This is a genomic window from Pseudomonas capeferrum (assembly GCF_000731675.1).
GTDB lineage: Bacteria > Pseudomonadota > Gammaproteobacteria > Pseudomonadales > Pseudomonadaceae > Aquipseudomonas > Aquipseudomonas capeferrum.
In genome coordinates this window covers 738,569-795,379 of the sequence record NZ_JMIT01000001.1, presented here as the reverse complement: position 1 = coordinate 795,379, position 56,811 = coordinate 738,569, and the positions used below count along the sequence as shown (strand labels likewise).

The following is a 56,811-nucleotide window of genomic DNA, read 5'->3' as shown; positions in this document are numbered from 1 at the left end:
CGGCTGTACGTGCACCGCAAGCACTTCGACAACGTGGTGGCCGACATCGCCGGCATTGCCAACGGCATGAAGCTCGGCAGCGGGTTGGACCCAGCGGTGCAAATGGGCCCGCTGATCTCGGCCAAGCAGCAGGACCGCGTCACCGGCTACATCGAGCTCGGCCGCGAGCTGGGCGCAACCATTGCCTGCGGTGGCGAAAGCTTCGGGCCGGGGTACTTCGTCAAGCCGACCGTCATCGTCGATGTCGATCAGCGCCACCGCCTGGTGCAGGAAGAAATCTTCGGGCCGGTGCTGGTGGCGATGCCGTTCGATGACATCGACGAGGTGATCGGCATGGCCAACGACAACCCCTATGGGCTGGGGGCGAGCATCTGGTCGAACGACCTGGGGGCGGTGCATCGGATGATTCCGCGGATCAAGTCCGGGTCGGTGTGGGTCAACTGCCACAGCGCGCTCGACCCTGCCCTGCCGTTCGGTGGCTACAAGATGTCCGGCGTCGGCCGCGAAATGGGTGCGGCGGCCATCGAGCACTACACCGAACTCAAGTCGGTGTTGATCAAGCTCTGACCTTCAGCCGCTACCGGCCCTTGCACAGGTACACCACTGAACGCGAAAGCTGTGGGGTACCTGTGGCAGCGGGTTCACCCGCGAAGCGGCCGGCACAGGCCGCGCAAAAACAACAATTGTGGGGGCGTGAAACGCCCCCGGGTTCTCAACCATAGCCCTGTTCAACGAGCCAACGCCGCACCCACATCTGCTGCTCCTGCGGCTGCCCCGCAAGCACAGCATTTAGCGCCTGGCCAGCCTGCAACCTGCGTACCAGCGGCGCCAGTTCCACGCCCTGCAAATGCCAGACCCCAAGCGGCTGGTCCGCCGTCACCACCACCTCGGCTTCGTCCACCAGCCCGTCACGCAGTACCGGTCGCCGCGCCACCCGTACCGCCTGCCAGTCCGCGGCCGTGTGCAGCGGTTGTGCATCCGGCCACCCCTGGCGACCGTCCCAGAACGGTTGCCCGGCCCGGCCTTGCTCCTGGGCATAGAAATCCCGACCGATGCGGGCAAAGCGCAGGAACAGTTGCTCGACCCGCTGCCGATGAAACTGCAGCGCCAACGCCGCCCGCTCGGGCCGGCGCAACAGGGTGTTGATGACCACAGGCGCCTGCAGCGCCGAGGACAGCGACTGGAAAATGCCGTTGCCCGACAAGGGGTCTACCGCCATCGCCGCATCACCCACCCGCAGCCAGCTCTCTGCGGCACAGTCGCCCGCCAGGATCGCCGTGCTGCTGCGCGCATGTACCTGCGCCGGTGCCAGCGCCTGCTCATCGAACAGCTCGGCCACCAGCGCGCTGTGCCGTCGGCGGTTGGCGCAAGAGTCAGCCAAAGCCGCCTTGCCCGGCAGCCCTGCGGCGTCCAGGGTGACCTGCCAGTAGCAGCGGCCATCTTCCAGGCGGGCCATCCACGCCCAGCCGTCCTCCAGGCTTTCCACCGCCGATGCCGGCACGCCTGGGCGACCTTGCCAGGTGTTGAGGAGGCTGACCGTCTCCGGCCCTCGCAGGCGGTCGGCGGCTAGCGGTGCCTGGCGGCCGCGGGCTTCGACCAGAAACTGCGCCGCCAGTACCTGGCCATCGTCAAGGCGCACACGGTGCCCGTCTTGTTGCGACACCTCACGCACCCGGCCCTCGACCACGGTCACGCCGGCACTGAGCAAATCGTCACGCAGTGCCCGGTCAAAGCGTTGCCTGTCGAGCAGAAACTCCTGGTTCATCTGCAGGTGCTGGCCGTTCCAGCGCACCTGCCGGCTTGCCGGCATCGCTGCCTGCCTCAGCGCGCCGCCAAGGCCTGCGTGGCGCAAACCTTCCAGTACCCGTTGTGAAACGCCTTCGACCGCAGCAAAGCGGCGCCATTCAGAGACCACCGTGACCGGGTAGCCCAGGCGCCGCAAACCGATGGCCGTGGCCGCCCCTGCAGGGCCGGCGCCCAGCACCAGGATGCGTGGCTCAGACATCTTCGGCAACTCGCCGCTCAGGGCCATTGAACGCGGCATGGGCGCGCAACCAGTCGAACACCTGCTGGCGTTGCAGGCCCGGCCGTTCCCGCAGCAACGCCGCCACCCGACCGGTCAAGGCCGCACAGCCCAGGCTTGCACCGGCCAGGCCGCCTGCGCCCACAGCGCCACCGAAGTCGGCCTGGGTGCTGCCGAGCCACGACCACTGCCCCGCTGCACAGCGGGCATCGCCGGTCATGCGGATCACGCCTGGGTAGCTCGCCGGGTAGACCGCGCCGCCCTGTGCCGGGCTGGAGGCGCACAGCAGCACGCCGGCGGCCTGGGCCTCGGCACAGGCCTGATGCAGCACCGGCCGGTCCTGATGCAGGCCAAGGCTGAGGTTGATCAGTGTCGCGCCCTCTTCCACCAGCCATAACACCGCAGCCGCCACCTGCAACGCACTGGTGCTCGCCTGCGCGTTGAACACCTGAGCCACCAGCAGCGGAACGGGGCCTGATTCACGCAGCAAGCCCGCGACGACAGCGCTGCCGTGCCCCAGCTGGTCAGGCAGCGTTTCACCTTCGCGCAGTTGGCCTTGCTCCAGCCAGAACCGCCGCGCGCCCACCACTTGCACGGCCTGGGCCGACGAGCAGCCACTGTCGATAACCCCGACCCGCAGCTCAGTGCCCATGCCTGATGGCCTCCTGGGGCAAGACCTGCAACTGCCCGTCACGCAACTGCAAGTGCAGGTCGGCATCGGCCAGGGTCGAGGCACGGTGGCTGATCAGGATGCGGGTGCTCCCAGCGAACAACTGGTCGATGGCCGCGATCACTTCCCGCTCAGTCGCTTCGTCCACCGCCGAGGTGGCCTCGTCCAGCACCAGTATCGCCGGGGCCTGCAACACCGCGCGGGCAATGGCGATACGTTGTTTCTGGCCGCCGGACAACTGCTGGCCGCGCTCGCCCAGCAAGCCGTCCAGCCCCAACGGCAGGCTTTCGACAAGGCTGTCCAGGCGTGCCAGGCGCACTACCCGTTCAAGCTCCGCGCGGCTGGCCTGGGGCACCCCGTAGGCGAGGTTCTGCGCCAAGGTGCCACGGAACAGCACGATGTCCTGGCTGACCACGGCGATGCGCCGACGCAGCGCCGCCAAGTCCAGCTCGCGCAGGTCGGTACCGTCCAGCAGGATGCGCCCGGCATCGGGGTCGTAGAAGCGTTGCAGCAGGTCGATCAGGGTCGACTTGCCAACCCCCGAAGCGCCGCTGATGGCAACCTTCAGGCCACCCGGCACGCACACATTCAGGTTGTTCAGCACCGCGCCCTGGCGCCCGTCATGGGCAAAGTGCAAGGCTTCCAGGCGCAACTCGCCTGGCCCGTCGGGTATCGGCCGTGGCGTATCCGCCTGGCGCACGGCCAAGGCTTCCTGCTTGAGTTCCATCACCCGCCCCAGACTAACGGCCATGCGCTGCACCGCCACATACAAGCCCAACAGGCTTTGCACCGGCCCCACCGCCATGCCCATGTAGGTGGAAAACGCGATCAGCGCGCCCAGCTGCCAGGTGCCCTGGATCACCCACCAGCCGCCCACCAGAAAGGCGCAGGCGCGGCACCACGAGGTCAGCGTGCCGGGTATCGCCTGGGTAAAGAACTCGGTCACCTGGACCTTGAGCAACTGGCTCATGTAGCCCTGGCCCAACTGGTCGAGGCGCCCGGCTTCCCGCCCCTGCTGGCCGGCCGCCTGGATGAACTTCATGGCGGGCAGCGTCTCGACCAGGAACGACGACACGTCCGCCGAGCGCTCGCGCAGGCTGCGTACCTCGCGCTCGACCTTGCGCCGCATCCAGCGCAGCCACAGCACTTCGATCGGGATCAGCAGTGCCAGCAGCAGCGACAACTGCCAGGACAGCATCAGCATCAGGGCCACTGCGCCGACCAGGCCGATCACGGCCGACACCGCCGAAAACAGCGAGTCGACGGCAAAGCGCTGGATTTCGGCAACGTCGCCGTCCAGCCGCGAGAGGATGTCGCCGAGGCGCCGCCGCCCATAGAAGGTCGGCGACAACTGCTGCAGGTGGCGGTACAGGTCGTCGCGCAGGGCAAACAGAATGCGCCCGGACAAGCGTGTATGCAGGTAGCGGTTGACCCCGGCCAGCACGGTGCCGAGCAGGCCCGCCCCGATCATGATCGCCGCCATGTGCCAGAGCGTCTGGTAGTCCTTGGCCAGCAGGCCTTCGTCGATCAGGGTCTTGACCAGCCAGGGTTGCGCCAGGGCCAGCAGCGAGGCGCCCAGGGACAGGCCCAACAACACGCCGATGGCGCGCCGATGGGGGCGCACGAAACCATACAGCCAGGCCAGAGCCTGGCGCATGAGTACAGGGTCGCTGGTCTCTACCAGCCTTGCGAACAGGCCGCCCATGTCAGCTACGCAGCTGCTTGAGCTTGCGGTACAGCGTCGCGCGGCTGATACCCAGGGCCTCGGCGGCGGCCGAGACATTGCCCTGGTGGCGGCCCAGGGCAGTGCGGATCAGGTCCAGTTCGTTGTCCTTGAGGCTGCCGGACGGCGTTGTGCCCGTGGCCAGTTCATCCAGCAGGCAATCGGTGAGGTGATCGAGGGTCAGCACCTGCTCGCCGTCCTCTCGCATGGCCAGCGCGGTGCGCAAGACCATCTCCAATTGGCGGATGTTGCCCGGCCAGTCGAAACCTTCGAGCAAGGCGGCAAGTGCCGGGTCGAGGGTCACCCCTTTGGCGCCGAACTTGTCCAGCAGGCCCTGGATGATCCCGCCTAGGTCATCACGCTCGCGCAGGGCCGGCAAGCGCATCGATACGCCGTTGACCCGGTAGTAGAGGTCTTCGCGAAAATGCTGTTCGAGCACCAGACGCTTGAGGTCGCGGTGGGTGGCGCAGATCAGTGCCACATCGATGTCCTGCTCGTCGCCTGCGCCCAGCGGCGCCACCCGGCGCTCCTGCAAGACCCGCAACAACCTGGCCTGCAGGGCCAGCGGCATGTCGCCGATCTCGTCGAGGAACAGCGTGCCGCCATGGGCTTGCATCAGCCGTCCGACCATCCCGCCACGGCGCGAACCTGTGAATGCCCCTTCGCGGTAACCGAACAGTTCAGACTCGATCAGCCCTTCGGGAATGGCCGCGCAGTTGACCGCTACAAATGGCTTTTCAGCCCGTGGGCTGGCCTGATGCAGCGCGCGGGCGACGACTTCCTTGCCGGTGCCGGTCTCGCCCAGCAGCAGCACCGGCAGGCCATTGCCCAGCCCTTGCCGGGCCATGCGCAGGTTGCGCGCCAGACGCGGGTCGCCGCCGGCCAGAGCCTCCAGCGCAGGCGACTGGGTGGCCGGCACCGGTTTGCTCACCGCCACACTGCCGCTCAGTTGGCCATGGCGCGGCAGTTGCAAAGCACGGAAGAAGAATTCGCCCTTGGCCGTCTGCACACTGCTTACAGCGCCCTGCCACAGCCGGGCGATGAAGGCGGGTGAACGTTCACCCAGCAGCTCGCTGCTACGCCGGCCGAGCAGTTGCTGGCGCGGCACCTGCAGCAGTTGGCAGGCACTGTCGTTGGCTGCCAATACTTCGCCGTCCATGCTCAGCGCCAAGAGGCCGTGCCAGGCACTGTTGAGGTACTGCGCACGGCTGTGGAAGGCCAGTACCAGTTGCTCTGGGTGGCACAGGCCGAACAGCCGGCTTTCGATATTGCCTGCAGCCAGCATCAGCGTAGACAGGCTGTCCTGGGGTTGCGCCATCACCCCTTCGCGGGTGATGTCGAGCACACCGATCACCTCGCCACGCGGGTCGCGCAGCGGTACCGAAGTACAGGAAAACGGGCTGAGGCGATCGAGGTAGTGTTCGCCACAGTTGATCAGGGTCGGCCGCCCTTCCACCACGGCCGTGCCGATGGCGTTGGTGCCGCGCAAGGACTCGCTCCAGCAACTGCCGGGGTGCAGGTCGCGCAGGCCTTCGCGGGTGAGCACGTGGGTCTGGCCTTCGATGGCCAGCACATTGGCCTGGGCATCGCCGAGGATGATGATGCCCGCTTTGCCCTGGCGCGAGACCAGGTAGTCCAGTTCGGGGGTGACGGCATCGACCAGCAGGCGGTTGCGCTCCAGCAGCATGCGCAGGTCGTGGCCTTGTTCAAGGCCCAGGCCAACCTGTTCGCCTTGCAGGCAGTCCAGGCCATGGCCGAGGCTGCGGCGCCAGGACGCGTCGATTTCGTCGCGCAGCACGCCCAGCGGCAGCTCGCCTTCGCTGGCCAGCTTGAGCCGGGCCTGGCGGGATTCGTGTAGTGGGTCTTGGGCGTTTGTTATTTGTTGTCGCGCCATTTTCTACTCCGGCTGCGCCCCGCACGGTAGAGGGGAACGGGCTTGGGAATTTTTCCGCAGTGTGCGGGAGAAATGGGCTGGCGTCATCAGGCTGCTGTCGGGAGGTTGGGGTTGGGGCCTTCAGGGGTATTGCGGGAGATCTTCAGCGCTCTCGAGATCGAGCGCCGCCCGCGCGGCGCTTCGCGGGGCAAGCCCGCTCCCACATCTGTTTCGGGCCAATGAGGTCTGTGGCATTTGCGCGCGACTGCCTTGTTTGTACGACGCGATATTGAGGCGGGCGCCAGGTGGGCGCGCGCCGATACCTCAGGAATAACTGGCCCGAAACTGACGCTGCTTCAGCCCCTACCGCGCGTGGCGAACAAGAGCACTCATGAACACCCAATATTATTGAATGATGCTTATCAAGATAGCCCATCAAAATAATGCAAAACTGCATTAAAAATGGCGCCTCGAACTTTTATTCGAGCACTTCACAGCCCCGACGACATTAACGTCACCCCTACGGACATCCCTGTAAAAGACAAGAAAAGCAGCAGTCATGCGGGTTCGAACAGGCTTAAAGGCATGGGCGATATCAAGTCCCGGGCTCAGTTCGGCATCAGCGGCAGCTATGACGTAGGCCCCGTTGTCCTCGGCGCGACGCTGGAACACGCATTGGAGGAAGACGATCACAACGACGCTGGCAAGGCGTTCACCTCCCTGGAACTGAGCGTAGGTACCAACGTGTATGAAGGCCCATATGGTTCGCTCGACCTTGGCCTGACCAGTCTGTTTGGCGACAAGAACTATATGCAGATCTGGTATGGCGTCACCGCCGGCCAAGCATTGCAGAGCCGCTTCCAGGCCTATGACGCCAAGGGCGGATTGGTCAGTACCGGGCTGTACCTGGCGTGGACCATGCCAATCAGCGAGCACACCACATTCTCGACGCTGCTGGACGTGCAGTATTTGTCCAAGGAGGCGGCTGACAGCCCGATTGTCGAGCGACGCCTGCAGAGTGCGATCCTTGGCTCGCTGGAATACACCTTCTGAGCGAGCACCTGCTTGCTGTTTTTCCTGATGAGGCCCGCCTTGCGTTTGGGCCTTCAGGGGCATTGCAGGGGAGCTTCAGCGTTCGATATCCAAAGCGCTGAAAATCCACCGACGAAGCAAAAATCAGAATCACGGCCCCGATCACTGCAACTGAGACTGAGACTGACTCAGGTACTTCTCCACCGCCCCCTTGTCGGCATCCCCCTGCACCTGCCACAACCGCCGCTCGATCCCCTGCGCCAGCAAATGCCCCACCGCCGCCTCGATCGCCGACAACACACAAAGCTGCGCAGGTTCATTGGTGGTGTACCCCACCTCCGCCTCCAGCAACTTCTTGAACTCGATGAACTTGAACACCCCCGCACTGCGCCCCACCGAATAGATGGTCTTGCTGGTCATCACGTTGGCCAGCACCTGCCCGGTGCGTACGTCCACCGCGCGCAGGTTCACGGTCACCTGGTCGACCCGATATTCGCGGGAGATGTCGATGCCCAGGTAACGCGCCCCTTCCCCGCCACTGCGCACGTTGGTGTCGTAGGCGATGATGCCGCCTTCAAGCATCAGGTTGGCCGCCTGCAGCGGTGGCAGCTCACCCATGATGTTCTCCGCCACATCCGGCTTCTTCTGCGAGGCGCGGATGATCTTGCGCTCGGTCAGCAGGTTCTGCAGGCCTTCACGCTCCAGCACCACGAACCAGCCACTGGCACTCAGGGCATCCATCAACATGCTGGCCGCGCCCTGGGTGACGCTGGTCGAGAACGAACTGGCCGGGGTCGGCTTGTACTGCCCAGTCTGGTCACGGAAGCCATACACCACCGCCATCAGCCGGCCTTTGGGGCGTGGCATGTTGATCAGGTCGTAGTAGGTCGAGGCCCGAGGGGTCAGGGTCGGGGTTTCCGAGTCCTGTTCGGCCGACATAGGGTCGCGCAGGCTGCAGCCTTGCAGGCCGTGCAGGGCGGCGAGGATCAGCAATGTGCTCAACAGACGTTTCATGGTGTTCTCTCCCCAACTCAAAGCCCTTCCCTCTCAGGGGTTCAGGCCGCTGACCTCAATGATCGAGATTTCTCCGGTGACGCGGTCGGTGACTTTGATGCTCAAGGCACCCGAGTCGTCGATCACATCGATCAGGAAGGCATCGGTAGCCATGCTGCCCGTGCTGCCATTACTGATGTTGTCCAGCAACTGCGAGAGCATTCGCGACTCCAACTGGTTGCTGAAGCGCTCCAGGGCCGTGGTGCCCGAAAAGGCGGAAGCACGGTCCTTGAGGTCGGGGTCGTCGTAGTCGTTCTGTGCCTGGGCGTTGTTCAGCAGCCAGGTGCCGTTGAGCGGGTTGCCACCGAAGGCCGGGTTGACCGGGGTGTACACCAGCTCCGTGGCCTGGGCGGCACAGGCGCTGGCCAACAGGCAGGCGGCGATGCAATGGGGAATGCGGGTTTTCATAGCTCGTCCCTCTCCAGATCGGTGGTGTCCTGCAGCAAGCGTTGCAGCTTGCGTTGAATGATCTGCTGCTTGACCAGGTCGGCGGCCGCGACAGCCTCGTCTTTGAGTTCCGTGGTGTTGGGTGGCAGGAAGCGCCGGTACAGCACTTCGCGCTCGAACTCCACGGTAACCAGGCTGCCCCAGCGGGCATCCGGGCGTTCGCGCACCACCAGGTTGAAATCCAGGCGGCTGGTGGCACGCAGGCGGTCGGCGAAGTAGTAGTAAAAGTCGTGGCCGATGTGCGAGATGGTGTTGTCGACGATGAAGCCCATCATCTCGTCCTCCTCCGCCGCCTTCAGCAGGCTGCAGGGCGATGCCGCCAGCAGCAGGCTCAGGCACAGCGCAGCCAGGCGTTTCATGGCGTGTCTCCCGCGCCGGCCTGGGGCTGGGCACCGTTGGGGCTGTCGGCGAACGCCTGCTCGGCGACAAACTGCCAGTCGCTGTAGTGTTCCAGCCCTTCGAAGCCCGACCACTCGGCGGCAAAACCACTGTGCTTGAACGGCGTGGCATCCGAGCGGCTGTGCACGCCGGTGATGCGGCCATCGATCGAGCGCAGCAGGCCCCAGTCGTCGCTGTTGGTGATCGGGTCCGGGTAGAGCCTGCGGATATGCCGCTTGGCCTCGGGAAAACGGTTGTCCTGCAGCAGGTCGGCCAGCTCCTGCGGGTACTGGGCCAAACCCGGCGAGGCGCGGTAGTAGCTGCGCAGGGCCTGGGCATACTGGCTGCCCACCCACAGCAACTGGCGCTCGTGATCGCGCCGGGCAACGCTCGACCAGACTGTCCCGGTGGCGGCCAAGGCCACGCTGCTGACCGCAATCAACAGCAGCACACCCAGGTAGGTGAAGCCGGCACAGGCCTTACCATTCGGCATAGAGGCTGCCATCACGCGCCCTCCCTGTAGCACCGCTCTTGATATCGGCCACACCGCCGGCCACGCCTTCTGGCGGCGGCAGCAGTTGCCAGGCATCGCTGCGTTCGGTGATCGGGTCGACCGGGGTGTTGCGCAGGTAGCGCAGCTCCACCAGTTGCTCCAGCGAATCGGGGTAGTGCCCGGTGTCGCCGTAGAAGTGGTCCAGCGACTCGCGCAGCACCGCCAGGCTCTGGCGCAGCGTGGCCTCGCGGGAGCTCTCCAGGCTGTTGAAGTAACGCGGCATGGCGATGGTCATCAGCGTGGCGATGATCGCCATCACCACCAGCAGTTCGATCAGGGTGAAGCCTTGGCTGCGTTTCATGGCCGTCACCATTGCCCGTAGGGGATGTTGTTGAGGCCTTTGCCACGGGCCTTGGAGTACACGTCGAAGACGTCTTCGCCTTCACGCGGGCTGTCGGGGCTGCTGTCGTAGGCACGCAGGCCCCAGGCCCCCTCGTCGTCATCCTTGGCCGCCAGCAGCGGGTCGTGGGGGATGCGCCGCAGGAAGTAGAACTTGGCCCCTTTGGCACTGCGCACATCGCGCACGCCTTCGACCAGCACCTGCAGGTTTGGCGGGTAACCGCTGGCATCCAGGCGCTTTTCGATGTAACCGGCGTCGAAGGCACGCTTGTAGGCGTCGATGGCATCGCGGATCTGGTACAGCGCCTCGCGCAGCTGTTGCTCCTTGCCACGGCGCACCACGGTTTCGGTCAGCGGCGCGGCCATGCTGGCAAGCAGCCCGAGCAGTGCCAGGGTCAGCACCACCTCGATCAGGCTGAAGCCTTGCACGCGGCGTTTCATGGCCGTGGGCTCCCGTTGGCGGGCACTACGGCCATCTGGCTTTCGACCACCGGCTTGTCACTGGACGGCGCAGTGCCCGGCACCTCCATCGGTGGCAGTGGCGCCATTTGCCGCACTTGCAGGCTCGACTCGGTGCCGGTGGCGAACTCCATGTCAGACGGGCTCTGGTACGGCAGGTTGCGGACGATGCGCGGGGTGATCGCCAGCACCAGTTCAGACTTGCTCATGTCGTCCTTGTTGCTGCCGAACAACCGGCCCAGGCCGGGAATGTCGCCAAGGCCCGGGATCTTGTTGCCGCTGGCGTTGTGGTCGTTGCGCACCAGCCCGGCCAGCACCTGGGTTTCGCCGTCGTGCAGGCGCAGGCTGGTCTGGGCGTTGCGGGTATCGACCTGGACCGGGATGGTGCCCTGGCGCGTGGCTTCCAGCGGGGTGGCGTTGCTCACTTCGAGTGCGATCTTGATCGCCACTTCGTTGTTCAAGTGCACGGTCGGCTGCACTTCGAGCTTCAAGCCCACATCCAGGTAGGTGACACTCTCGGTAATCACCGGGCCCTGGGTCGAAGGCACCGAGGTGGCGCTGATGATCGGCACCCGCTGGCCAATGTGGATACGCGCCTGCTCGCGGTTGCTGACGCGAATCACCGGGCTTGCCAGGGTGTTGATGTCTTTGTCCTGGGCATTGATCTTGGCCTGCGGCGCCGGCGAGATGCTGATGCGGCTGGAGTCGATGCCGCGCAGTTGGTCGAGCACGCTGACCGACTTGCCGTCGGAGGTCAGCACGCCGAAGGTGTTGGGCCATTGCAGGCCGAGGTCGAGGATGCGCGAAGTGGCCACCTCCATCACCTCCACTTCCAGCACCACCTCGGGGTTGGACTGGTCCTGGGACTGCAGCAGCTTTTCGGCCATGCGCACGGCATCGGGGCTGTCGCGCATGGTCAGGGTGTTGAGGCGCTCGTCGACGAACACGTCACGGGTCTTGAGCATGGTCTTGACCATGTTCAGCGCCGTGTTGGCGTCGATGCTGGTCAGGTAGAACGTGCGCATGACCAGTTCCTGATAGTCCTTGGTCTTTTGCGGCGAGTCGGGGTAGATCATCAGGGTGTTGTCGTTGACGATCTTCTGGCGTAGCTGGTTCTGCTCCAGCAGCAGAGCCACGGCGTCCTCGATGCGCACGTCGCGAACGAAGATGGTGGCCTTCATGTCCGGGCGCAGGTCCTTGTCGAAGATGAAGTTGATGCCGGCGACCTGGGACAGCACTTCGAAGATGGTCTTCAGGTTGGCGTCGCGAAACTCCAGGGTCACCGGGCGTTCCAGCTTGCTGCGCAGCTGCGGGAACGGCTGCGCGGTGCGCGCCTGGACGTTCTCGATGTCACTGCGCAGGGTCATGCCCTTCTGGTTCTGCGGGTCCAGGCGCAGCACTTCGCGCATGTAGCGCTCGGCGCCGAACAGGTCGCCCTGGCGCAGGGCCGCCTGGCCAAGGGCGACACGTTCGTCGAGGGTGCGGATCAGCTCCAGCTGGCGGATGCCTTCCTGGGCGCGGCGGTTGTTCGGTTCGATGCTCAGCACCCGGCCATAGCCCATGCGCGCACCGGCGAAATCGTGGCGGATGCGGTCGCTGTCGGCCTGGCTCAGCAGCGCCTCGACCGCCGCCTGGCGGCCATGGGCCAGGGCGATGTTCAGCTCGGTGTCGCGCGGGTCTTCACGCAGGGCCTCTTCCAGACGCGCGATCCCGGCTTCGTACTGCCCCTCCTTCATCAGTTCTGCGCTGTCTTCACGTACCGCACTGGAGCCACAGCCTGCGATGGCCACGCACAGCGCCAGAAGCAGGAACGGAGCAGGCTTGCACAGCTTTGACGACTTCATGGTGCGCTCCCGACAGACAAGGTCTGCGACTGGTGCAAAGGCAGGTAGACCAGGTCCAGCTCGTTGGCCGAGACCCGATCGAGGCGGTAGGTGTCTTCGATGACGTCGCCCTGGCGCACGACGTACAGTTTTTCGCCGCTCTGCAGAAACACCTGCAGGTCGTCGCGATCGCCCAGGCGGCCGACGAACTGGAAAGGCAGCGCCGGGGCGGTGGGTGCGGCAACCACCACAGGGGTGGCAATGACCGGTTGTTCGGTGACGGTGGCCAGGGTCTGCGGTTTGCTCCAGCGCTGGCTCGGGAACAGATCGGTAGAAACCCGTTCCGGCCCCTTCGCGGCAGCTCCGCGCCCCGATGTGTCCGCTTCCACACGGTCAGGGGTACTCACAGAACCTGTAGCAGCGGGCTTGCCCGCGAACAGCCCCACACTGTCCTCTTGGCCGAACCAATGCTCCGGCGCCCACGCCAACGCGGCAGAAAGCCCTAGAAACCCGGCCCAGATCACCGCACGTTGAGTCTTCATCACGACCTCGACAAGTAGAGGGTCATGCGCAGGCGGGCGTTGAGCTCGCTGTCGCCGATGCGTTTGCGTTGCAGCTCGAGGTCTTCCAGCACCAAGGTTGGCAGCTGGCCCAGCAGGCCCTTGAGGAAGCCGCGGATCTGCGGATAGCTGCCGCGCACCGGCAGCACGATCTGGTAGCGCGCCAACTGGGTTTTCGGGTCGATGCCCAAGGCATATTCGCCGCGTGCCAGGCTGATGTGCTCGGCACTGGCCAGGTGATACAGGCGCTCGATCAGCTCGCTGGCCTGCGGCTGCCCAGGCAGTTGCTGGCGCAGCGTGTCGAGGGCCTGCTGCTCGGGTTTGACCGCGATCTTCAGCTCGCCCCGCTGCACCCGCCCCACTTGCACGCTGGCGTCCGCCTCGCTGGCGCGCAGTTCGCGCACGGTTTGCCAGTGCGGCAACACAGCGGCCAATGCCACGCCGACGGCCAGCAGGCCAACGGCGACAGCGGCAAGGCCCACCGGGCCGATGCGGCGCAGGCGTTCCTGCATGATCAGGCTGCTCAGCGGGTCAGGGACGCGCATGGCCGGTCTCCCAGGTAGCGGTAAGGGTGAAACGCACCGGGTGCTCCGGCTGGCCCACCATCACCTCGTGGTTGAGCAAGGAAACATCGCTGAGCTCGGCGCTGGCCTCCAGGCGCTGGTGGTACTGCAGCATCGCCTCCAGGTTGCGCGCCTCGGCGGCGATGCGTACCTGGCCCTTGCGTGCATCCGGGGTCAGGCCAAGCAGCGCGACGTCGTCCTGCGGCTGCGCTTCGAGCATGGCGAACAGCTGCTGCCAAGGCCGTTGCAGCTGCTGCGAGACACTGCGCATCTGCGCCAGGCGCTCGGCCTGTTCGCGGCTGGCAGCACTGCTTTGCGGGGCCGCAGTGGCCGGGCGCCGGCCCAGTTGCAGTTCCAGGCTGTGCAGGCGGCTTTCCAGGTCGACCTGCTCGACCTGCAAGCGTTGTTGCAGCACCACCAGGGCGGCCACCACGGCGCAACCCAGGGCCAGTAGCGACCAGGCCAAGGCGCCGCTGCGCCGGGGCTGGAATTCCAGGTCGAGGCGGCGCATGTCAGGCCACCGCCCGCCACATGGCGCACAACGGGTCGGCTTCGCTGGCCGGTTGGCACAGCTGCACCGCCGCCAATTGCGGCACGTCGCCCCGGCCGGGCGCATGCAGGTACACCCGTGGCAGATGCTCCCCGTACAACTCGCAGGTGCGTTCGATCAGCGCCTGCAGGGCCTGGTCGTTGTCGGCACAGCCTTGCGCCAGCACCTGCTGCCAGGCCCCCCCGGCGGCCAGCAGCAGCACGCTGCGGCGTGGCTCGGCGAGGACGAACAGGAAGTCGCCCTGCCCCAGCTGCGCCGAGCAACGGTTGTAGGCGGCCATCAGGTACGGCTGCACCGAACGCAGCTGCAGCCGGCTTTCCCGCCCCAGTGCCTGCAGCCGTTGCAGCAAGGCCTCCGGCAGCGCCGTGGCAATGCGTGCGGCGCCTGCTGGCTCTGGCGAGAGGACGATGCGCCAGTCGCCCAGCGACTGCCCGTAGAGGTTTTCAAAGCAGGCCCGCGCATAGGCATCGAGTTCGCGCGGGTGGCCGATGGCATCGCTCCAGGGCACCAGGCAGAAGCGGCTGTAACGGGCCGACAGCAATACCCGCAACTGGGCACCGCGCACGGCGTGCTCGGCAAGCAGCGCGGCCAGCGCCTCGACGGCGGCCTCCCAGGCCGGTTGGGCCGCCTCGCAGCTGAACTCGCGGCTGCCTAGCCACTGCTGTTGGTTGGCGTGCCAGCGGCCCAGGCCTACACCCTCGGCGCCGAGCACGGCACAGTATCTATGAGCACCACGATCACGCGATAAATGTGACACGGTTGATCTCCTCAAGGGTGGTGCGGCCTTCACGGACCAGGTCCAGGGCCGAGGCGCGCAGCAAGCGCAGGCCGCGCTGGCAGGCGAGTGTCTTGATCTGCGACAGGGGGCGGCGTTCGACGATCATCTGCCGCAGGTCGTCGTCCAGGTGCAGCAGCTCGGCAATGGCACTGCGGCCGCGAAAGCCACTGCCGCGGCACTGCCCGCAACCCTGGACGCGGACAAACGTCCAGCCGGCCACGGCGGCGCGGGTCAGGCCTGAGGCCTGCAGGGTTTCATCATCCGCCTCGCAGGCTGTGGCGCAGTGCGGGCAGGCCAGGCGAATCAGGCGCTGGGCCAGGATGGCGTTGAGCGCCGAGACGAAGCTGTAGGGGTCGACCTGCATCTGGCTGAAGCGGCCGATCACATCGAAGACGTTGTTGGCGTGAATGGTGGTGAACACCAGGTGCCCGGTCAGGGCCGACTGCACGGCGATCTGTGCGGTGTCGGGGTCGCGGATCTCGCCAACCAGGATCTTGTCCGGGTCGTGGCGCAGGATCGAACGCAGGCCGCGGGCAAAGGTCAGGCCCTTCTTCTCGTTGACCGGTATCTGCAACACACCGGGCAGTTGATATTCGACCGGGTCTTCGATGGTGATGATCTTGTCCACGCCATGGTTGATCTCGCTGATCATGGCGTACAGGGTGGTGGTCTTGCCGCTACCGGTGGGGCCGGTGACCAGGATCATGCCGTAGGGCTCGGCGGCCAGCCGGCGCAGGGCGCGCAGGGTGTCGTCGGCAAACCCCAGGGCCTGCAGCTGCACACCGCTGACCTTGTCGGACAGGTCCTGTTTGTCGAGCACCCGCAGCACGGCGTCTTCACCAAAAATGCTGGGCATGATCGAGACGCGGAAGTCGATCTGCCGTTCGCCCACGGCAACCTTGAACCGGCCGTCCTGGGGCACGCGCTTCTCACCGATGTCGAGCTCGGCCATGACCTTGATGCGCGAGATCACCTGGTCGGCGAAAGCGCTGCCGCTGGCCTTGCCGGCACCGTTGAGCACACCGTCGATGCGATACTTGATGGTCAGGCCCTGGCCGGTCATGCCCAGGTGGATGTCGCTGGCGTGCAGCTTGAGGGCGTCGTAGAGGGTCGAGTTGACCAGTTTCACCACCCGGCTCTGGTCTTCGCTGATGCTGGTCAGCGACAGGCGTTGCAGCGGGTCGCTTTCGCTGCTGGCTTCGCTGTCGTGGTCAAGGGCATCGACGGCATGGAAGCTTTCTTCGTGGCGGGCCAGAAACGTCGCCAGCTCGGCGGCGTGGGCCAGGTACAGTGGCGCGCCTTGCAGCACATCGTCGATCCAGGCCAGGCGCGAAGAGTCGAAGGGGTCGGCGAACACGCCCAGCAGTTCGCCTTCGCGCTCGATCAGCACGAATTCGCGTTTCAGGCACTGGGCCAGGCTGACCTTGTCGAAGCGTGGGCTGCTGGCCAGCAGGGCTTGGCTGTGCAGCACCGGGTAATGCAGGGTGATGCCCAGGCGGTGGGTGAAGGTGCCTGGGGTGTCGTTGACCAGGCGTTCCAGGCAGTTGAGCAGGCGTTCGTCACCGGCTTGCAGACGGGCCTGGGCCAGCAGTTCACGCGGGTAGGCACACAGTGGCTGTGCTGGCTGCAGGGGTGTGGCGGCTGTATCGACTGCTTCGGACATGGCCTGCGACTCCGCTCAGGGGGCGCGTCGCAGGCTGGCTCAGCCAGGGTAGCGGGCGCCGCTATTCCCCTGTGAGCAGTTGTTCGTCGTCAGCACCTGGGGGCTTTGCGCCATTGCGGCGGCGGTCGGCCAGTACCCAGCTACCATCGTACAACTGCAGGGGGAACGATTCGTTCCTGGTCTGGCGTCGTTCGACGAACCCTTCTGCCGGGTTGTCCGTGGCCCTGCGCCGGCGCTCGATGCCCATCAGGTCGAAGATCGCGCGGGCCAGTTCCGCCAACGGGAACGGCTTGAACAGGACATGGGTCACACCAAGTTCGGCGGCGCGCTCACGGACCTCGGCGGTCGGGTGGGCGGTGATCAGCACGAAATGGCACTGCCTGTTCTTGCGCACGGTCTCCAGAACCTGAAACCCCTCCATGTCGGGCAAGCGGTAATCCAGCACGATCACTTGCGGTGCCAGGCTTTCAGCCTGCTCGATACCACTGGCACCGTCGTGGGCAACATGAACATCCAGGCCTTGCGCCTGCAAATACGCTTGCAGGTTCTGCGCGAGGGTCTGTTCGTCATCGACTACCAATACTCTGTTCACCAAGGTCGACTCCCCAATACTGCCCGGTTACCCGGTCTGCGAAGTGCGGCCTCGATAAGGCTTGAGCAGGCTTCGTGCCAGGCGTGAATAGTCATGCTGCACCACTGTAAGTCGTTGATCTGGCAAGGCTGCCCGAGGGCGCCCAGCCTGCTGCGCGCAGCCAGGCTCGCCCAGTTCCCCACATCCGGGGGACCTGATAGCACTTTGCCAAGTCGTTATCCCCCAGCTTTGGGGGAACACCATTGCGGGCCTCAGTCGGCGATTTCCACTTTAGCGGATTCGCGCAAACGTTGGCGCACGGTTTGCCGAGCCTGCGCCTGCAATTGCCCGATGAGCGTGGCCCTGGCCAAGCGCAGGCCCTGTTCTCGTATGACAGAAGGATTATCACTTTGGTTCTGCGCTCCTTGCAGGGTTTGCCGATTGGCCTCGTAGAAGGCCTCTACTTGTGCCTCGCTGGGCGCGTCGACCGCACTCAGTTGGGCATACAGCTGCTGGGCTGCCATCTCGTGACGGGTGTACTGAGCGTACTCTGCCCTATTGAAACCCGCCTCCGCCAGCCGCCGCTCGAACACTGTCGGGCTGCCGAATGCAGCCTCCACTTCGCCGACATGGGCAGCTACCTGTGCGTCACTGATGGCGATGCCCTGGCGCTGGGCTTCCTGCCACAACAGCTCCTTGTCGATCAGCTCATCCAAGGCCTGGTCACGCAGGCGTTTGTACAGCGTCGGGTTGCGGATGCTGGCTACCGCCCGCCCCTGGGCTTCGAGGTATTCCGTGAAGTAACGCTCCAGGCGCATGGCATCGATCTGCACACCGTTCACCCGCGCTGCCGGCACATCGGCCCAGCTCGCCGTGGTGGTCAGCAACAACAGGCACAACAACAGGGTACGCATGGCAACCTCCGCTCAAAGGGCGTCCGGCACAGGCCGGTATGGGGTAACCGAGGTGAATCGCGGCCCGGGCAAGGCCACTGCCACCACATGGGCACCGGCCATGCCCTGCCGACGGCCGGGGCCAAAGCCCAGGGCCGGGGTCAGGCCGGTCGTGACATCGTGCAGGCCTTCCAGGGCCGTGATCAACTGCTCGCGGCTGGCATCCCGGCCAATCTGCTTGAGGGCTTCGGTAAGCAGGCGCAGGGCGCACAGGGTATTGACCTGCAAGGACGCCTGGCGTGGGTCGAGGCCCTGGCGTTGCTGCAGGCCGGCCAGGGTTGCCAGGCCCTGTTCGGTCCAGTCTTCGGGTACGAACGGATAAGCCAGGAAGACCCGTTGCGACCACTGCTCAGACAGGCTTGCCAGCCCCCCGACCACCTGGCTGGAGGCCGCGAACAAGTACGGTTTGCGACCTGCCGCCTGCAGCGCTGTGGCCAGGTCGGCAAAGGCCTGGGCGCGGCCGAGAAAGACGATGCCCTGGCCGGCCACGGCCTGGCCATCGAAGGCCTGGATGGCGCCAGGTGCCCAGCCTTGCTGCACAAGCTGCTCGCGCACCTGCTCGGCCAGCGGCGCTTGCTCGTTACCGGCGTAGACCACGCGCAGGCCATCCGGGCCGAGGCCCAAGGCTTCGCGGGCATGGCCGGCCAGGCTCAGCAGTTGCACGGGCAAGCCCGGCAGAGGGTCGAAGATCTGCGCACTGCCGCCACTGCGCGGGGTGCTGCCGATCAGCGGCACATTCTGTTGCGCCAGCACGGGCGCCAGACGCTGGTCAAGCATCGGTGCCAGGGGAGTGATCAGGCTGAACACCTGCTCGTGTTCCAACAGCTGGCGCAGGGCCTGTTCGGCGCTGTTTGGGTCGCTGCCGGGGTCGAGCACCACCAGCTCCAGGCGCCGCCCATGCACACCGCCTTGCTGATTGAGTTGCGCCAAGCCGTCTTCAAGCACCGCGCGCACCACATGCCCCGCTTCGGCCAGCGGCCCAGAAGCGGGGAGCAACGTCCCCAGCCGCAGTACGCCCTCCTCCACGCCCGGGTCGCGGTCCTCGGCCAGGCGTTTGAGATAGGCCGTGAGGTTGCGCTGGTCGGCCAGGGTCAGTTCGAAACGCGGCATGGCGGTGTCGAGGTGGTTGCCGGCAGGGTCCACGCCCCGCTGGATCGCCCTGGCAAGGCTGGCGTCAGTGTAACCCGGGTAACTGCGCCCGTTGGCCTGGCGCTCGCCCTGCCCCAGTGCCAGGCGCTGCCAGTCGAGGCTAGGTGGGCGAACACCGCCCTCGGCGCGGCCGCGCCCGTCGCTGCCGTGGCAACTGGCGCAGGGCAGCACGCTGGCCGGCACGCTCATGTCGCTGGCGCCCACCCGCGCCAGCAATTGCGCGTCACTGCTTGACAGGCCTTCGCGGTACAGGCGTTTGCCAGCCTGTTCGTGCTCGGTGAGGTCAAGGGCGAAGGCTGAGCTGGCAACGCTTAAACCTAGCGTCAACAGCAGGGCGTTGTATGCGCGGCCAAACCCGCCTGCACTCATGATGTTCACCGACCCGCCAGGGGTTGGGTCAGCAGCTGCATGCGCTGGGCGATCGCCACAGGTGGTGCATCCGGGCGGATCTTGCTCCAGCGCTTGCCTGCCACGTCACCGGCAATCAGTTGCGTGGAATGCTGCTCGGGGCTGGGCAGGAACTGGCCGATACGGCCCAGTACCAGGTCGACACTGGCCTTGTCGCCCGTCAGGAACAACCAGTTGGGGCCATCCACACCCTGCTTCTGGGCAAAGGCCTTGAGCGCCGCCGGGGTGTCGTTGAGCGGGTCGCTGCTGATCGAGACGAAGGTCACCTGCCCTGCCAAAACCGGCCCCATGGCCTCACGCACCTCCCGCAGTTTGCGGGTGATCAGCGGGCAGGCGTCGGTGCAGTGGGTGAAGATCACGTTGAGCATCACCACCTTGTCCTTCAGCACATCACTGTAAAAGCGCAGCTCGCGGCCGTTCTGGTCCTTGAGCACGGTATCGGTGAACCAGGTCTGCGCATCGCGGGTACCGCCGCCACTGCTCATCGCCTGGGGCGCGGGCTGTGGTTCGGGGGCCTGGGGCGCATGGCCGTCATGGGCGAAGGCCACCGAGGCGAGAATCCACAGGCAGCCGCCCAATACCAGCCAGTCGAAACTGCGCATACCGACGCGGCGAGAGGTCGAATGGCTCATGGTTGCACCTCGTTATGGTCGGCGATGGGTTCGGCGCTGTGCTCGGCAATGGCCGTGCTTTTGGCATGCACCCGGCGGGCGCTCAGGCGGTTGATCTCCGCGACCAATACCGTCGGGTCGGTGAAGCCGTAGTAGCGGGTCCAGTGCCCGCTGCGGCCATCACCCACCAGGATCAGCGGCGGGTGCTGGCTCAGGTCGGCGCTGAAGCTGCCCAGGCCTTTGAGGGTTTCGGTGATGGCGTACGGCGTACCGGTCAGCCAGCTCCAGCCTGGGCCTTTCTGAAAGGCCTTGGCGTAGTGCTGCAGGCGCTTGGCGTCATCGCGCTGCGGGTCGACGCTGATCGACACCAGGTGGATCTCATCGCCGACACGGCCGCCCAACTGCTGCTGGACCTTGCCCATGATCGACGACACCACTGGGCACACCGTGGTGCAGCTGGTGTAGATGAACCCCATCACCACCAGGTGATCCCCGACCAGGTCCTTCTCCAGGCGCACCGGCATGCCGTCCTGGTCGAGCAGCGAGACATCGGCGAAGCGCAAGCTGGCCTTCTCCTGTCGCGCGGCGGGCGGTTGCTCGGCAGGGCCGCCGTGGTCATGCCCGGCGTGGGCCAGGGCCAGGTTGCTGGACAACATCAGTGGCAGCGCCAGGCTCAGGCCCAGCCGTGTAAAAGCATGCTTGGCGTTCATCGCACACTCCTTATTTGCATCTGGGTAGCGTCCCCTTGGGCAGCCGTGGAGACCGAAACCGGCAGGACGCGCAGGCTGGTGTAGTTTTCTTCGGCAAACTTGCGGCCAAGCGACGGCGACTGCACATGCAGGTACCAGGCGCCGGCTTCAGGCAGGGTCAATGCAGCCTGGTAGATGCCCTCGCCCACTTCTTCGAGGCGCAGGTTGCGCGGCATCGACGACGGCGCCAGGAAATAGCGCAGGCTCAGGTCGCTCAGGCCCAGCCGCGGCTCGCCGTCATCGCCAACGATGCGCACCCGCGCGGTGAAGGCGCTGTGCTGCGGCAGCGGCTGTTCAAGGCCGAGAAACTCGGCATGCGCGCCCTTGTGCTTGCGGGCATTCGGCGCTGCGGCGACATCGGTGCTGAAGCAGTGGATGATCTGCGGCTGGTTGAGCAGGAAGGCCACGTCGAACTTGCCGGCTGCCGGCATTTTCACCGTCGAGCCGTACACCCCTGGGGCCACCTCGCGCAGGCTGCGGTCGACGACGATGGCGGCGCGGGCCTGATGGCCGCGGTTGTTGTAGCCAGACATCGGCGCGTTCATGCCCTCGGCGTAGAAGTAAGTGGTGTTGTCCACTGGGTTGACCACGAACACCGAGTTGTCGTCACGCGATACCGACAGCCCCTGGGCCAGCGGCAGGTCGCCGGCCTGGCGCGGCGCGGCGGGGCCTGCGTCGAAGCCTTGGACGATCGGCGAACGCCCCTGCCCAAGGCTGCCCAGGTTGATCATGCTGACCCTCGGCGAGGCCAGGCCGCGCACGTAGGCATAGCCCTTGGTGAAGGTCAGCTGATACGGTTCGGCCGCCACCGGGATGCGGTGGATCAGCGTGTCGGTACTGGCGTCGATCACCAGGGCCTGGTTTTCCAGGGTGTTGAGCACGATGCCGTAGCGCCCGTCACTGCTGAAGCGCATCGGGCCCAGGCCCTGTTCGGCCGTGAGGGTGTGGCGCAATTGATGGCTACGGCCATCGAATACCCGCACCGTGCCTTCCCTGCCGTCGACCACGTAGACCGCCTGGGACAACGCCGAGTAGCTCACCGACAGCGGGTGCGGGCCCACCTCCAGGGTCTTGGTCAGGCGCATTTCGGGGATGTCGATGATGCTCAGGGTGCCGCTGTCGCGGTTGCTGACGTAGGCGTAGCGCGAGTCGCTGCTGAAGGCGATCTCGTGGTGCCCGGAGCCGGTGGCGAAGGACTTGAGCGTACTGCGCCCGGGCACATCGATCACCGTTACGCCACCCTTGGCCGGGTCACTGCTGTTATTGCCCACCCAAAGCCGGTGCTGGTCAGGTTGCAGCACCACCCGCGTCGGTTGCTCGCCGGCGTCCAGGTCCGCCACGCGGGTGAAGGTTTCGGTGTCGATCACCGACACCTTGCCGCGCTCGGGGATCGACACGAACACCTGTTTGTCGTCGCCGGTGGCCGCCCAGTCCATGGGGCTGCCTGGCAGTTCGATGCGGGCCATGGTGCTGGTGACACCGCCCACCGACACCGTCGGGTCGATCACCGTCAGGCTGGCGTCCTTGTTCAGCATCAACAGGAAGTAGCTGTTGAGGTCGAGCAACGGCCGGGCGCCAATGCTGCTTTTCAAAAACAGTGCGACACGGGCCTTGCAGCTTTGGTCACGATCGCCGACCGGTGCCGACTGGGCCGGGTCGATCCAGGCCCCCGGCGCCATGCCTGACAGCGGCTGGCCGCTGGTCTGGTCGCTGACCTTGAAGCGGATGCTGGCAAAGGCGCCTTCGCGCAGCTCGCCCCCGGCCAGCGGGCGGGCCTCGAACTCCACGGTCACGCCGTCCCGGCTGAGCCGATGCAGTGCCTGCGGGTCGGCAGGCTCCTGCAACAGCTCGCGCGGGTCGCACCAGAGTTTTTCATAGGCAACGCCCAGGCCGATCAGCGCTACCCCCAGCAGTACCCCCAAGTAAGCAGGGCGAGTCTTCTTGTTCATGCTCGCGCTCCCATGTCGTTATTGTGCTGCAGCCGTTGCCGGCGGCGCTTCGTTGGTTACCCGCAAGATCCCCCACAACCCCGAGAGGTTGCCGTAGGCGGCGTAGTCGCGGAACAGGTAGTCCCCCGGCACCGCGTTGGCCCCGCCTGCGCTGGGCAGCATGAAGCTGAAGTGCGCTGCCGGCAGTACGCTTTCCTGGGCACCGATGTAGATGGACATCGGGTTGTAACCGAAGCGCACCGAGCCGATGCCGGGCAGGCTCATCGGGTAGCCATTGACGTCATTCTTCTCGGCCTGGTAGGCGTGCAGCGGCCACAGGTGCCCGTCCAGCTGGTAGGTGATGCCGCGGCTGCCACCGCTTGGCATCAGCACATGGCTGCGCGCCGGCTGGCCAGGCTTGGCCCACAGCACCGGCGTTTGCGGGTCGCCACCGACCAGGGCGTTGCTGTAGGCCATGTGGGCATTTGGCACATCGGCAAAGCCATTGCCGTCGGCGTGGCCGAAGGGTGCGTCCGGCGCCATGCCGAAGCGCAGCCACAACGGTTCGGTCTTGTAGTTCATGGCCATGTTGCCGTTGTCTTTAGGGTCGCCCGGCACGCCATTGCCCTCAGTAGCGATACCTTCCACAGGCCGGCCATCAGCCCAGCGCATGTTCATCGAGCGCTGCCACACCGTTACAAAGTCGCGGTAGTCGGGCTGGCCGCTGACTTTCACTGTCGCCTGGGCACGGCTGGCGGTGTCCTCGGTGAAAGTGGCAGCCTGCGGCAGGATGCTCATGGCACCCACCAGGCCTTTTTGCGGTTGCTTGATGAAGTCCGACGGGGTCAGGTTGAGGCCGCCGAACTCGATCGCCGTGGTGTTGATGTTGTCTACCGTACGGCCCAGTTGCAGCACCGGTTTGCCTTCGCGCTCCAGGTGGCCGGCGTAGTACTGGTACACCTTGGACGGGTAGGCGCCGCTGTTGCCGGCACGCGGCGGCACGGTCTGCACCGGGTTGAGGCCAACGTTGGCACCGTCGGACTTGGTGATGTCGTAGGCCAGCAACTGGGCATGCAGGCCCACATGGCTGGAAGGCCGCATCAGGTTGTTGTTGAAGGCGGTGGAGCCTTCGCTGCCGTTGCGGTCACGTTTGACCACGTTCTGCATCACTGCGGTGCTCGGCAGGTCGGGCATCACCAGCGGCAGGCGGTTTTCCAGGGTGATGCTGATGCAGTCACCGGCGCTGGCGCGCAGCACCAGCGGCTCTACCGGCACGCCGGGCTTGAGCTTGCCGGTGCTGGCATCCAGGTCTGCCTTGCGCACATACAGCACAGCGGTCGGGTCGTGCAGCGGCGCGCTGTGGCCGCCGACGGTGAAGGTAGTGCCGTCCTCCTCGTCGACCACCGTGACCTGCGGGATGCTGGTGGTGCGGCTGTTGAACACCAGGGTGCCGCCGGCGGCCTTGAGCGGGCCACCGACATGCTGGCCAACCCCCGCCGGGTCGGCGATGCTGACGCCGTGGCGGTTCTCGAGGATATCGTTGGCCAGTGCGGCGACGATCTCGTAGTTGCGCTTGACCGTCGCCCGGGTGCCGATGCCATTGACGTTGGCCGTGGTTTTCGGGCAGATGCCGTCAAAGTTCACGGTGTTGCGCATGGCCACCGGCTGCGGGTTGTTCGACAGCGGGAACAGGTCCGGGCGCAAGGTGGTGTAGTTGCGCATGATGCCCCAGATGCCATTCCAGTAGCCTTCCAATGCCGCGTCCAGCGAGTACAGGTAGTCGCCGTTGGTGGCGGCGGAGCTGGAGATCATCGACACCGGCGCCATGAAGCCCAGTTGCTCGGAGATGCCGATCATCTGCGACGCTTTCCACCCCGAGTTGGAGCTGCTGCCAAAGCCCGAGCCGTTCTGCAGCCACTTGACCCCGTGCAAGGTGACGTTGTGCTCCTCTTCATGGCCACCGGCATGCATACGCAGCCGCACGTTGTCGCCCGAGTAGGTGCGCAACATTGGCGTGAACGGGTCGCCGGGTTCGCTGCCGGCGGTGTTGATGTGCGGCGGGAATACCGTGGTGCCACCGGTGGGGCCCACCGCCGAGGTGATCGCCGAAGGCGCCATGTTCATCGCCGGGATCGCGCGGTCAATGCGGCTTTGCAAGGCATAGCTGAGGTCGCCGCCCAGGCCGTCGGCCTGCATGCCACGCTTGCCGTCCGGGGCCACCTTGTTGGGGTCGAACACCCGCAGGGCCAACGGCTCGTTACGGTAGTTGACGACGAACATGCCAGGGTCATCCACCGAAATGGCCTGTGGGCACGGCCGCGTCGGGCATCCTGGGCTCAGCCCGCCACGCGACTCGACCACCGATTCGAGCAGCGACGAGGCCTTCTGCCGTACCGGTGGGTTGATGGCGTAGCGGAAGCTGTCGGCAGTGGCCGGGTACGACTGGCCATTGGGAATACCGTCGGGCCCCGCGCCAACGTACACGCCCGCTTCATAGGCATGCTGGAAGTCGCTGTACTCGAGGAAGAACTCGCGGTAGCTGTCGTTACGGCCATCGCCGTCATGGTCACCGGTCTTGATCACCGCCTGCCACGAGGTCGGCCCGCCGTCCTGGCGAGACGGGTTGTACAGCTGCTCGCCGGTTTCGGCGTGGTACCAGGTAGAGCCGGCAGGCTCGGCCAGTACCGTGGCGTAAAGGCCCAACTGCTGGTGGGTCGATGGGCCAAGGTGGTCGTGGGTGAAGATGGTGCCCAGGCCACGGTCGACGTTATGCACGTTGACCACCGGGTCGGCGAACCAACGTTGCATCGCCGTGCGCGCGCCCAGCCAGTCGGCCCGGCCGAAACGCCCGAAGTAAGGGTGTTGCTTGGCTTTCGGGCAGGCGGCGGTACCGTCCCGGCTGTCGCCTTCGGTGCAACCGTTGTAGGCACGAATGGCATGCACGCGCTCGACCACGCTGCCGGGCGAGAGGATGCCGTCCTCGTAGTTCCAGCCGTTGGCCGAACCGTCGGCTGCGGTGAGGTCCCACTTGGGCAGGTGAATATGCTGGCCGATCACGTCGGTCGGGGTGCGTACCTGGTAGTCGTCCATCTCATAAATGGAGGGGATCAGGTTGGTGTGCTGGTACATGGTGCAGTCGAAAGTGTTCATGCGCATCACCAACGGCTCTGGCGGGCGCTGCTTGGTGATCACCGGCCAGGCATCTTCCCAGAGGGCGATGATGCGTGCCTGCGGGAAGTGGTAGCCGACCTTGTTGTAGACCGCATCGAACTGGATATTGGCGCCCTTGTAGATGCGCGGGCGGTCGGCGGTGAAGGTAGAAGCGCCGCGGAAGTTCATGCCGGTCAGGCTCTCGCCGCTGGCGTACTCGCCCACACCCGACGACTGGGTGAGGCGCTTGCCACGGTCGTCCATGCAGGGTTCGAAGAACGGCGCACCGGCGGTCGGCAGGGCGCCGTTGGTGCGGAAGTTACGCGCCACCGGTTGGCTGCCGGGTATCAGCGCATAGCTGGGGTGCTCGGCCTTGGCGTGGAACTTCATGGCTGCCTGCTCGACTTCCGTGCCCTCTTCGGGCAGGTAGATCGGCTTGGCTTTGTGCACCACCTTGGAGAAATCCAGCTTGGTGGTGGTGGTCTGTGCTTCACCCCCTGCCGAAACACCATCCAGTGCATGCCGGCCGAGGCCACCATCCCAACCATCGACCTGGTTGGCGTCCAGGTTGGCCCACAGGGCGTTGCCGCTGTTCTTGAGTTGCTGGGCCAGTGCAGGGTCGAGCATGTCCAGCGGCGGGGTGGGAGGCCGTTGGCCGACGCTGCTTTCCATGCCACCGATCCAGAACGGATAACCGGGGTTTTTCAAGGTGCCGTCGGCGTTACGGTTGCTCTCGCTGCGGTCGACCAGTGCCAGCGAGCCGACGGCCTTGGGTTCAGCTACCCCATGGCCATGGTCATCGTCGCCCTCCTCGCCGTCGTCATCCTCCTCGTCATTGGCTGCCACCCGTTGCTCGGCAAGCTTGGGTACCACGACCACCTTGCCCGGCATGGGCGCCATGGCTTTGCCAGGCAGTGGGACGATGGCGGGGATGGGTGTGCCCGCAATGATTTCACCGTCGGGCAAGGCCCGCGCGCCAACCGCCGGTTTGCCGCTGCGCAGGGCAAACGGGGTGCTGTGGTAGCCGTTCGCGGCCTGGCCACTGACCTCCAGCCGGGTGCCTTCCTCGAACACATCGTGCACCCGCCACATGGCCCACATGCCCTGGGCGAAGTGCGGGTAGAAGTGGCAGTGATAGATGGCATCGCCGGCCACCCGGTTACGGTTGCCAGAGCCACCGTTGGCGATCTCGTAGGTGTAGCCGATGCCCGGGCCGATACCCTGGGCGTCGACGTAGTCGGAGTTATCGTCGTTGGGGTTGAACAGCCACTGGTGCCCGTGCAAATGGAAGATGTGCTGTTCGTGACCGTTGTGCGTGTTGCGGAACTTGGTGAAGTCACCAATGTAGCTGTGGTGGACGTTGGCCGGTTCTGACGGGTACAGGGCCATGCTGGCCTTGACGCCGATGGCACTGGCCGGCGGCGTCTCGCCTGGGCGGATGTTCTCCAGGCCAACGTTGGCCGGCACATCCACCAGTGTGCCGATATCGCCCACGGTGTGGGCGCTGAGGAAGAACTCCTCGTAGGCGCAGGACAAGCAGTCGTGCATCGGGCCCACGCCCAGGCGGTTGGCCACCACTTCGGCACCCATGCCCCCAGAGCCGTAGTTGATCATGAACGAATCACGGGTCGGCTCCAGTACATGGCCCATGATCGGGTCGGCCCAGTAACCGGGGAAGGCCTGGGTTGCGGCCACTTCGTCGGCGAACTGCGAGGCGAAATCACGGAACGCGTCCAGCCGGTTGGGCAGCGCCGGGTTACGTTTGTTGACGCTTTCCAGCGGATAGGTCGAACGCGGGAAGCTGCCATCGGGGTTGGGGCCCATGACAATGGCATCGGTCTCGCTGTTGAGGATCTCGTTGCCATCGACCATGGCGATGATCGGTTTACCGGCCTTGCCTTCGGTGATCCAAGGCTCGGCCTGCGGGTAGCGTGCCTGGTAATCGATAACCGGTTGGCCAGTGGCGGTGCGGCCGGTGCTGGCCAGGCGCATCTCTTCTTCTGTGAGGGTGTTGCGGAAGGTGCGCCCGCCTTTGGGCACCACCACCACCTGGCCGAACAAGCCATTGGCAACATTACCGGCACCGCCCTGGCCGCCGAAGGTCGCGCCTTGGCTGGTGGCGGCGAACGCCCCTTCGCGTTCGGCATACAGGGTGTAGCTGCGGGTATTGCCCGGTGACACCAGGAAGTTGCCGTTGCGGCCGGTGTTGGCAGCAATATCGCCAATGCTGTTGACCGCTTGCATGCCATTGACCTGAAAGCCTACGTGGCGGTCGCTGACTTGCTCATCGGCAACGAAGTGCTCACCGCCTTCGTTTTCGAATTCGGTTTCCGGCCCTTCCTCCTCCTCACCTTCGGCCTCGTTCTCTTCGTGGTCGATGCCGTGCTTGTTGGGGTTGGCCTGGTAAGCCAGCAGGTTGGTCAGGTTGACGGTGAGGCAATCGCCTGCCGCCACGCGCAACACGATTGGCCGTGGACGCTTGTCCGGGCGCAAAGTGACTTTACCAGGCACGGCGGCGCCACCTTTGCCGAGCGGGACCTGGTGCTCGTCCACCACATCCTCGCGCAAGGCGAACATCATGCCATTGGCGTTTTGCGCGCCGAGGCGGTTGAACATCAGCGGCTGGTCCAGTGCCACCACATTGGCAACCAAGGTGCGCTGGCACTGTACAGCTGCCTCGCTGGTCGCTTCCCAGCCAAGCAGGGCCAGGAAGAATGATGACAGGACGGGGCCTTTGAGCGGGGTCGACATGCTGCACCTCCGGAACACAGGAACTCTGCGAGGAGGTTCAGCAAGGTATATGCCACATGTGAATTACTATTAATTTCAATGTGTTATGCGATCAACCGAAACAGATTGGGGAGGATTCCCCAACGGCTTTCCCCGATTCGGGGGATGGGGCTGCTGCGCAGCCCATCGCCTTAACCCATCAACCCACGCACACAGAAATACAAGATCGAAGGCCCCATCAGGCAGCCCAGCCCGGTATGGAATGTCGCTGTCAACGCGCCGTAGGGCACCAGCCGCCGGTCCGTTGCCGCCAACCCTGCCGTCACCCCCGACACCGTCCCGGCCAAACCGCCGAACACCATGGCCGAACGCGGGTTGTCCAGGGCCAGCAGGCGCGCCGATACCGGCGTGAACACCATGACCAGAATCGCCTTGATCAACCCCGTGGCAATCGACAACGCCATCACATCGGAGCTGGCACCCAGGGCCGCGCCCGTCACTGGCCCGACGATATAGGTGACGGCGCCCGCACCGATGGTGGTCATGCTCACGGCATCGCGGTAACCGAACGCATAGGCGACCGCCGCACCGACAATAAACGGCAGTACCGTGCCCAGCAGCAACGCCACGGCGCCAATCATCCCGGCCTTGCGGGCTTCGGTGGCCTGCACTTCGAAGGCCGTGGCGACGATGGCGAAGTCTCGCAGCATCGCCCCGCCCATCAGGCCGATGCCTGAGAACAGCGCCATGTCCGCCAGGCCTTTTTGCCCGCCGGTAACAGTGCCGCCCACCCAGGCCAGCACCAGGCCGATGACGATGGCAATCGCCGAGCCGTGCACCCGGCCGAAGGTCAGGTATTTCGACATCAGTACCGACAACCACATGATCGCACCGACCACCGCGAAGGCCGTGATCAGGCCGTTGTGTTCCAGGGCATTGTCCATGATTGGCCACATGATCAACGACCTCCTGCAGGGGCAACCTGCACCTGGGTTTCGGGGGCAGGCTCAAGCGCGGGCAAGGGTTCGCCGCGGTGGCTGCGGCTGATCAGCGCGATGGTCGCACCGCACACCAGTACCGCGCCGATCGCCGCCAGCAACGCCACCGGCCCGCCATGCAGGGCGGTTACCACATTCTGTTGGGCGGCCATGGCCACCACCACCGGGATGTACATGGCGCCCCAGAAGCCGACGCCGAACTCGCACTCCTTGCTCATGCCGCCATGGCGCTGCCTGTACAGCCGCGCACAAATCAGCAGGATCATGGCGATGCCGACCCCGCCCACGTTGGATTTGACACCCAGCAGCACGCCCAGGAAGTCGCCGACGATGACGCCGGCAAGCGTGCATACCGCCAGCAGAGCCACACCATAGATAATCATTGTTGTTGTCCTCAGGTAGTGTCGAAGTTGCTTGTTGTTGTTCTTCGTAAACACACACTTGCGCGGCTCACGCGGTCAATGTGGGAGTTGCCAGATTGTCGGGGCCGCTTTGCGGCCTTTCGCGACACAAGGCCGCTCCTACAGGCATCGCTCCAGCCTGCCATCATCGGTTCTGGGCCACCTCCTGGCGCAGCAGCGCGTCGAGGGTATCCGGTCGGGTGCCTTCCACGCTCACCACCCTGCCCTGTTCAAACACCGGCCGGGCCAGGCCGCTGAGCACACTGCCCGGCGGTATTTCCAGGTGCAGGCGTACACCGCGTTCATAGGCGTTGCGCAACGTGGCACGCCAATCCACCACCTGTGCCATGTTGCCGGCCAGGTCGTCGCGCAAGCGCTGTGTATCGAAGATTGGCCGTGCACTGCTGCCACTCAGGTAGGTGATCGCAGGCCGGCGCAGCTCGACCGTGGCAAAGGCCTTGGCAAGCTCTGCAGCCGGGCCGGCGAGCAGCGGGCAATGGGATGGCACGCTCACCGCCAGGCGCCGTGCGACGCCTTGGCCCAGGCTGCGCGCGCGGCGTGCCACCGCGGCCATGGCCGCCTCGCTGCCGGCAATGACGATCTGGTTCTCACTGTTGAGGTTGGCGACGTAGACCTCACCGCCCACCGCCCTCAGCAAACGCTCGACGCTAGCCAGGTCGAGGCCGCTGAGTGCGGTCATACCGTAACCGTGCGGATAGGCGCACTGCATCAGTTCGCCACGCAGGGCCACCAGCCGCACAGCATCGGCGAACCCCAGGGCACCCGCCGCAACCGCAGCGGGATAGGCGCCAATCGACAAGCCGGCCACGTAGTCCGGCGCAGGGCTGCGCTGCATCAGCCAACGGGCCCAGGCAACCCCGCTCAGCAGCAGGCAAAGCTGCACCGCACGGGTGCCCTGCAGGGCCTCCTGGCTGTCCAGGCCCAGGGCGCTCTGGCCCAAGGTATCACTGGCCTCTTCCAGTAATTGACCGGCGCCGTCAGGCAGACGATGCAACATGCCCACCTGCTGAGCACCTTGGCCGGGGAACGCGAACAGGCTGCTCATGCCGCGCACTCCAGGGCAGCCCAGGGGTCGCTGACCAGGCGCGCGCCGAGCGGCGATTTGAGCAGTACGCGCCGGGCACAACCTGCCCACTCGCGCAGGGCGACGGCGCCTGCCGGTGTTTCCAGCTGCACATCAATGCGGCACGGTGCGCAGTCGAGGATGTCCAGCAGTTCCAGGGCCTTTGCGCGCGTCAAAGGGTGCGGTGCACGCAGCACCAGGTCCAGATCGCTGGCCAGGTGCAGCACGTTGATACCCGTGGCCAACTGATAGCCCACCCCACCCGTCGGGCCCCAGGCCAGCCCGCAGGTGTCGAGCACCGGGGCCGCCGAGGCCAAGGCCTGTAGTGCAGGCCAAGGGCTCGGCGCGCACCCGCGCAATGCCTCAGGGCTTTGCAGACGCTGGATATCGCCCAGGCGCATCTGCGTGCCCAGCCGCTGATCCCGGCTTTGCCCGCGTACGCCCACCGCCACCCAGCCGTCAGCGCAGGCTGCACGGCGCACCACCACAGGTTGGCCGCATGCCACCACCTGCAGCGCCCACTGCGGGGTATCGTCAGGCAGCGCAGACAGGGGCAAGCCCCAGAGCAGGTCGTGTGGGCGTGGCGTGCTCATCTCAGGCCCCCTGCCACTGACGACGCAGGTGCTCGCGCACCTCGCGCGACGCCCGCCGATTCTCGCCCGTCAGCCGCGATGACAGGTCGGTCGAGCTGCCGATATCGCGCACAGCGTCGGCCAGGCACGTACGCACCCGGGCCAGGTCGTCGGCGCTTGGCGTCTCGGCGTTGTCCACGCCAAGGCGTCGCCACAGCAAACCCAGCGAGGCGTAGCTGTCGAGGTCGTAAGCCATCGGCGGCACCTCTGCGGCCAGGGCTTCCAGCGCTTCGACGCTGCGCAGGGTAATGCGCGCGGCGGCGGCCTTGCCCATGGCATGCACCATCACCCCGGCGTCATCCAACGCGATCAGGCGCTGGGCTTGATAGCCATGCGCCAGAAAAGCACCCGACATCGCCTTGCCGACCAGCAAGCCAATCACCGGGTGCCCGGCCAGGCGCGCCCGGGCATACGCCTGCACCGCACCGGCCAGGGCCTGGTGAATGCCCAACGCTTCTTCGCGGCGTCCATAGGCCTGGCTCGGCACATCGATGACCGCGACAATCGCGCGCTTCTCGCCGTGGCGGTCGGCCTCGACCGCCTCGCTCACCGCCTTGGCCAACCCCCAGCCTTCCAGCAGGCCTACTTCACCCGCGCGGGCCCGGGGGAACGGGTTGTGCGCATCTGGCACCACAGCAATGAAGCGGGCCAGGCGGTTGTCCAGTTCGCCGTCGATCACCTGCAGCGACGCAGGGTAGCCCGGCAACGCTTGGCCGCCGGCCAGGCCCGGCAGCCAGTTCGAGGCACGGTTCATTGGGTTTCTCCTTGATAGAGGGTGCGCACGGCGGCGGCATCCAGTTGCGGGCAGTCATCGCCCAGGCGCGACAGCCGCTCAAGGAACCAGGCATGGCGGCTGGCCCGGTCTGTGGCTGGGGTGTCGAGCAGTTGCAGAAGCTGCTGGCGGATGGCATCCACATCGTCGGCGACGTAGCCATCCACCAGCCCGCTGGCATGGCGCTGCTCGCCACCGGTGAGGCTCCAGATGAAGGGCCGGTCCTTGGCGTCGTATTCGCCGATGCCCGCTTCCTGCTCGATCACCTGCGGGCCATTGAGGCCCAGGCGCGCCTCGCGGGTGACCAGCAAGTGGCTGCACAGCCCGGCAGCGATGGACATGCCGCCGAAGCAGCCGACCGCACCTGCGATAAGGCCGATGACCGGCTGGTAGCTGCGCAACGCCACGATCGCGGCCTGGATCTCGGCAATCGCCGCCAGCCCAAGGTTGGCCTCCTGCAAGCGCACGCCACCGGTTTCCAGCAGCAACACGGCGCTGGTCGGCGTGCCGTTGCGGTTGTCTTCGATGGCCAGCTCCAAGGCACCGGCGATCTTGGCCCCGCCCACCTCGCCCATGCTGCCACCCTGGAAGCCCCCTTCGATAGCGGCGAGCACGGTATGGCGGCCGTTCAGGCGGCCCTTGGCGATGACCACGCCATCATCGGCCTGGGGCACGATGCCCTGGCGTGGCAGCCAGGGCGACATGAGCCGGTCGAACGGGCCGAGCAGTTCGCGGAAGCTACCCGGGTCGAGTACGGCGCGGGCCCGCTGGCGCGCGCCCAGTTCGACAAAGCTGCGGCTTTGCAGCAAGCGTTGGATGTCCGTCATGGGGCGATCTCCTCGAAGCCTTGCTCCAGCCGCAGGCGCACCACGCCAGGGGTGGCGCCGAAGTCATGGATGTCGATGTTCACAGCGGGCCACTGGCGGCCTTCGAACAGGCGCTGGAACAGTTGCGCCCAGCGGGCGCCGCTGCCGTTGACCGAGGTTACGACCTGAATCTGCAGGCTGCCGGCGGTGCCGGGCTCGATCAGCACCTCCAGGTCGCCGGAGCTGACGCAGCCCACCACGGTGCGGCCACGGCCAGGTTCGGCGGCGGCGAATTGAAAGGTCAGGGTTTCCATGTCACAGGCTCCCGGCGTTGTCGAGGAACAGGCAGGCGGCCAGCAGATCGGCGGCGCCGCCCGGTGAGGCATTCAGGTGCAGCAACTGCTGGTCCAGCCGGCGCAGCTGCCGGCGCCCGGCCAGGGTGGCACTGCCACCCGCCTCCAGCACGGCACGGGCGCCCTGCTGGACCGTGGCCAGCCCTTGCGGCCCGGCACGCCAAAGCACACAGGTGTCGGCCAGGGCCGCCATGATCGCGAGCAAGGCATCGAGCCGTGCTTGGTTTTCACGGGCGCCGGCAGCACGGCTGCGGTGCAGTTGCGGCAGGCCGTGAGTGATCACAGCAGGGAACCCCAACTGCGCCTGCTCACGGGCACCGCCGCTGCCATAGCGGCGCTGTATCTGCACACCATGGCTGTCTTCAGGGGTTGCGCCTGGGTCGTCGATCAGTGCAATGCGCCCGGCGCGGGCGGCCAATGCAACGGGGCCGAGCTGGGCACCCAGCGCACTGGCGGCCACCAGCAGGCCCAAGGCCCAGATCGCGCCGCGGTGGGTGTTCACCCCGCCCGTGGTCGCCAGCATCGCCGCTTCGCCCTCACGGCCAATCCGGCCCAGGGCTGCGCGCAAGGGCACGCCGATCTCGCCAATGGCCTCGGCCGCTTCGGCCATCTGCCGCAGGCAGGGCCACAGGGCCAACGCCGAGGCATGCATCAACGCCAGCGTCATGTCCGTGTGGGCACCGTTGCTGCGACCGTCTACCAGGCCCGGTTTGGGCGACAGGTCGGCTTCGTCGATCAGCGCATCGACTGCCAGGTCGGCCAGGCGGTCGGCCAGGGGCAAGGTGTGCAGGTTGAGTGCTTTCATCACCAGCTCCTGAACCGTGCGGGCGGGTTGTACAGGCCGCCAGACCAGTCGACCAGGTCGGCAATACTGCGCGCGGCCAGCAGCTCGCGGCTGGCGTCGGTGCGGCGGATGCCGAGGTCTTCGGGCAATGCCACCAGGCCTTGCTGGCGCAGGCGTTGGGTGTCTTTGGGGTCGTGCCGCAGGCCAATGGCGGTGACGCCGGCTACGGCAGCGATCATCTGCCGGCGCTCTTCGAGGGAGCGCGCCTTGTACAGGTAGGCGATGCCTTCTTCGGTAAGCAGGTGGGTGACGTCATCGCCGTAGATCATCACAGGGGCCAGGGGCATGCCGGCTTTTTTCGCCACTTCGACTGCATCGAGGGTTTCGACGAAGGTGGGCTTGCCGCCCTCCTGATAGGTTTCGACCATCTGCACCACCAGCTTGCGGCCGCGTTCGAGCATTGTCTCGGGCACGGTCATGTCGAGCCAGGCCGGGGTTGCGTGGCGGCGGCCGCGGGGGTCATGGCCCATGTTCGGCGCACCGCCAAAGCCGGCCAGGCGGCCGCGGGTCACGGTCGAGGAATGGCCATCGCCATCCACCTGCAAGGTGGCTCCGATGAACAGGTCGACGGCGTATTGCCCGGCCAGCTGGCACATCATGCGGTTGGAGCGCAGCGAGCCATCGCGGCCGGTGAAGAACACATCCGGGCGCTGGGCGATGTAGTCCTCCATGCCCAGCTCGGTGCCGAAGCAATGCACGCTTTCGACCCAGCCGGTCTCGATGGCGGGTATCAGGGTGGGGTGAGGGTTGAGCGTCCAGTTGCGGCAGATCTTGCCTTTCAGGCCCAGGGATTGGCCGTAGGTCGGCAAGATCAGTTCGATGGCCGCGGTGTTGAAGCCGATCCCGTGGTTCAGCGACTGCACCTGGTGTTTTTCATAGATGCCACGGATCGCCATCATCGCCATCAGCACATGCACCGGCTTGATGTGGCGCGGGTCGCGGGTAAACAGCGGCTCGATGTAGAACGGCTGGTCGGCGACCACCACGAAGTCGACCCAGGACGCAGGGATATCGACGCGCGGCAGGTCGTCGACCCGATCCACCAGCTGGTTGACCTGGGCGATGACGATGCCATCGCTGAACGCGCAAGGCTCCACCAGAGCCGGGGTGTCTTCGGTGCTGGGGCCGGTATAGAGGTTGCCATCACGGTCGGCCATGAAGCCTGCGACCAGTGTCACGTTGGGGATAAGGTCCACCAGCAGCCGCGAGTAAAGCTCGATGTAGGTGTGGATGGCGCCGACTTCGAGCAGGCCGTCTTCCAGCAACTGCCCGATGCGCAGGCTTTGTGGCCCGGCGAACGAGAAGTCGAGCTTGCGGGCGATGCCACGCTCGAACAGGTCCAGGTGCTCGGCACGGCTGACGCTGGGCATGATCATGTGCAGGTCGTGCAGGCGCGCTGGGTCCACCTTGGCCAGTGAGCGCGAGAGGAAATCGGCCTGCTTCTGGTTGTTGCCTTCCAGTACCACCCGGTCTCCGGGGGCGAGCAACAGCTCCAGGGCCTCGACGATACGGTCGGTGGGCAGCACCACGCCGTCGGCGAGGTGGCGGGCCCGGTCGAGGCGGCGCTGCTTCTCGGCGCGCCTCCGCGACCATTGCGGCGGTGGATTCTTCGTTGTTGTCATGGTGACTCCACGGGTTCGCTGTCGTGGGGTCACCTTAGGGCGGTGCGGGCATGGGCATCAATCAAGCTGGGTGCGCGATCGTTACGCTAAAGTTAATAATTGGGGGCTCATCCACGCCCACCAGGCCCTTAACAGACTGCTAGAGTGACAAAAATGCAGGACACCCCTGCAGATTTACCGATTGTGCACGGCAAATTCGCATGACAGGATCCAGCTATCCTCCAGCGAACTCCAGACTTCACTTGGAAAATCAATAACAAAGCAGGGAGAACGCGATGACCGCGCATGCTCACACTTCGGCAACGGATCATGTCTTGGCCGAGGTCCGTAACCAGATTGGCCATCTGACCCTGAACCGCCCCGCCGGCCTCAATGCCCTCACCCTGGACATGGTCCGCAGCCTGCGCCAGCACTTGGACCAGTGGGCAGAAGACCCGCAGGTGCGCGCCGTGGTGCTGCGCGGCGAAGGGCCTAAAGGGTTCTGCGCCGGTGGCGATATCCGCTCGCTGCACGACAGCTACAAAAACGGCGACAACCTGCACGAAGACTTTTTCGTCGAGGAATACGCGCTCGACCTGTGCATCCATCACTACCGCAAACCGGTGCTGGTACTGATGGACGGCTTCACCCTCGGGGGCGGCATGGGCCTGGCTCAGGGGTGTGACCTGCGTGTGGTCACCGAACGCAGCCGGCTGGGCATGCCAGAGGTCGGCATCGGCTATTTCCCGGACGTTGGCGGCAGCTATTTCCTCCCGCGCATCCCGGGTGAACTGGGCATTTACCTCGGTGTTACCGGCAGCCAGATCCAGGCAGCCGATGCCCTCTATTGCGGGCTGGCCGACTGGTACGTGAGCAGTGACGCCCTCAGCGCCCTCGACCAGGGCCTGGACAAGCTGGCCTTCGGTGACCACCCGCTCAAGGACCTGCAAAGCCTGCTGGCCAAACTCGGCACCCAGGTACTGGACGACGCACCACTGCAGAAGCTGCGCCCGATCATCGACCACTTCTTCGCCCTCCCCGACCTGCCGGCGATCATCGAGCAGCTGCGCGCCGTGAGCATCGGCGACAGCCACCAGTGGGCCCTGGCCACCGCCGACCAGCTGGAAAGCCGCTCGCCACTGGCCATGGCGGTTACCCTGGAGATGCTGCGCCGCGGCCGCCACCTGGCGCTTGAAGCGTGCTTTGCCATGGAACTGCACCTGGACCGCCAGTGGTTCCAGTACGGCGACATCGTCGAGGGAGTGCGCGCCCTGATCATCGACAAGGACAAACAGCCGCGCTGGAACCCGCCGACCCTGGCCGGGCTCGAGCGCCGGCGGGTCGACCAATTCTTCGAAGGCCTGTGAGCCCGGGAGTACACAGATGCAAGACCTGGAACTGAGCGAAGAACAGATCATGATCCGCGACATGGCCCGGGATTTTTCCCGTGGCGAAATCGCGCCCCATGCCCAGGCCTGGGAAAAGGCCGGCTGGATCGATGATGGCGTGGTGCGCAAGATGGGCGAGCTGGGGCTGCTCGGCATGGTCGTCCCGGACACCTTTGGCGGCAGCTACACCGACTACGTCGCCTACGCCCTGGCCGTGGAAGAGATCGCCGCCGGTTGTGGCGCCACCGGGGCGATGATGAGCATTCACAACTCGGTCGGCTGCGGCCCGCTGCTGGCCTATGGCACTGCCGAGCAACAGCAGGCCTGGTTACCGCGCCTGGCCACTGGCGAGGTGATTGGCTGCTTCTGCCTGACCGAGCCCCAGGCTGGGTCCGAGGCCCACAACCTGCGCACGCGTGCCGAGCTGGTGAATGGCGAATGGGTGATCAACGGCGCCAAGCAGTTTGTCAGCAATGCCCGTCGCGCGGGCTTGGCGATTGTCTTCGCCGTGACCGACCCGGCGCTGGGCAAGAAGGGCCTCTCGGCCTTTCTGGTGCCCACGGACAACCCTGGTTTCAAGGTCGAGCGCAGCGAGCACAAGATGGGCATCCGCGCCTCCGACACCTGCGCGGTGACCCTGGACAACTGCCGCATCCCTGCCGCCAATATCCTCGGCGAGCGTGGCAAGGGGCTGGCCATCGCCCTGTCCAACCTCGAAGGCGGGCGTATCGGCATTGCCGCGCAAGCGTTGGGCATCGCCCGCGCCGCGTTCGAAGCGGCGCTGGCCTACTCGCGTGACCGGGTGCAGTTTGGCAAGCCGATCAATGAGCACCAGAGCATCGCCAACCTGCTGGCCGACATGCAGGTGCAGGTCAATGCCGCGCGCCTGCTGATCTTGCATGCGGCCCGCTTGCGCAGTGCCGGCAAGCCGTGCCTGTCGGAGGCTTCGCAGGCCAAGCTGTTCGCCTCGGAAATGGCCGAGCGGGTGTGCTCCATGGCCATCCAGGTGCATGGCGGTTATGGTTACCTGGAGGACTACCCGGTAGAGCGCCATTATCGGGATGCGCGTATCACGCAGATCTACGAGGGTTCGAGCGAGATCCAGCGGATGCTGATTGCGCGGGAGCTCAAGCATTATTCACTGTAACAGCCGGCTAGCGCGGCCGCTGTTGGGGCAGTCGCGCAACCTGGCTCAGCGCCAGTAGCGCGCGTCATCCACTATGCGCGCATGCCCTTCGAACAGCGCGGGCAGTTGCTCCTTGAGGTAGTCGATCCAGGTACGCACCTTGGCATCCAGGTAGTGGCGCGACGGATAGATCGCATACAGCGCACTCTCACGCAGGCGATACGGCGCCAACAATCGGCGCAATCGCCCCTGCTCGATCGCCTGGCTGGCGGTGTAGAACGGCAGCAGCCCGATGCCCATGCCCAGCTCGCTGGCCAACAGCATCGCATCGGCCACGTTGGTGAGGAAGCTGTCGCGCGGTGCGATCACACAGTGATCGACACCTTGGGGGAACACCCAGTCGCCTTCGTACATCGGGTACGCCATGCGCAGGCAGCGATGCCCATGCAGGTCTTCCGGCCGCTCGGGCACGCCAAAGGTCTCCAGGTAACTGGGTGCCGCGCAGGGGATGCTGAAAATGTTGCCCAGCGGCACGGCGATCAGCTGCGAGTCCGGCAAGGCCTCGTCCACGGTGATCACCACGTCATGCCCTTCGGCCAAGGGGTCCGGGTTGCGCTGAGACAAGGTCAACTCGACCACCACCTCCGGGCACAGCGCGTTGTAGCCCGCCACCAGCGGCATCAGCAGCAGGCCCAGGCCATGCGGGCAGTGTAGGCGCAAACGCCCACGGGGGGTAAGGTGCGCGCCTCGCGCCTCGCCGACGGCTTCTTCGGTCAGCAGCATGATTTGCCGCGCGCGCTCCAGAAACCGTTCGCCCGCCTCGCTCATGCGCAAACGGCGCGTGGTGCGGTGCAGCAGGCGGGTCTGTAGCTGGTTCTCTAGCTCGGCAACGATGCGCGACACCTGCGCCGCAGAAATGTCCAGGGCATTGGCGGCTGCGGCGAAGCTGCCGCATTCGACCACACGGGTGAAAGTACGCATGGCATGCAGCATGTCCATGGGGGGTGGGCTCCTTGATCGGTCTTATTCTTACGTTCCAGGCAGGAATCTATCACGGCTTAGCCCATTTATTGTGGATCACCAATGAATACATCATTGGTAAAACATTGAAGAAGGAGCCTGCCATGAAACGTTTGATCGCCGTCCTTGCCTTTGCCGCTTCCCTCGCCTCGTTCGGCGCCTTTGCCGACGCCGGCACACAGCAGCCGGCCGCCAGCACGGGCAACTACGAATACGGCATGCCGCTGGATGTCGCCAAAGTCATCTCCATCACCCCGGCCAGCAACGCTGCCGACTGCCAGGTCGGCACTGCGCATATGGTGTATGTCGACCACCAGGGCCGTACCCGCGAGGTCAACTACCGGGAAATGGGCAACTGCTCGCAGCAGTGAGTTAGGCCAGTACCTGGCTGATCCAGCTGATCTGCCGGGCGAAATCGCGGCGCTTTTCCTCGGGTATCGCATCCCGAGCGCGTTCGAAGTTGGCCAACGTCTGCTGCTTCTGGCGCAGCATGCGCTGCCATTTGGTCACGAACGCCGGAGCTTTTTCACGCATCAGCAGCGGGCCGAAGTACAGCTCTTCGGCGGTGTAAGCCACTGCCACACAAGGTTCGGCGACGATAATTTCGTAGTCGAAGCGGTTTTCGCGCAACAACTCTTCACTGACGATCCGATAGCTGTTTTGCATCAGCCACCCGCGCAGTTCGCACTCATCGCCGTTGGGTTGCAGGATCAGGCGCTCGCTGCCATTTAAGCGATGCTTACCGCGCTCTAGAATCTCGCACATGGTTTTGCCACCCATGCCGCAGAGGCTGACGGCCGAGATCCGGTCGGCCATTTCGATCGCCTCCAGCCCATCGGCCAGGCGAATGGTGATATGCGCCTCCAGGCCGTTGCGGCGCACGTTGCGCTGGGCCGAGGCAAAGGGCGTGTGCGCCACTTCACCGGCCACGCCTGCTTCGATGGCGCCACGCAGCATCAACGCTACCGGCAGATAACCATGGTCCGAGCCGATATCGGCCAGGCGCGCGCCTTGCGGCACATGCGCCGCCACGCGCTCCAGGCGCATGGAGAGTGTCTGTTCGTTCAACGTAAGCCCCTTGCTCGAAAACCGGGCGCGATTCTGACGACCACGGCGCGGCATTACAATGCGCAAAAGCCGAATGGCGCAGGTGACGGCAAGGGCGGCGGCTATTTGCGCGCCTCCAGTATCAGGTTGAACGGTGTTTGTGTGGCGCGCCGGAACCGTGTGAAACCCGCCTCCTCGAACACCGCGCGTAACCGCGCCTCCCCAGCCTGGGCACCCAGCCCCAGCCCCACTTCCTGAGACAGCGAGTTGGGCGTGCAGATAAACGTCGACGCCGCATAGAACAAGCGCCCGACCGGTGTCAGGTTGCCCTCCAGCGAGTCCTCGGCATAGGGTTCCACCAGCATCACCGTGCCGTCCGCCTTCAAGGCATCGTAGGCGTGTCGCGCAGCGCCCACCGGGTCACCCATGTCGTGCAGGCAATCGAAGAAACACACCAGGTCATGGTCGTGGCCTGGATAGTTTTTCGCCGTGGCCTGCTGAAAACTCACCCGTGCGCCCAAACCTGCCTCGTCAGCCCGGTGGTTGGCGGTGGTGATGGAGGGCGCGTGATAGTCGTAACCGACGAAGGTCGATGCCGGAAACGCCTGGGCCATGACCAACGTCGAGGCGCCATGGCCACAGCCCACATCGGCCACCTTGGCGCCCGCCTGCAGCTTGGCCACCACCCCCTCCAGCGCCGGTAGCCACTCGGCCACCAGGAACGTTCGGTAGCCCGGCCGGAAGAACCGTTCGGTGCCGCTGAACATGCACGGGTGATGGTCGCCCCAGGCCAGCGCACCGTCGCCACGCATGGCCGCGACCAGCTTGTCCTTGTCGTGGAACAAGGCGGCCACCACCGCCGCGCCACCGGCCATGTACGCCGGGGAGTCTTCGAGCGCCAAGGCCATCGCCTGTTCTTCGGGCAGTACGAAACTGCCCTTGTCGTGAACCATGTAGCCCGACGCCGCTTGGGCATTGAGCCATTCACGGACCAGCCGCGGGTGGCAGCCGGTCTTTGCCGCGAGTGCTTCGGGCGTGGTCGGCTGGCTGTCGGCCATCGCCCGGTACAACCCGAGTTCGTCACCCAGGATCACATTTGCCAGGGTCGCCGCAGCGCCCATGTCACCCACCAGCTTGCCCATGAATTCGTGAAGCCGTGCCTCGTCCATGACCTGCCCTCCTCTGCAAGAAGGCCACCGTCGACAGGGGAAGTCCGGGTCCGAGGGGCGGTGGTCCGGGGAATGGTGTCGCGCACCGCGACATTCGCCGTGACGTGCTGTATGTAAGTGTAGAATTTTGCGGGTACTTGTGGGGGCCGGCTTACCGGCCCCACGCGGGCGGCGCTCGATCTCCGCCCCACCTCCAAACCTAAGACAGGCACCTATCAAATAACGATGGATAACCCTCCTTTTCGTACAGAACCTAAGAGGCCCCTGCAGCCATAACATCTCTGACAGCGTTATGGCGCGACACCTGGGCTTTCACCACCCGACGGCGGATTCAGCTGCAGCACCTCATTGGTATACGTCCACTCCTCCTGCACCTTGTCCGGATGCTCGTTCAGCCGGATGCCATAGGACGGCACGATCTGTTTGATCTTCGCCTGCCAGGCTGCTGAAGCCACCTTGTCCTTGAACACCTTGTTCAACACATCCAGCATGATCGGTGGCGCAGTCGAGGCGCCAGGCGATGCCCCCAGCAGGCCGGCGATGCTGCCGTCCTTGGACGTGACCACTTCGGTACCCAGCTTGAGCACACCACCCTGGGCCTCGTCTTTCTTGATGATCTGTACACGCTGGCCGGCTTGCCACAGGCGCCAGTCTTCCTTCCTGGCTTCGGGGAAGTAGGTGCGCAGCGCTTCGAAACGGTCATCGTCGGACTGCAAGACCTGACCGACCAGGTACTGCACCAGGTCGAACTCGCGCACCCCTACTCTGACCATCGGCCAGGCGTTGTGAACACTGGCGCTGGCGAACAGGTCAAGCAACGAACCCTGCTTGAGGAACTTGGTCGAGAAGGTAGCGAACGGGCCGAACAGGATCATGCGTTTGCCATCGAGCACACGGGTATCCAGGTGCGGCACCGACATGGGCGGGGCGCCGCTCGCCGCAATGCCGTAGGCCTTGGCCATATGGCGCTGGGCAATGGCCGGGTTGTCGGTTACCAGAAACGACCCCCCCACCGGGAAGCCGGCATAGTCCTTGGCTTCATCGATACCGGACTTCTGCAACAGCGGCAGCGCCGCGCCCCCTGCACCGATGAACAGGAACTTCGCATCGGTGGCGGCCTGGCTGCCGTCCTTCAGGTTCTTGTACTCCACATGCCAGGAGCCATCTTCGTTACGGGTAATGTCCTGGACCTCGGTCGACAGCTTGAGGTCGAAGTTTGGCCGGGTCTGCAGGTAGCCCACGTACTGCCGGGTGATCTCACCAAAGTTGACGTCGGTGCCGATCGGCGTCCAGGTCACGGCCAGTTTCTGGTTGGGGTCGCGCCCCTCCATCATCAGAGGCACCCATTTGCGGATCTGTTCGTGGTCTTCGGAATACTGCATCGGCTTGAACAGCGGGCTGGCTTGCAACGCCTCGTAGCGCTTTTTCAGGAAGCGGATATTGTCGTCACCCCAGACAAAGCTCATGTGCGGGGTGGTATTGATGAATGAGTGGGGGTTCTTCAACACGCCCTGCTTGACCTGCCAGGCAAGAAACTGTCGGGTCACCTGGAACGACTCGTTGATCTCCACCGCCTTGCTGATGTCGATCTTGCCATCCTTCTCTGGCGTGTAGTTCAGCTCCGCCAGGGCCGAGTGGCCGGTACCGGCGTTGTTCCAGCCGTTGGAGCTTTCTTCGGCCACCTTGTCCAGGCGCTCGACCATCTCCATCGACCAGCCTGGCTCCAGCTCATTGAGCCAGACAGCCAGGGTCGAACTCATGATACCGCCGCCCACCAGCAGCACATCGACCTTCTTGGTTTCAGCCGCCTGGGCATTGAGCATGCCCATCGCCAGCGCCAGGCCGGCCAGCGCCCACTTCGCATCGATCGTGATTTTCATGTCCTCTCCCGCACGCCTCGTAGCTGTCCGTAAAGTCCAGCACAAGCTTAGCTGAGGGTTTTACTGGGGCACCTCGATCACTGGGGCTTGCAATCAGGCCGCGCTCAAAATACTGTATGAATATTCAGTGTTTCGAGTCAGCCACTATGCAGCTCATCGCCAAACTCGGCATTCTCGCCGACGCCGCCAAGTACGATGCTTCCTGTGCCAGCAGCGGTGCGCCCAAGCGCAGCTCGCGCGGCGGCGACGGCCTGGGCGCCACCAATGGCATAGGCATCTGCCACAGCTATACGCCGGACGGCCGCTGCGTGTCGCTACTCAAGGTGCTGCTGACCAACTTCTGCCTGTACGACTGCCAGTACTGCGTCAACCGCCGCTCCAGCAACGTACCGCGGGCGCGCTTCACCCCGGAAGAAGTGGTGCGCCTGACCCTGGACTTCTACCGGCGCAACTGCATCAGCGGCCTGTTCCTCAGCTCGGGCATCATCCGCTCGGCCGACTACACCATGGAGCAACTGATCCGCGTGGCACGGTTGCTGCGCGACGAGCACAACTTCCGCGGCTACATCCACCTCAAGACCATACCCGACGCCGACCCGCTGCTGATCGAGGAAGCCGGACGCCTGGCCGACCGCCTGAGCGTCAACATCGAGCTGCCGACCGATGCCAGCCTCAAACGCCTGGCACCGGAGAAACACGCGCACACCATCCGCCAGGCCATGGCAGTCATCCACCAAGGCCAGCAAGCCGTGGCCAATGAGCCGAAGGCGCCGCGCTTCACGCCCGCCGGGCAAAGTACCCAGGTCATCGTCGGCGCCGACGCCACCGATGACAGCACGCTGCTGCGCAATGCCGAGTCGCTGTACCAGGGTTACGGCCTCAAGCGTGTGTACTACTCGGCCTTCAGCCCGATCCCCGACAGCCCAGGCAGCGTGCCCCTGGCGGCGCCGCCGCTGTTGCGTGAACACCGCCTGTACCAGGCCGACTTCCTGCTGCGTGGCTATGGCTACAAGGCCGGCGAACTGCTGGGCCATAGCGGCAACCTGGCACTGGACATCGACCCCAAGCTGGCCTGGGCGCTGGCCAATCGCGAAGTTTTCCCGCTGGATGTTAACCGCGCCGAACCGGCCTTGCTGGCACGTATCCCGGGCATCGGCCTGCGCAGCGTGCAGCGCCTGGTGGCGCTGCGCCGTGAACGGCGCATCCGCTATGACGACCTGATCCAACTGCGCTGCGTACTGGACAAGGCCCGGCCGTTCATTGTCACCAGCGACTACCGCCCGGCCCAGGCCGAGCTGCGCAGCGGCCTGCTGCGCGAACGCCTGCGCGAGCCACAAGCGCCTGTGCAGATGGGGTTGTGGGGGTGATCGCGCTCGACTGTGATAACCACTTCGCCACCTGGCGTGACCAAGCCCGAACGCTGCTCGGCCATGGCATCGACCCGGCCGAGGTGACCTGGTCACAAGGCCCTATCGATGATCTGCTGGCCGTGCCGGCACCGCTGCCTGAAGGCCCCGGCCCGTTTCGCGGCAAAGTGCCGGCGGCGTTACTGAGCCAGTTGGCACAGGCCGCCTGCTATCGCGGCGCGCAACGCTGGAACCTGCTGTACGAAGTGCTCTGGCGTGTCGCCCATGGCGATCGCACCGCCATGCTCGCGGGCGACCGGCTGGGCAGTGAGCTGCACCGGCGGATCAAACAGGTCAGCCGTGAGGCGCACCACCTGCATGCCTTCGTGCGCTTTGTCCCCCTGCCCGAGGCGTTGGCCGAGCGACTGCAGCTGGACCTGGTCGCCTATCACGAGCCCGCCCACGACATCCTGCACGATGCCAGTGCGCACTTCGCCGACCGCCTGGGCCGACAACGCTGGTTGATCGCCACACCCACCGATGGCATCCGCTTCGACGGCCAGGCCTTCGATTACCGCCGCCACTGCCCCGATGACTGGCGGCAGTGGGCGCGCCATGCCGACGACCCCGGCGCCGAACTGTGGCGCACCTATTATCGCCACACCTTCAACCCTGCCCGCCTCAACCCGGACGCGCTGCGCCTGCACATGCCCGGGCGGTTCTGGCGGCATTTGCCGGAAGGCATGCTGATACCTCAGCTTGAAGGCCTGGCACGGCAGGGCAAACAGCGGGATGGGCAGGCGCTGGAAGTGGCCTCGCAGCGCGGCAAACGGATTTGTAGAGGTGAGTAACGCACGTGCTTACCGCCCCCATTTTCAACGGCATGACCGAACATGGGGTCTTTGCAGGCACGTCTGAACGCAGCGTGGAACTGTTAGTTTTGTCAGTAGCAGCACTTAGTAAGGCACGCCTATGATCGCCGCAAAATTCGCCATGGTTCGGCTCGATAAGGACTGTCTCGTGAGCCCCTATCAAGGCCCCGTCTGGACATCATCAGGAAGATTCCATGTCGATCAGAACGTGCATACTTGCTGGTGCAGCTACGGCGCTGTTCTTCGTCGCAACGCCTTCAATTGCCACAGAAGCGCCCTTCTCGCGCACCCTTTTTCTGGGCGACAGTTACACCGACAGTGGCTATTACCGGCCGTTGCTACCTCCTGGGGTTCAAGCTGGGCTAGGTAAGTTGACCACCAATCCGGGCAAGGTCTGGTCAGAGCATTTGGCTGACCACTATGGTGTGGATGCAAGCGCCAACGGCAATGGCCAGACGGGCGACAATTACGCTGCGGGTGGTGCGCGAGTGAGCATGCCGGCGGCCGGTGAGCTTGGGCCGATCCCCTCGTTGACAGACCAGCTGGCTCAGTACCTTTCGACCACTGGTGGTGTCGCTGATCCCCGGGCGCTGTACACGGTCTGGGGCGGCATCAATGACATGGCGTCTATTGTCGACCCTAGCCAAGTGCCAGTCGTGGTCAGTGCGACAGTGACTGACCAGATTGGCATCGTGGTGGGGTAGCCTTCGTAACGACACTCAGCGTTATGATCATGGACGCCTGTACGACGGCTCGGCCCCTGCTGGCTTGTTTGGCGTCGATTGGTCCCGCAACGGCGTTGTAATGGGAGGCTTCGCCGGTGTTGGTCGCGTGGAGGCTAACTTCGGTGCGCATCAAGGGGGGTACACGCAGTCCGACTCAACCCTCGGCCTGTTTAGTGGCTGGTACGGTGAGCGAATGTGGGTGAATGGCCAGCTCAGCTATAGCTGGCTGGATTATGACGTCACCCGTAAGGTTCAGATCGGACCTGCTACCCACACCCACAACGGTACTCCAGAAGGGCACAACCTCACGATGGCCCTTAACACAGGTTATGAGTTCGACAATGTGGGCGATTTGCGACATGGGCCGCTGGCCGCAATCATCTGGCAGCGGGTGGAGTTAGATGACTATGTCGAGAGCAATAGAAGCTTCACCGCCATGGGCTATTACGATCAAAAGGTTGACTCGACCGTGGGTCGAATTGGTTGGCAGGCCCGTCTACGAGCAAGTCGTTTTGAGCCTTATGCACAGATCACCTACGATCAGGCGTTTGAAGGCAGCAAGCAGGCCAACGCATGGCTGCAAACCGTACCTGGAGCTGGCCCGTATCGGGTGCCGGGGCTGGAGTTCGACCGTTACTACGTGACTGCGCTGCTGGGGGTGCGGGTAGTGTTAGGCGATGTGAGCGCCAGTATCGGAGTTACAACGACCACCCTGCAGAGCGAGGCCCAGGACGCCAGCTTGTTTGCGAGTTTCAGTGGCAGCTTTTGAGCGATGTGTGGACAGCCTGCATCTAGCCAGGTGTAACGCACACAAGAGCGGTTGGTGGAACTATGTCATACCAATGAGGTACCTGAGCGAGGGTATGAGCAGGATGCTTCCTGATACAGGCGAGCGACTAGACCCTCGGCAATAGCGATGGCCTGTCACTCAACCCACCCAGCAATCAAGCAAACAACCGGGCCAGGCACCCCAGCTTCTTCTTGTACGACCGCCGTGCCTCCAACGCCTGCTCCAGGCTCACCGCCAAGAACCGCGCCTGCTGATTGGGCTGCATCTGCCCGATCAGGTCCAGGTCGGCGCTGATCACCGTGCCGATCATGGCATACCCGCCGCCCGACACCGCATCGCGGTGCAGAATGATCGGCTCCAGCCCCGCTGGCACCTGGATCGAACCGATCGGATAGCAGCTGTCGACGATGTTCGAGGGGTCCGAGCCTGCGCCAAACGGCTGCTCACGTGGCTGGAAGCTCAATGCGCTAGCGCCCTTGTAGCGGTAGCCGATACGGTCCGCCTCGGAGCCGACGGTCCACGCCTGAGTGAAGAAGCTCTGCGCCGCCGCGTCGGTCAGGCGATGGAAATACAACCCCGGCACCACCCGCACTACCACCTCGCCACCCAGCGCCTGGCGCAGGGCCATCGGCAGGCTCGCGCCAGCCCGGGTCTTGCCGCTGGGCACACCGACCGGCAATACATCACCCCCCATCAACTTGCGCCCGTGCAGCCCGCCCAACGCACCCAGGGCGTAGGTCGAACGGCTGCCGAGCACTTCGGGTACATCGATACCGCCGGCCACGGCCAGGTACGCCCGGGCACCTGCGGTGGGGAAGCCGAAACGCAACACCTGCCCTGCCCTGACCGCAAACGCGGTGTCGGGGCGCTGCTCACGGCCGTCGAGCAAGGCGGGCATCTGCGCTCCGCATACCGCCACCAGCGCATCGTGCTGGAACTCAAGCTCTGGTCCCACCAGCGCGCATTCCAGCCCTGCTGCACCTGCCGGGTTGCCGACCAGATGGTTGGCGGCGCTCAGGGCATATTGGTCGAGCGCCCCGGACGGCGGAATGCCCAAGTGGTAATAGCCTTCGCGACCAAGGTCCTGTACCGATGTGGCCAGGCCGGGTTTGAGTACCTTGATCATGCCAGCACCTCCTGCAGCGTCTTGGGGTAGCCGACCGGGTCGGCGAGGAAGGCATCCAGGGAAAACGTCACCGGGCGAATGCGCAGGTTGAAGTGGCCCTCCTCCACATCCGCAACGGCCTGGTCATAGGTTCGGCGGTCGATAGGCTTGAACTGCACGATGTCCCCAGGGCGGAAGAACACCATGTGCGCCTTGAGGTAGGCCAAGGTCTGCTGCGGGTCGTAGATCGGCGCCGGGGTAACGCCGAACATCTGGTAGCCGCCTGCTCCGCGCACCGAGTAGATGCACCCGAAGCAACCGCCATGGCCGAGGGTCAACTTGGGTGTGTCGGTACGCGGACGCAGGTACTTGGGCACCTGCAACTGCCGCTCGCGCTCGACCATCTGGAACATGAACGGTAGGCCGGCAACGAAGCCGACCATCGACACGAACCAGGGCGCGCCACTGTGCGCGGCAATGAACGCCTCGACATCGGCCAGGCCGTTGACCCGCGCCGCATACTCAAGGTCAGTGCTGCTCGGGTCCTGGTGACGGTCACGAAAACGCATCAGGGTTTCGTGGGTCCACGGGTCGTTGTACAGCACCGGGATTTCGATAATGCGGGTCTGCAGCGAGCGCTCGGCCACCGCCTCTGCCTCGGCGCCGCGTACGGCTTCGAGCAGGGCCTGGGGGGCAATGCGGTCAGGGTCGAAGCGGATCTGGAACGAGGCATTGGCGAGGCATACGTCGAGTACGCCCTCCAGGCCAAGTCGCTCCACCGCGCGGGTGACGGCCATGCCCTTGAAGAAGGCCTCCAACGACATGCTGTCACTGACTTCGGCAAACAGGTGCTCGTCGGCACCGAAGCTGTAGCGGATCGGGGTTGAAGCAACCGGCTCGGCCATGACTGTTCCTTTTTTTGGAATCTTTATAGAAAGGCAGGCGAAATCAAATCAATGCAAGGGCCCCGGCCTCCAAGCGCCGGGCGCCGCTGCTACTCAGCGTGGCGCACGCACCGCGATACCCGCCTGATCGAGCGCCTGGCGCGTAGCCTCGACCAGGTCGAGCGCCCCTGGGGTATCACTGTGCAGGCAAATGGAATCGAACTCGATGGCCAGGTCCTGCCCCTCTACCGTGCGCACCAGGCCTTGCTGGCAAGCCCGCAGCACGCGCTCAGCGACGGCCTTGGGGTCATGGCTGCGCACGTTGCGGGTGAACACGATAGAGCCGCTCATGTCGTACTCGCGGTCGGCATAGAACTCGCGGATCACCGGCTGCCCGAGTGCCTGGGCGACACGGCAGATCACCGAGCCCGGCATGCAGTACAGCAGCAACTGCGGTTCGATCACACGCAGGTTCTGCACCAGCAGCCGTGCAGCCTCTTCATCGCGCGCCAAGTGCATGTACAACGCGCCGTGGGGCTTGATGTGTTGCAGCGTCACCCCCTGGGCACGGGCGATTTCACGCAGCGCGCCCAGTTGGTAAAGCATGTCGTCGACCAGCTCCTGGGCCGGGGCATTGATGTGTCGCCGGCCGAAACCGACCAGGTCACGAAAGCCCGGGTGTGCCCCGACCGCCACCCCTAGCGCCTTGGCCCGCTCGACAGTACGGCGCATGGTGCCCGGGTCGCCGGCATGGAAGCCAGTCGCAATGTTGGCCGAGCTGATGAAAGCCATCAACGCCTCGTCGACGCCGTCACCAATGGTCCACGGGCCGAATCCCTCTCCCATGTCCGAATTGAAATCCACCACCTGCATGAATGTATCTCCTGGTGCTTGTGACTGCGTGAAAGCCACGTTAGATTCTCCTCTCCCCCTTGGGAAGATCTATAAACAGATAGGGTGTCTTCTGAAAATCAGATACACCGGGAGCCTACTTTGTCACTGACCCTGCGCCAGGTCCGCTACTTCGTGGCCACTGCCGAGATCGGCCAGATTTCCCAGGCGGCGATCCACCTGAACATCTCTCAATCGGCCGTGACCACGGCGATCAAGGAACTGGAGGCGATGCTCGGTGTGCTGCTGTTCCAGCGCTCGGCCCAAGGTATGAGCCTGACCGAGGCTGGCCGGCATTTTCTCAACCGGGCCTATGTGATTCTGCGCAGCGTGGACGACGCGCTGAACAGCCCGCTGCCTGACGTGCGCGCCAGCGGCCTGCTGCGCCTGGCCGCCAGCTATACCGTGATGGGCTACTTCCTGCCGCACCACCTGCAACGGCTGGAACACTGGCACCCGGACGTGACCCTGCACGTGCATGAACAGGAGCGCAGCGCCATCGAACAGGGCCTGCTTGAGGGCCGTTTCGACATGGCTGTGGTGCTCACCGCCAACCTCACCCACCCGGACATCGTCTCGGAAACCCTCTTCAACTCCGAACGCCGACTGTGGCTGCCCGGCCACCACCCGCTGTGCGAGCGCTCTGCGGTGAGCCTGGCGGATGTGGCCGGCGAACCGTTCATTCTGCTGACGGTGGACGAGGCCGAACAAAGCGCCATGCGCTACTGGGAGCAGGCCGGGCAGCGGCCCAGCGTGCGCGTGCGGACCAGCTCGGTGGAGGCCGTGCGCAGCATGGTGGCCAATGGCAGCGGCGTGGCGATCCTCTCCGACCTGGTGCACAGGCCCTGGTCGCTGGAAGGCAAGCGGATCGAGACGGTGACCATCAGTGACCCGGTGACGCCGATGAGCGTGGGCCTGGCCTGGCACCGCGAGCGGGCGTTCAGCCCGGCCATGCAGGCGTTGCGCAACTACTTCCACAGTGCGTTTCTGGCACCGCAGCAGCTGTCGGCGCGGCGCTGACCCTTTTCCCCCTGGGAACACGCCGCGCAGGCATTGCGAACGTTCCGCGTGCGAAGCCGTCATAACTGTGGCCGGTGCCGACACGCAGAGAGGACGCGAGATGACTCAACCCGACCCGTCATACATCCAGTGGCTCGAAGACCGTTCCATGCTCAAGGCCTCCCAGCAGCGGGCCCTTTTGTATTCGGGGCAATCGCGCCTGTGGCAAAACCCCTATGCCGAGGCCCAGCCCCGCCGCGCAACCGAGATCGCCTCGGTGTGGCTCACTGTCTACCCTGACGCTATCATCGCCCCCGATGACTGCTCGGTGCTCTCGGCCCTGGCCCACGAAGCCTTGTGGAAGCGCTTGTCGGAGATCGGCATACAAGGCGTGCACACCGGCCCGATCAAGCAGTCAGGCGGCGTGCGCGGCCGCGAGTTCACCCCCAGCGTGGACGGCAACTTCGACCGCATCAGCTTCGACATCGACCCGCTCTACGGCAGCGAGCAGGAGCTGATCCAGATGAGCCGCATGGCCGCGGCGCACAACGCCGTGACCATCGATGACCTGATCCCCTCGCACACCGGCAAAGGCGCCGACTTCCGCCTGGCAGAACTGGCCCACGGCGCCTACCCCGGGCTTTACCACATGGTCGAGGTGCGCGAGGAAGACTGGCCGCTGCTGCCCGACGTACCTGCAGGGCGCGATTCGGTCAACCTGCTGCCGGCGGTGTGCGATGCGCTCAAGGCACGCCACTACATCGTCGGCCAGTTGCAGCGGGTGATCTTCTTCGAGCCTGGGGTCAAGGAGACCGACTGGAGCGTCACCCCGCCGGTCACCGGCGTCGACGGCAAGACCCGGCGCTGGGTGTACCTGCACTACTTCAAGGAAGGCCAGCCGTCGCTCAACTGGCTCGACCCGACATTTGCCGCCCAGCAGATGATTATCGGCGATGCCCTGCATGCGCTGGACTGCCTTGGCGCGCGGGGCCTGCGCCTGGACGCCAATGGGTTTCTCGGGGTGGAAACCCGCCTTGAGGGCACGGCCTGGTCCGAGAGCCACCCCCTGTCGATCGTCGGCAACCAGCTGATTGGCGGCATGATTCGCAAGGCGGGCGGTTTCAGCTTCCAGGAGCTGAACCTGACGATCGACGACATTGCCCTGATGTCCAAGGGCGGCGCCGACCTGTCCTACGACTTCATCACCCGCCCGGCCTACCAGCACGCGCTGCTGACCGGCGACACCGAATTCCTGCGCCTGATGCTCAAGGAAATGCACGGTTTCGGCATCGACCCGGCTTCGTTGATCCATGCTTTGCAGAACCATGACGAGCTGACCGTCGAACTGGTGCACTTCTGGACCCTGCACGCCCACGACATGTACCTGTACAAGGGCCAGACCCTGCCCGGCAACATCCTGCGAGAGCACATTCGCGAAGAAATCTACGAACGTCTGTCGGGCGAACATGCCCCTTACAACCTGCGCTTCGTCACCAACGGCATCGCCTGTACCACCGCCAGCCTGATCACGGCCGCCCTCGGCATCCGCGACCTCGATCAGATCAACGCAGCGGATATCGAGCGTATCCAGAAGATTCACCTGCTGCTGGTGATGTACAACGCCATGCAGCCTGGCGTGGTGGCGCTGTCCGGCTGGGACCTGGTCGGAGCCCTGCCCTTGCCCGCCGAGGCGGTGGCAGAACGCATGCTCGATGGCGACACCCGCTGGATCCACCGCGGCGGCTACGACCTGGCCGGCCTTGCCCCGCACGCCGAGGCCTCGGTGCGCGGCATGCCCCGTGCCCGCGCGCTTTACGGCAGCCTCGACAGCCAGCTGGAACACCCCGATTCATTCGCCAGCAAGGTGAAGAAGCTGCTTGCCGTGCGCCAGGCCTACGGTATCGCCACCAGCCGCCAGGTGCTGGTGCCCGAGGTCAGCAGCCCTGGGTTGCTGGTGATGGTGCACGAGCTGCCGGCCGGGCGCGGGGTGCAGATCAGCGCGCTGAATTTTGGCCAGACGGTGATCAGCGAAGCGCTGCACTTGACCGGCTTCACGCCGGGGCCGGTGGTGGACATGATCAATGAAACGGTCGAGGGCGACTTGACCGAAGATGGGCGGCTGGTGGTGAACCTGGACCCTTACGAGGCACTGAGCCTGCGCATCGTGAACAGCAGCGGGCATGTCTGAACGGTCGCGGCCACCTTGCTTTTACCGCTTCACAGGCTTAGTTTCCGGGTGACTTCATTTTCCCGTGCCCAGGAGCAACTTCCATGTACACCGGCATCGTCCAGGCCGTCCGCCCTCTGCTTGCGGTGAACACCTACCCAGGCCACAAGCAGTTCACCCTCGACCTCACCCCGGAGCTGCTCGACGAACTCAAGATCGGCGCCAGCGTCAGTGTCGAGGGTACCTGCTTGTCGGTTACCGAGATCGACGGCACCGAGGTGAAATTCGACGCCATGAACGCCACCCTGGAGCGCACCAACCTGCGCTGCTTGAAGGCTGGCCAGGGCGTGAACATCGAACGCTCGGCCAAGATGAACGCCGAGATCGGCGGCCACTTGATGGCGGGCCACATCGCCACCACCGCCGATATCGTCGAACTGTCGATCGAACCGACCGGTGCGTTCATCAAATTCCGCATGCCGCCCGAGTGGGCCAAGTACGTGTTCCCCCGCGGGTTCCTTGGTGTGAACGGCTGCAGCCTGACCGTCGCTGATGTCGAAGACACCGTCATCACCATCAACCTGATCCCCGAAACCTTGCGCCAGACCACCTTCGCCAACTACCAGGCCGGCGAGCTGCTGAACATCGAAGTGGACCACCAGACCATGGTGTTGGTCGATGTGGTCGAACGCACCCTCAAGGGTACCCTGGCCCGCGAAAAGCTGTTGCCCTGAACATGCTGCCCAACGCGTTGACATCGCACAGTGCGCGGCGGCTGAAGCTGCGCAGCCTGCGAGGCCGGGTGGGCCTGGGGCTGGTGGCCGGGCTGTCGGTGCTGGCCGGCATGACCGATGCCATCGGCCTATTGGCCCTGGGCGACTTTGTTTCGTTCATGAGCGGCAACACCACCCGCCTGGCCGTCGCGATCAGTGAGGCGGATGCGGCCATGGTGCTGCGCCTGAGCGGAGCGGTACTCGGCTTCGTCGCCGGTAATGCCCTGGGCGTGTTGCTGGCCCGCAGCTTTCGGCGCCGCGCCTGGCCGGTACTGCTGGTGGTCGCGGGGCTGCTGGGTGGCGCTGCGGCCTGGCCGCTGGCCGCGACCTTTCCGGCGTTGCTTGCGGCGACGCTGGCCATGGGCATGATCAATGCGGTGGTCGAGCAGGTGAATGGCCTGCCCATCGGCCTGACCTATGTCACCGGTGCCCTGTCCCGCTTCGGCCGCGGCCTGGGCCGCTGGGTGCTGGGCGAGCGGCGCAATGGCTGGCGGGTGCAGCTGGTGCCTTGGGCCGGCATGCTGCTGGGCGCCGCCCTTGGCGCCTGGCTCGAGCACCGCTTGGGCTTGCAGGCGCTGGCAGGCAGTTGCGCGCTGGCGTGCCTGCTGGCCTTGGTGACGCGGTTCATTCCGCGCTCATGGCAACTGGGCTACATGCCACGCTGATCAGATGCTGCGCATGATACGGCCATCGACCTTGATGCGATAGACGATAGAAAAACTACTGACCAGATGCCTGCGCCTGTTGCAACAACCAGCTGCGCACCCTCTCCAGTGCTGGCGCTTGATAGGCATTGCGCGGCCAGACCAGGTAAAACGCCTGCTCCAGCACCAATTGCTGCTCGAACACCAAGGCCAACCGCCCTGCTTCAATGTCGTTGCGTACGAAGAAGTCGCTGGCCAAGGCGAGCCCCTGCCCGGCCACTGCAGCATCGATCGCCAACGATGTCTGGTTGAAGCGCACATTCTTGGCCCCAGCCAACAGCGGCTGCGCAAAGACCTCGCCGATAAAGGTTGGCCAGAAATTGTGCGCATCGTGCAGCAGCGCGAAGCGGTGCAAGTCGTCAAGGGAAGCCGGCTTGCCCAGTTGCGCTAGTAGCCCAGGGCTTGCCACGGCGACGATGCGTTGCTTGAGGAAAGGCTCGACATGCAAGGCCGGGCCGAACGGTGGGCGGCCGTAGCGCACCGCGATATCCACGCCCTCAGGGCGGAACTGCGAGAGGCGATCAGTGGCCAGTACCTGCAGGTCGATATCGGGGTGGTCATGGGCAAGTGACGCCAGCCGAGGGATCAGCCACTTCGCCGCAAAGGTGGGCGTAACGCTGACCGTCAGGTGGGACGCATCGGGGTGCAGCGCCTGGGTAGCCGAGGCGATCAAAGCGAACGCACTGCGGATATCGGCGCTATAGCGCTGGCCGGCGCCGGTTAGCCTCAGGCCCCTGGGCAACCGTTCGAACAGTTTGACCCCAAGGTTCGCCTCCAGCCCGCGAACCTGCTGCGCCACCGCCGCCTGGGTTACCCCCAGCTCGTCCGCTGCCAGGCGGAAGTTGAGGTGGCGTGATACCACCTCGAACACCCGCAAGCCATTGAGTGGCGGTAGCGCCGAAAAGCCCTCGGCCATATAAGTTATCTACTGAGTAAAGGGCCTTGTACCTTACTCGATACGCGGATGTTGCTGCACCAGCAATTTGCGTTTGGCCTCAAGCTCTGCAATCTGCGTGTCGATGTCTTCGATTTTCTGCTCGATGTTGTCGTGGTGCTCCTGCAGCAGCTCGCGTGCTTCCTCGATGTCAGACGCGGCAGGCGCCGCGCCGCGCAGGGGTTTGTTGGCGGTTTCCTTCATGGTCAGGCCGGTGACCAGGCCGACGGCCGCAATCACCATCAGGTAGTAGGCCGGCATGTACAGGTTGCCCGTGCTTTCTACCAGCCAGGCGGCCAGGGTCGGGGTAAGGCCGGCGATCAGTACCGAGATGTTGAACGCGCTGGCCAGGGCGCTATAGCGAATGTGCGTGGGGAACATCGCTGGCAATGTCGAGGCCATCACGCCGATGAAGAAGTTCAGCAGCACGGCAATGATCAACAGCCCGGCGAAAATCAGCCCAAGCACGCCGCTGTTGATCAGCATGAAGGCTGGGATAGCCAGCGCGAACAGGCCGACACTGCCGACCATGATGAAAGGCCGGCGCCCGAACTTGTCACTGAGCAGCCCGATGATCGGCTGCACGAACAGCATGCCGACCATGATCGCGATGATGATCAGCACCCCGTGGTCTTCGCTGTAGTGCAGGTTGTGCGACAGGTAGCTGGGCATGTAGGTGAGCAGCATGTAGTACGTGACGTTGGTGGCGATCACCACGCCAACGCAGGTCACCAGGCTGCGCCAGTGCTGGGTGGCCACCTCTT

53 protein-coding genes and 1 pseudogene (2 of these 54 only partly in view) are annotated in these 56,811 nt (G+C 65.0%); 13 read left to right on the top strand and 41 right to left on the bottom strand.

Annotated features, from left to right (window positions below; genetic code table 11):
* Positions 1-567: the end of an aldehyde dehydrogenase family protein gene (locus PC358_RS03710; protein WP_033697611.1), read on the top strand. It extends 927 nt beyond the left edge of the window; the window shows 567 of its 1,494 coding nt (coding positions 928-1,494); its start codon lies beyond the left edge, outside the window; the stop codon is at positions 565-567.
* Positions 568-712: 145 nt separating this feature from the next.
* On the opposite strand, the gene qhpG is transcribed toward PC358_RS03710, so the two are convergent.
* Genes qhpG through PC358_RS03690 form a run of 4 tightly spaced genes read right to left on the bottom strand, consistent with a single transcriptional unit; the run spans position 713 to position 6,310 of the window.
* Complete coding sequence (qhpG, locus tag PC358_RS03705; RefSeq protein ID WP_033697610.1) at positions 713-2,005, bottom strand: flavin-dependent monooxygenase QhpG; 1,293 nt, start codon at positions 2,003-2,005, stop codon at positions 713-715.
* Complete coding sequence (qhpE, locus tag PC358_RS03700) at positions 1,998-2,675, bottom strand: subtilisin-like serine protease QhpE (RefSeq protein ID WP_033697609.1); 678 nt, start codon at positions 2,673-2,675, stop codon at positions 1,998-2,000. Before qhpE ends, qhpG begins: the two co-directional genes overlap by 8 nt.
* A complete protein-coding gene (locus PC358_RS03695) occupies positions 2,665-4,398 on the bottom strand; it encodes an ABC transporter ATP-binding protein (RefSeq protein ID WP_033697608.1) in 1,734 nt (577 codons plus the stop codon). Before PC358_RS03695 ends, qhpE begins: the two co-directional genes overlap by 11 nt.
* 1 nt (position 4,399) lies before the next feature.
* A complete protein-coding gene (locus PC358_RS03690) occupies positions 4,400-6,310 on the bottom strand; it encodes a sigma-54-dependent Fis family transcriptional regulator (protein WP_033697607.1) in 1,911 nt (636 codons plus the stop codon).
* Between the two features lie 516 nt (positions 6,311-6,826).
* Between PC358_RS03690 and PC358_RS03685 the strand changes: the two are divergent.
* Positions 6,827-7,342 (top strand): annotated as a pseudogene (locus PC358_RS03685) (MipA/OmpV family protein); the annotation flags it as partial.
* A gap of 141 nt (positions 7,343-7,483) precedes the next feature.
* On the opposite strand, the gene PC358_RS03680 reads toward PC358_RS03685, so the two are convergent.
* The 28 genes from PC358_RS03680 to mdcA form a co-directional block, all read right to left on the bottom strand.
* Entirely contained in the window at positions 7,484-8,335 is an 852-nt protein-coding gene (locus PC358_RS03680) for a CsgG/HfaB family protein (protein ID WP_033697606.1), read from the bottom strand.
* Positions 8,336-8,368: 33 nt separating this feature from the next.
* Positions 8,369-8,782, bottom strand: coding sequence for a curli assembly protein CsgF (locus tag PC358_RS03675; RefSeq protein ID WP_033697605.1), 414 nt, complete (start codon positions 8,780-8,782; stop codon positions 8,369-8,371).
* Positions 8,779-9,180 (bottom strand): curli production assembly/transport protein CsgE, encoded by a 402-nt coding sequence (gene csgE, locus PC358_RS03670; protein WP_033697604.1) that lies wholly within the window; start codon positions 9,178-9,180, stop codon positions 8,779-8,781. Before csgE ends, PC358_RS03675 begins: the two co-directional genes overlap by 4 nt.
* Positions 9,177-9,704, bottom strand: coding sequence for a type II secretion system protein (locus PC358_RS03665; protein ID WP_033697603.1), 528 nt, complete (start codon positions 9,702-9,704; stop codon positions 9,177-9,179). The genes csgE and PC358_RS03665 overlap by 4 nt, the downstream gene beginning before the upstream one ends.
* Positions 9,679-10,053 (bottom strand): type II secretion system protein, encoded by a 375-nt coding sequence (locus PC358_RS03660; RefSeq protein ID WP_033697602.1) that lies wholly within the window; start codon positions 10,051-10,053, stop codon positions 9,679-9,681. The genes PC358_RS03665 and PC358_RS03660 overlap by 26 nt, the downstream gene beginning before the upstream one ends.
* Positions 10,054-10,058: 5 nt before the next feature.
* Positions 10,059-10,532 (bottom strand): type II secretion system protein, encoded by a 474-nt coding sequence (locus PC358_RS03655; RefSeq protein ID WP_033697600.1) that lies wholly within the window; start codon positions 10,530-10,532, stop codon positions 10,059-10,061.
* Positions 10,529-12,394 carry a secretin N-terminal domain-containing protein gene (locus PC358_RS03650; protein WP_033697598.1) on the bottom strand — a complete coding sequence of 622 codons (1,866 nt, stop codon included), beginning with the start codon at positions 12,392-12,394 and terminating at the stop codon, positions 10,529-10,531. Before PC358_RS03650 ends, PC358_RS03655 begins: the two co-directional genes overlap by 4 nt.
* Positions 12,391-12,915: a hypothetical protein gene (locus tag PC358_RS03645; RefSeq protein ID WP_033697596.1), complete on the bottom strand. Its 525-nt coding sequence runs from the start codon at positions 12,913-12,915 to the stop codon at positions 12,391-12,393. Before PC358_RS03645 ends, PC358_RS03650 begins: the two co-directional genes overlap by 4 nt.
* Positions 12,915-13,478 (bottom strand): type 4a pilus biogenesis protein PilO, encoded by a 564-nt coding sequence (gene pilO / locus PC358_RS03640; RefSeq protein WP_033697594.1) that lies wholly within the window; start codon positions 13,476-13,478, stop codon positions 12,915-12,917. The genes PC358_RS03645 and pilO overlap by 1 nt, the downstream gene beginning before the upstream one ends.
* On the bottom strand, positions 13,465-14,007 hold the full coding sequence (locus PC358_RS03635) for a pilus assembly protein (RefSeq protein WP_033697592.1): 543 nt from the start codon (positions 14,005-14,007) through the stop codon (positions 13,465-13,467). Before PC358_RS03635 ends, pilO begins: the two co-directional genes overlap by 14 nt.
* A 1-nt stretch (position 14,008) precedes the next feature.
* Complete coding sequence (locus PC358_RS03630; RefSeq protein ID WP_033697590.1) at positions 14,009-14,803, bottom strand: hypothetical protein; 795 nt, start codon at positions 14,801-14,803, stop codon at positions 14,009-14,011.
* Positions 14,784-16,487 carry a GspE/PulE family protein gene (locus PC358_RS03625; protein WP_050506046.1) on the bottom strand — a complete coding sequence of 568 codons (1,704 nt, stop codon included), beginning with the start codon at positions 16,485-16,487 and terminating at the stop codon, positions 14,784-14,786. Before PC358_RS03625 ends, PC358_RS03630 begins: the two co-directional genes overlap by 20 nt.
* 61 nt (positions 16,488-16,548) lie before the next feature.
* Entirely contained in the window at positions 16,549-17,082 is a 534-nt protein-coding gene (locus PC358_RS03620) for a response regulator (protein WP_033697588.1), read from the bottom strand.
* A 248-nt stretch (positions 17,083-17,330) separates the two neighbouring features.
* Positions 17,331-17,972, bottom strand: coding sequence for a SurA N-terminal domain-containing protein (locus PC358_RS03615; protein ID WP_033697586.1), 642 nt, complete (start codon positions 17,970-17,972; stop codon positions 17,331-17,333).
* Positions 17,973-17,984: 12 nt separating this feature from the next.
* Positions 17,985-19,529 (bottom strand): ABC transporter substrate-binding protein, encoded by a 1,545-nt coding sequence (locus PC358_RS03610; RefSeq protein WP_050506101.1) that lies wholly within the window; start codon positions 19,527-19,529, stop codon positions 17,985-17,987.
* A gap of 5 nt (positions 19,530-19,534) precedes the next feature.
* Positions 19,535-20,200, bottom strand: coding sequence for an SCO family protein (locus PC358_RS03605; protein ID WP_033697584.1), 666 nt, complete (start codon positions 20,198-20,200; stop codon positions 19,535-19,537).
* Positions 20,197-20,889, bottom strand: coding sequence for an SCO family protein (locus PC358_RS03600; RefSeq protein ID WP_033697582.1), 693 nt, complete (start codon positions 20,887-20,889; stop codon positions 20,197-20,199). The genes PC358_RS03605 and PC358_RS03600 overlap by 4 nt, the downstream gene beginning before the upstream one ends.
* Positions 20,886-22,877, bottom strand: a complete 1,992-nt coding sequence (locus tag PC358_RS03595) for a YncE family protein (protein ID WP_033697578.1) — start codon at positions 22,875-22,877, stop codon at positions 20,886-20,888. Before PC358_RS03595 ends, PC358_RS03600 begins: the two co-directional genes overlap by 4 nt.
* Before the next feature lie 18 nt (positions 22,878-22,895).
* Positions 22,896-28,757, bottom strand: coding sequence for a manganese-oxidizing multicopper oxidase MnxG (gene mnxG / locus PC358_RS03590; RefSeq protein ID WP_033697576.1), 5,862 nt, complete (start codon positions 28,755-28,757; stop codon positions 22,896-22,898).
* 170 nt (positions 28,758-28,927) lie between these two features.
* Positions 28,928-29,692 (bottom strand): malonate transporter subunit MadM, encoded by a 765-nt coding sequence (madM, locus tag PC358_RS03585; protein ID WP_033697574.1) that lies wholly within the window; start codon positions 29,690-29,692, stop codon positions 28,928-28,930.
* A 2-nt stretch (positions 29,693-29,694) separates the two neighbouring features.
* Positions 29,695-30,117 (bottom strand): malonate transporter subunit MadL, encoded by a 423-nt coding sequence (gene madL / locus PC358_RS03580; protein WP_033697572.1) that lies wholly within the window; start codon positions 30,115-30,117, stop codon positions 29,695-29,697.
* A 163-nt stretch (positions 30,118-30,280) separates the two neighbouring features.
* Positions 30,281-31,201 (bottom strand): malonate decarboxylase subunit epsilon, encoded by a 921-nt coding sequence (gene mdcH, locus PC358_RS03575; RefSeq protein WP_033697569.1) that lies wholly within the window; start codon positions 31,199-31,201, stop codon positions 30,281-30,283.
* On the bottom strand, positions 31,198-31,812 hold the full coding sequence (locus PC358_RS03570) for a malonate decarboxylase holo-ACP synthase (protein WP_033697568.1): 615 nt from the start codon (positions 31,810-31,812) through the stop codon (positions 31,198-31,200). Before PC358_RS03570 ends, mdcH begins: the two co-directional genes overlap by 4 nt.
* 1 nt (position 31,813) lies before the next feature.
* Positions 31,814-32,605, bottom strand: coding sequence for a biotin-independent malonate decarboxylase subunit gamma (gene mdcE, locus PC358_RS03565; RefSeq protein WP_033697566.1), 792 nt, complete (start codon positions 32,603-32,605; stop codon positions 31,814-31,816).
* Complete coding sequence (locus PC358_RS03560; RefSeq protein ID WP_033697565.1) at positions 32,602-33,450, bottom strand: biotin-independent malonate decarboxylase subunit beta; 849 nt, start codon at positions 33,448-33,450, stop codon at positions 32,602-32,604. The genes mdcE and PC358_RS03560 overlap by 4 nt, the downstream gene beginning before the upstream one ends.
* Positions 33,447-33,743, bottom strand: a complete 297-nt coding sequence (locus tag PC358_RS03555) for a malonate decarboxylase subunit delta (protein ID WP_033697564.1) — start codon at positions 33,741-33,743, stop codon at positions 33,447-33,449. Before PC358_RS03555 ends, PC358_RS03560 begins: the two co-directional genes overlap by 4 nt.
* A gap of 1 nt (position 33,744) precedes the next feature.
* Positions 33,745-34,587, bottom strand: coding sequence for a triphosphoribosyl-dephospho-CoA synthase (locus PC358_RS03550; RefSeq protein WP_033697563.1), 843 nt, complete (start codon positions 34,585-34,587; stop codon positions 33,745-33,747).
* A complete protein-coding gene (mdcA, locus tag PC358_RS03545) occupies positions 34,587-36,248 on the bottom strand; it encodes a malonate decarboxylase subunit alpha (RefSeq protein WP_033697562.1) in 1,662 nt (553 codons plus the stop codon). Before mdcA ends, PC358_RS03550 begins: the two co-directional genes overlap by 1 nt.
* Before the next feature lie 275 nt (positions 36,249-36,523).
* Here mdcA and PC358_RS03540 point away from each other — a divergent pair, with 275 nt between their 5' ends.
* A complete protein-coding gene (locus tag PC358_RS03540; RefSeq protein ID WP_033697561.1) occupies positions 36,524-37,594 on the top strand; it encodes an enoyl-CoA hydratase/isomerase family protein in 1,071 nt (356 codons plus the stop codon).
* A gap of 16 nt (positions 37,595-37,610) precedes the next feature.
* Positions 37,611-38,762 (top strand): acyl-CoA dehydrogenase family protein, encoded by a 1,152-nt coding sequence (locus PC358_RS03535; RefSeq protein ID WP_033697560.1) that lies wholly within the window; start codon positions 37,611-37,613, stop codon positions 38,760-38,762.
* Between the two features lie 45 nt (positions 38,763-38,807).
* On the opposite strand, the gene PC358_RS03530 is transcribed toward PC358_RS03535, so the two are convergent.
* Positions 38,808-39,740 (bottom strand): LysR family transcriptional regulator, encoded by a 933-nt coding sequence (locus tag PC358_RS03530; protein ID WP_033697559.1) that lies wholly within the window; start codon positions 39,738-39,740, stop codon positions 38,808-38,810.
* Positions 39,741-39,865: 125 nt separating this feature from the next.
* Here PC358_RS03530 and PC358_RS03525 point away from each other — a divergent pair, with 125 nt between their 5' ends.
* Positions 39,866-40,132: a DUF2790 domain-containing protein gene (locus tag PC358_RS03525; RefSeq protein WP_033697558.1), complete on the top strand. Its 267-nt coding sequence runs from the start codon at positions 39,866-39,868 to the stop codon at positions 40,130-40,132.
* 1 nt (position 40,133) lies between these two features.
* On the opposite strand, the gene PC358_RS03520 is transcribed toward PC358_RS03525, so the two are convergent.
* The 3 genes from PC358_RS03520 to mqo form a co-directional block, all read right to left on the bottom strand.
* Complete coding sequence (locus PC358_RS03520) at positions 40,134-40,829, bottom strand: tRNA (adenine(22)-N(1))-methyltransferase (RefSeq protein WP_033697557.1); 696 nt, start codon at positions 40,827-40,829, stop codon at positions 40,134-40,136.
* A gap of 101 nt (positions 40,830-40,930) precedes the next feature.
* On the bottom strand, positions 40,931-41,977 hold the full coding sequence (locus PC358_RS03515) for a class I SAM-dependent methyltransferase (RefSeq protein WP_033697556.1): 1,047 nt from the start codon (positions 41,975-41,977) through the stop codon (positions 40,931-40,933).
* Positions 41,978-42,267: 290 nt separating this feature from the next.
* Positions 42,268-43,857, bottom strand: a complete 1,590-nt coding sequence (gene mqo / locus PC358_RS03510; protein ID WP_033697555.1) for a malate dehydrogenase (quinone) — start codon at positions 43,855-43,857, stop codon at positions 42,268-42,270.
* A 146-nt stretch (positions 43,858-44,003) separates the two neighbouring features.
* Here mqo and PC358_RS03505 point away from each other — a divergent pair, with 146 nt between their 5' ends.
* The 4 genes from PC358_RS03505 (at position 44,004) to PC358_RS27990 (ending at position 47,569) form a co-directional block, all read left to right on the top strand.
* Entirely contained in the window at positions 44,004-45,224 is a 1,221-nt protein-coding gene (locus PC358_RS03505; RefSeq protein WP_033697554.1) for a putative DNA modification/repair radical SAM protein, read from the top strand.
* Complete coding sequence (locus PC358_RS03500; protein WP_033697553.1) at positions 45,215-46,054, top strand: TIGR03915 family putative DNA repair protein; 840 nt, start codon at positions 45,215-45,217, stop codon at positions 46,052-46,054. The genes PC358_RS03505 and PC358_RS03500 overlap by 10 nt, the downstream gene beginning before the upstream one ends.
* Positions 46,055-46,269: 215 nt before the next feature.
* A complete protein-coding gene (locus PC358_RS27995; protein ID WP_050506045.1) occupies positions 46,270-46,779 on the top strand; it encodes an SGNH/GDSL hydrolase family protein in 510 nt (169 codons plus the stop codon).
* Positions 46,760-47,569 carry an autotransporter outer membrane beta-barrel domain-containing protein gene (locus PC358_RS27990; RefSeq protein ID WP_209435448.1) on the top strand — a complete coding sequence of 270 codons (810 nt, stop codon included), beginning with the start codon at positions 46,760-46,762 and terminating at the stop codon, positions 47,567-47,569. Before PC358_RS27995 ends, PC358_RS27990 begins: the two co-directional genes overlap by 20 nt.
* Positions 47,570-47,744: 175 nt before the next feature.
* Here PC358_RS27990 and PC358_RS03490 read toward each other — a convergent pair whose 3' ends face one another.
* From PC358_RS03490 to PC358_RS03480, 3 genes are all read right to left on the bottom strand, one after another.
* Complete coding sequence (locus PC358_RS03490; protein WP_033697552.1) at positions 47,745-48,716, bottom strand: 5-oxoprolinase subunit C family protein; 972 nt, start codon at positions 48,714-48,716, stop codon at positions 47,745-47,747.
* Entirely contained in the window at positions 48,713-49,600 is an 888-nt protein-coding gene (locus tag PC358_RS03485) for a 5-oxoprolinase subunit B family protein (RefSeq protein WP_033697551.1), read from the bottom strand. Before PC358_RS03485 ends, PC358_RS03490 begins: the two co-directional genes overlap by 4 nt.
* 93 nt (positions 49,601-49,693) lie before the next feature.
* The gene (locus tag PC358_RS03480; RefSeq protein ID WP_033697550.1) at positions 49,694-50,452 is read right to left on the bottom strand and encodes a 5-oxoprolinase subunit PxpA; all 759 of its coding nucleotides are present in this window, start codon (positions 50,450-50,452) and stop codon (positions 49,694-49,696) included.
* Between the two features lie 120 nt (positions 50,453-50,572).
* Between PC358_RS03480 and PC358_RS03475 the strand changes: the two genes are divergently transcribed.
* The 4 genes from PC358_RS03475 (at position 50,573) to PC358_RS03460 (ending at position 55,074) form a co-directional block, all read left to right on the top strand.
* Positions 50,573-51,490, top strand: a complete 918-nt coding sequence (locus PC358_RS03475) for a LysR family transcriptional regulator (protein ID WP_033697548.1) — start codon at positions 50,573-50,575, stop codon at positions 51,488-51,490.
* 100 nt (positions 51,491-51,590) lie between these two features.
* Positions 51,591-53,657, top strand: coding sequence for a maltose alpha-D-glucosyltransferase (gene treS, locus PC358_RS03470; protein ID WP_033697547.1), 2,067 nt, complete (start codon positions 51,591-51,593; stop codon positions 53,655-53,657).
* Between the two features lie 83 nt (positions 53,658-53,740).
* Positions 53,741-54,370, top strand: a complete 630-nt coding sequence (locus PC358_RS03465; protein WP_033697546.1) for a riboflavin synthase — start codon at positions 53,741-53,743, stop codon at positions 54,368-54,370.
* 2 nt (positions 54,371-54,372) lie between these two features.
* Complete coding sequence (locus PC358_RS03460; RefSeq protein ID WP_033697545.1) at positions 54,373-55,074, top strand: YoaK family protein; 702 nt, start codon at positions 54,373-54,375, stop codon at positions 55,072-55,074.
* Between the two features lie 55 nt (positions 55,075-55,129).
* Here the strand turns inward: PC358_RS03460 and PC358_RS03455 are convergent, their stop codons facing one another.
* Together PC358_RS03455 and proP are read right to left on the bottom strand one after the other, a co-directional pair.
* The gene (locus PC358_RS03455; RefSeq protein WP_033697544.1) at positions 55,130-56,029 is read right to left on the bottom strand and encodes a LysR substrate-binding domain-containing protein; all 900 of its coding nucleotides are present in this window, start codon (positions 56,027-56,029) and stop codon (positions 55,130-55,132) included.
* A gap of 33 nt (positions 56,030-56,062) precedes the next feature.
* A protein-coding gene (proP, locus tag PC358_RS03450; protein WP_033697543.1) for a glycine betaine/L-proline transporter ProP crosses the window boundary here: on the bottom strand, positions 56,063-56,811 show its final stretch. Its footprint extends 754 nt past the window's final position; only the last 749 of its 1,503 coding nucleotides appear in the window; the start codon falls outside the window, past its right edge — the gene reads right to left on this strand; the stop codon is at positions 56,063-56,065.

Bases quoted from the DNA above. Each gene is read 5' to 3' on its own strand.
- PC358_RS03635 (WP_033697592.1), bottom strand. From the start codon at position 14,007: ATGCGCCGCCTCGACCTGGAATTCCAGCCCCGGCGCAGCGGCGCCTTG.
- PC358_RS03570 (WP_033697568.1), bottom strand. From the start codon at position 31,812: ATGAGCACGCCACGCCCACACGACCTGCTCTGGGGCTTGCCCCTGTCT.
- PC358_RS03465 (WP_033697546.1), top strand. From the start codon at position 53,741: ATGTACACCGGCATCGTCCAGGCCGTCCGCCCTCTGCTTGCGGTGAAC.
- PC358_RS03690 (WP_033697607.1), bottom strand. From the start codon at position 6,310: ATGGCGCGACAACAAATAACAAACGCCCAAGACCCACTACACGAATCC.
- PC358_RS03540 (WP_033697561.1), top strand. From the start codon at position 36,524: ATGACCGCGCATGCTCACACTTCGGCAACGGATCATGTCTTGGCCGAG.
- PC358_RS03655 (WP_033697600.1), bottom strand. From the start codon at position 10,532: ATGAAACGCCGCGTGCAAGGCTTCAGCCTGATCGAGGTGGTGCTGACC.
- mqo (WP_033697555.1), bottom strand. From the start codon at position 43,857: ATGAAAATCACGATCGATGCGAAGTGGGCGCTGGCCGGCCTGGCGCTG.
- PC358_RS03490 (WP_033697552.1), bottom strand. From the start codon at position 48,716: ATGATCAAGGTACTCAAACCCGGCCTGGCCACATCGGTACAGGACCTT.
- treS (WP_033697547.1), top strand. From the start codon at position 51,591: ATGACTCAACCCGACCCGTCATACATCCAGTGGCTCGAAGACCGTTCC.
- PC358_RS03615 (WP_033697586.1), bottom strand. From the start codon at position 17,972: ATGCGTACCCTGTTGTTGTGCCTGTTGTTGCTGACCACCACGGCGAGC.
- mnxG (WP_033697576.1), bottom strand. From the start codon at position 28,757: ATGTCGACCCCGCTCAAAGGCCCCGTCCTGTCATCATTCTTCCTGGCC.
- PC358_RS27995 (WP_050506045.1), top strand. From the start codon at position 46,270: ATGTCGATCAGAACGTGCATACTTGCTGGTGCAGCTACGGCGCTGTTC.
- madL (WP_033697572.1), bottom strand. From the start codon at position 30,117: ATGATTATCTATGGTGTGGCTCTGCTGGCGGTATGCACGCTTGCCGGC.
- qhpE (WP_033697609.1), bottom strand. From the start codon at position 2,675: ATGGGCACTGAGCTGCGGGTCGGGGTTATCGACAGTGGCTGCTCGTCG.
- csgE (WP_033697604.1), bottom strand. From the start codon at position 9,180: ATGAAACGCCTGGCTGCGCTGTGCCTGAGCCTGCTGCTGGCGGCATCG.
- PC358_RS03480 (WP_033697550.1), bottom strand. From the start codon at position 50,452: ATGCAGGTGGTGGATTTCAATTCGGACATGGGAGAGGGATTCGGCCCG.
- PC358_RS03530 (WP_033697559.1), bottom strand. From the start codon at position 39,740: ATGGACATGCTGCATGCCATGCGTACTTTCACCCGTGTGGTCGAATGC.
- PC358_RS03600 (WP_033697582.1), bottom strand. From the start codon at position 20,889: ATGAACGCCAAGCATGCTTTTACACGGCTGGGCCTGAGCCTGGCGCTG.
- qhpG (WP_033697610.1), bottom strand. From the start codon at position 2,005: ATGTCTGAGCCACGCATCCTGGTGCTGGGCGCCGGCCCTGCAGGGGCG.
- PC358_RS03660 (WP_033697602.1), bottom strand. From the start codon at position 10,053: ATGAAACGCAGCCAAGGCTTCACCCTGATCGAACTGCTGGTGGTGATG.
- mdcA (WP_033697562.1), bottom strand. From the start codon at position 36,248: ATGACAACAACGAAGAATCCACCGCCGCAATGGTCGCGGAGGCGCGCC.
- PC358_RS03665 (WP_033697603.1), bottom strand. From the start codon at position 9,704: ATGGCAGCCTCTATGCCGAATGGTAAGGCCTGTGCCGGCTTCACCTAC.
- PC358_RS03610 (WP_050506101.1), bottom strand. From the start codon at position 19,529: ATGAGTGCAGGCGGGTTTGGCCGCGCATACAACGCCCTGCTGTTGACG.
- PC358_RS03695 (WP_033697608.1), bottom strand. From the start codon at position 4,398: ATGGGCGGCCTGTTCGCAAGGCTGGTAGAGACCAGCGACCCTGTACTC.
- PC358_RS03535 (WP_033697560.1), top strand. From the start codon at position 37,611: ATGCAAGACCTGGAACTGAGCGAAGAACAGATCATGATCCGCGACATG.
- PC358_RS03560 (WP_033697565.1), bottom strand. From the start codon at position 33,450: ATGACGGACATCCAACGCTTGCTGCAAAGCCGCAGCTTTGTCGAACTG.
- PC358_RS03555 (WP_033697564.1), bottom strand. From the start codon at position 33,743: ATGGAAACCCTGACCTTTCAATTCGCCGCCGCCGAACCTGGCCGTGGC.
- PC358_RS03645 (WP_033697596.1), bottom strand. From the start codon at position 12,915: ATGAAGACTCAACGTGCGGTGATCTGGGCCGGGTTTCTAGGGCTTTCT.
- PC358_RS03515 (WP_033697556.1), bottom strand. From the start codon at position 41,977: ATGGACGAGGCACGGCTTCACGAATTCATGGGCAAGCTGGTGGGTGAC.
- pilO (WP_033697594.1), bottom strand. From the start codon at position 13,478: ATGCGCGTCCCTGACCCGCTGAGCAGCCTGATCATGCAGGAACGCCTG.
- PC358_RS03505 (WP_033697554.1), top strand. From the start codon at position 44,004: ATGCAGCTCATCGCCAAACTCGGCATTCTCGCCGACGCCGCCAAGTAC.
- PC358_RS03485 (WP_033697551.1), bottom strand. From the start codon at position 49,600: ATGGCCGAGCCGGTTGCTTCAACCCCGATCCGCTACAGCTTCGGTGCC.
- PC358_RS03550 (WP_033697563.1), bottom strand. From the start codon at position 34,587: ATGAAAGCACTCAACCTGCACACCTTGCCCCTGGCCGACCGCCTGGCC.
- mdcE (WP_033697566.1), bottom strand. From the start codon at position 32,605: ATGAACCGTGCCTCGAACTGGCTGCCGGGCCTGGCCGGCGGCCAAGCG.
- madM (WP_033697574.1), bottom strand. From the start codon at position 29,692: ATGTGGCCAATCATGGACAATGCCCTGGAACACAACGGCCTGATCACG.
- PC358_RS03625 (WP_050506046.1), bottom strand. From the start codon at position 16,487: ATGTCCGAAGCAGTCGATACAGCCGCCACACCCCTGCAGCCAGCACAG.
- PC358_RS03675 (WP_033697605.1), bottom strand. From the start codon at position 8,782: ATGAAAACCCGCATTCCCCATTGCATCGCCGCCTGCCTGTTGGCCAGC.
- PC358_RS03525 (WP_033697558.1), top strand. From the start codon at position 39,866: ATGAAACGTTTGATCGCCGTCCTTGCCTTTGCCGCTTCCCTCGCCTCG.
- PC358_RS03650 (WP_033697598.1), bottom strand. From the start codon at position 12,394: ATGAAGTCGTCAAAGCTGTGCAAGCCTGCTCCGTTCCTGCTTCTGGCG.
- PC358_RS03460 (WP_033697545.1), top strand. From the start codon at position 54,373: ATGCTGCCCAACGCGTTGACATCGCACAGTGCGCGGCGGCTGAAGCTG.
- mdcH (WP_033697569.1), bottom strand. From the start codon at position 31,201: ATGAGCAGCCTGTTCGCGTTCCCCGGCCAAGGTGCTCAGCAGGTGGGC.
- PC358_RS03680 (WP_033697606.1), bottom strand. From the start codon at position 8,335: ATGAAACGTCTGTTGAGCACATTGCTGATCCTCGCCGCCCTGCACGGC.
- PC358_RS03455 (WP_033697544.1), bottom strand. From the start codon at position 56,029: ATGGCCGAGGGCTTTTCGGCGCTACCGCCACTCAATGGCTTGCGGGTG.
- PC358_RS03595 (WP_033697578.1), bottom strand. From the start codon at position 22,877: ATGAACAAGAAGACTCGCCCTGCTTACTTGGGGGTACTGCTGGGGGTA.
- PC358_RS03605 (WP_033697584.1), bottom strand. From the start codon at position 20,200: ATGAGCCATTCGACCTCTCGCCGCGTCGGTATGCGCAGTTTCGACTGG.